Consider the following 57,671-nt stretch of genomic DNA (forward strand, 5'->3'; position numbering starts at 1 on the left):
GGCTGAGCACATTGGTCATCGCCGCTTCCCAGGCGCCGGTGCCGGACGAGGGGAAGATGAAGACGCGGCCGGTCTCGTTCTTGAACACGCGTTTGATGTCCTCGAACAGCGGCAAGGTCAGGTTGGGAAACGAGGCGGCGCGCATGTCTTCCATCGGCAGGTTCATCGCCTGCCGCACCTCTTCGGGAATGTTGGTGGGCCCCGGGATGAAAAGATGGGTGTAACCGGCCATGAAATCCTCCTCGACAAGCGGCTGACCCGCGATTGCCATGCGAGCAAGCATCAAGCGATGCCCAACGACCAACAACACCTGTGCGGATAGAAAATGATCCCCGAGCCGGATAGGTTTTCCCCTACCCGGCCGGAGGGTCTGCGCTTCGAGAGTCGAACGAAGCCGTCAGTCGCTTTCTGATGCCATGCTGCGGAACCTGCCCGGCATGTCCGAAATGGAAGGGTGGTCGTCCGAAATCGACGTGGCGGATCGGCCTAGATAGCTGAAAATGCAACGAAATTATAGGAAGAGGAAGCGATGCGCTACTCCGGCTTCAAAGTCATTGCTGAGGCGCTGACGGGTCACCGCGGCTGGAAGCCGGTGTGGCGCGAACCGCAGCCGAAGCCGAGCTACGACATCGTGGTGATCGGCGGAGGCGGGCATGGGCTCGCCACGGCATACTACCTTGCCAAGGAGTTCGGCGAGGCAAATGTGGCGGTCCTCGAGAAGGGTTGGATCGGGGGCGGCAATGTCGGCCGCAACACCACCATCATCCGTTCCAACTACCTTTTGCCCGGCAACGAGCCTTTCTACGAATTCTCCATGAAGCTTTGGGAAGGGCTCGAGCAGGACTTCAACTACAACGCCATGGTCAGCCAGCGTGGCGTGCTGAATCTCTGCCATACGGACGCACAGCGGGATGCTTTTACCCGCCGCGGCAACGCCATGCGGCTGCACGGGGTGGACGCGGTGCTGCTCGACCGGGACGGCGTGCGCAAGATCGCGCCGTTTCTCAACTTCGACAATGCCCGTTTCCCTATCAAAGGCGGGCTGCTGCAACCGCGCGGCGGCACGGTACGCCACGACGCGGTCGCCTGGGGCTATGCGCGCGGCGCCGACCTGCACGGCGTTGACATAATACAGAACTGCGAGGTCACCGGCTTCCGGATCGAAAACGGCAAGTGCCTGGGCGTCGAGACCACGCGCGGTTTCATCGGCGCCAAGAAGGTTGGCTGCGCGGTCGCCGGCGCCTCATCGCAGGTGATGGCAAAAGCTGGGATGCGTCTGCCGATCGAAAGCCACGTTTTGCAGGCTTTTGTCTCGGAGGGACTGAAGCCGCTTCTGCCTGGCGTGATAACCTACGGAGCCGGTCATTTCTATGTCAGCCAATCCGACAAGGGCGGCCTCGTGTTTGGCGGCGACATCGACGGTTATAATTCCTACGCCCAGCGCGGCAATCTTCCCGTGATCGAGGACGTCTGTGAAGGCGGGATGAGCCTGATGCCGATGATCGGGCGAGCCCGGCTGCTTCGCAGCTGGGGCGGCATCATGGACATGTCGATGGACGGTTCGCCCATCATCGACCGGACCGACATACAAGGTCTCTATTTCAACGGCGGCTGGTGCTATGGCGGTTTCAAGGCCACGCCTGCATCCGGCTGGTGCTTCGCGCACCTGCTCGCCACCGACATGCCGCATCTCCACGCCGCAGCCTATCGCCTGGACCGGTTCCGCAAGGGGCTGATGATCGACGAAAAGGGCATGGGCGCCCAACCGAACCTGCATTGAGGGCTGGCAGAGATGATCATCAACCATCCTTTGCTTGGACCGCGCGATGCGCAGGAATTTGTCTATCTGGGCGATGCTGCCCTGATCGACAGACCGGACTGGCAGGCGAGCGGCGCCGTGGATCGCTTCTATGAGTACCTTTACCTGCGCGACAATCCGGCCGGCATGCATCGAGAACTCTGGTTCCATGAGCAGGGCGACCGGAGTTGGTTGGTGGTCACCCGCAATACCGTCACTCACGAGATCACATCGGTAGAACTGGCGCGCGACGTCGCGCGATCGAGAGGACGCGGCAAATGAGCCAGGCTAACCGTCTTGAAGGTGGGTTGATCGACCGCTCCCGCGGCATGAGTTTCAGTTTCGACGCCAAGCGCTACACGGGCTTCGCAGGCGACACGCTGGCCTCGGCGCTGCTGGCCAATGGTGTGCGGCTGATGGGCCGTTCGTTCAAATATCATCGGCCGCGCGGCCCCCTGACAGCCGGTTCAGAGGAGCCGAACGCCTTGGTCGAGTTGCGCGACGGGGCATTCCGCGAACCCAACACACGCGCCACCGTGGCAGAGCTTTTCGAAGGCCTGTCCGCGACCAGCCAGAACCGCTGGCCTTCGCTCGCCTTCGATGCAATGGGTATCAACGATCTCCTGTCTCCCTTCTTCTCGGCCGGCTTCTACTACAAGACCTTCATGTGGCCGAGGGCCTTCTGGGAGAAGGTTTATGAGCCCCTGATCCGTCGCGCCGCTGGCCTGGGCCGGCTTTCGATGGAGCCGGATCCGGACGTCTACGACAAGGGCTTCCTCCATTGCGACCTGCTGGTAATCGGCGCTGGTCCCGCGGGGCTTGCGGCTGCGCTGACGGCCGGACGGGCGGGGGCTCGCGTGATCCTGGCGGACGAGGACTTCGCGATCGGCGGGCGGCTGAACAGCGAAACTTTCGTCGTTGGTGACGCAGCCGGTACCGATTGGGCGCGCGAGGCCCGCGCGGAGCTCGAAAGCATGCCCAACGTGCGGCTGATGACGCGAACCACGATCATAGGAGCGTTCGACCACGGTATTCATGGCGCGCTGGAGCGTGTCTCGGACCACCTGCCCCATCGCGGGCAAGGCAAACCCCGGCAGATTTTCTGGCGGATCTATTGCAAGCGCGCGCTGCTCAGCGCAGGTGCCGCCGAACGGCCCATCGCCTTCGCCAACAACGACCGGCCAGGCATCATGTTGGCCGGGGCCTTGCGCAGCTATGCAAATCGCTGGGCCGCCGCGCCTGCGCGGAAGGTCGCCGTTTTCACCAACAATGACGATGGCTTGCGCACCGCAGCGGACCTGATGGCCAGAGGTGTCGAGGTCGCCGCAGTAATCGATACCCGGGCCGATGGCGCCACAGTGACCGGCACCGAGCATTTCCGGGGCGCGCAGGTGATCGACACGAAGGGCCGCCTCGGGCTTGCCTCAATAACCGTCAGGCTTGCCACCGGCGAGACGAGGAACATTCCGTGCCAGGCGCTTGGCGTCTCGGGTGGGTGGAACCCGAATGTTCATTTGACCTGCCACCAGCGCGGGCGCCCGAACTGGGAGCCGTCGATCGCAGCCTTCGTGCCCGGCAGCTGCCCACCGGGCATGACCGTCGCAGGCTCGGCAAGCGGCCTCTTTTCGACAGCGGCAGCCCTCGCCTCGGGCGTGACGGCGGCATGCGAAGCGCTGGCCGCAACCGGCATCAAGGCTTTGCCTGCGGACATGCCGCAGGCCGAAGACCAACCGATCCGAATAGAGCCGTTCTGGCACGTTGGCAGCGCGAAGGGTCGGGCATGGATCGACCAGCAGAACGACGTCACCGTCAAGGACGTCAAGCTCGCGCACCAGGAAGGGTTCCGCTCGGTTGAGCACCTCAAGCGCTATACGACGCTCGGCATGGCCACAGACCAGGGCAAGACGTCCAATATGCTCGGTCTTGCCGTGATGGCGGAACTGACAGGGCAAAGCATTCCCGCGACCGGAACAACGATCTACCGCCCGCCCTACACGCCAGTGCCGATCGCCGCGCTCGCCGGCCGCTCCTGCGGCCGCGACTTTCGCCCGACCCGGTTGACGCCGAGCCACAAATGGGCGTCCGAGCAGGGCGCGGTATTTGTCGAGGCCGGAATGTGGCTCCGCACGCAATGGCTGCCACGTCCTGGTGAGATTCACTGGCGGCAGTCGGTCGACCGCGAGGTGCTCGCCACGCGCCAATCTGTCGGCATCTGCGACGTCACCACGCTCGGCAAGATCGACGTGCAGGGCCAGGACGCGGCCGAATTCCTCAATCGCATCTATGCCAACCCGTTCGGGAAGCTGGCGGTCGGCAAGGTGCGCTACGGCTTGATGCTGCGCGAGGACGGCATGGCCATGGATGACGGAACGACGGCTCGGCTGGCGCAGGATCACTTCGTCACGACGACCACGACAGCCAACGCGGTCGCCGTCTTCCGGCACATGGAGTTTTGCCGCCAGTGCCTGTGGCCGGATCTCGATGTGCAGATCATCTCGACCACGGAAGCCTGGGCGCAGTTCTCCGTCGCCGGGCCAAATGCACGCCGGCTTCTGCAGAAGATTGTCGATCCTCAACACGACATCTCAAACGAAGCGTTTCCCTATATGGCGTGCGGCGAGATCAGCGTGTGCGGCGGACTGCGGGCGCGATTGTTCCGCATATCGTTCTCGGGTGAGCTGGCTTACGAGATCGCCGTGCCGACACGATATGGCGATGCCCTGATCCGCGCCCTTGTCGACGCCGGCAAGGAGTTCGGCGCGGCCGTCTATGGAACTGAAGCGCTCGGCGTGATGCGCGTCGAAAAGGGCCATGCGGCCGGCAACGAGCTCAACGGAACCACGACCGCGCTCAATCTCGGCATGGCTGGCATGGTGTCCAAGAAGAAGGACGGCATCGGGTCCACCCTCTCCGAGCGCGAAGGGCTGAACCAGCCCGACGCATTGAACTTGGTCGGCTTCCGTCCCCTGGACGTCGCACGGCCACTGACGGCCGGATCGCATTTGATATCGGGTCGCGAGCGTGCGGAGGCCGCCAACGACCAGGGCTACATCACCTCGGTCGCGTATTCACCCAACCTCTGCCATTCGATCGGGCTCGGGTTCCTCAAGAACGGGGCTGCACGCAAAGGCGAGGTGCTGCGTGCCGTGAACCCGCTGAAGAATGAGGAGGTCGAGGTGGAGGTTGTGAGCCCGCACTTCATCGACCCGGAAGGAGAGCGCCTGCGTGCCTGAACATCGTCTGCATTCGACCACGCCGCTTGGAGGAACGACGCCGCGCGTCGATGAGCTGCCAGGATTCCGCATTGCCGAAAACATCGGCGTGGCGCTGGCTTCGATAGCATCCCGGCTGAACCGCCAGGCAGAGTTCGCCACTGCCGCCAAGCGCTTCTTCGGATTCGAAATGCCTGCACCCGGGAAGGTCTCGGGGAAGGCGCCCTACACGGCGGTCTGGACCGGTGTCGACCAGTGGTTCGTCGAAGCACCCTTCACCAGCCACGAGAACATCGCGCAAATCGTCAAGGATGGCTTTGGCGATAATGCTTCCGTCACCGAACAGACCGATGGCTGGGCCTGCTTTGACGTAGGAGGGCCAGCAGCGCCGGCCGTATTCGAGCGGCTGTGCGCGCTTGATGTCCATGCAATGGCCGGCGGCGCGGCGAGCCGCACAACAATCGAACATATCGGTTGCATCGTGATCTGCCGCGAAGCGCGCCTGCAGTTCAGCATCCTTGGCCCCCGCTCATCGGCAGCGTCATTGCACCATGCGCTGATGGCGGCGGCCCGATCCGTTGCTTGAGACTTCTCGAGCAATTCCAGGATAAGTATGAAACGGTTTTCCGTCCGGAATTGCGCCCAAACAAAAAGATAAAGCGGTTTGCCGTTTCCGTGAAACGGCGAACCGCTCTAGACGGCCGGAAGCGGCGTGTTGCCGCGCACGCGGAATCTGTTGATCGCCTTGCGATCCTCCTGCGGCGTCACGCCAAAAGTCTGGACATAGTGGCGGACCAGGGGCGTGGTGCTCGCATAGCCGACGGCCAGCGCGATATCGGTGATCGAATCGTTGGAATAAAGCGCTATCTGGCGCGCTTTCTTCATCCGCAGCAGACGGTAGTATTTGAGGGGGCTCTGTCCGGTGGAGCGCCTGAAGGAGCGATCCAGCTGCCGGGTGGACAGATCCACGGCCTTGGCGACGCGCGCTATCTGGATCGGATCCTCCACATGCTCGGCAAAGAGTCGTATCGCCTTGGCAACGGGCCGGGGCAGCATATCCTCGGTGCGGTCGCTTCGCAGCGCCGGGGTCCTCTGTTCCGCCTCCTCCCCGCGCACGAAAGGATGCTGGAACCAGCACGCGACTTCGGTCATGACCTCAGCGCCCAGCCGATCCTGGATCAGCTGCAGCATGAGGTCGAACACGGCCGTCGCGCCTGCCGCTGTGAGCCGTTGCCGGTCTACGCAGATGACTTTTTCGCTGGCCTGGACGTCTGGAAACTCGGCCTTGAACGCCGCCTCGTAGCACCAATGCACGGCACATTTGTGGTCAGCCATCAGACCGGTGCGCGCAAGTGGAAAAATGCCGCCGCTGAAGGCGCCGAGCCCCGTCCTATGACGGGCGAGCCTGCGTATCGCGGCGTTGCCGGTGCGAGCCGACTGGAAACGCCCGTTCGGCCCTGAGAGGAAATAGAGCTGATCGACGCCAGGCAGGTCCTGCAGCCCGATATCGGGGTCGAACCCGACGGCGGCGCTGGAAACGACGCGGCTTGCCGTCTCACCAACCACGGTCCACGAGAAAACGTCTCGTGCGACGATTTCGTTTGCCGCGCGCAACGGCTCAATGGCCGAGGTCAGGCACGCCATGGGGAAGCCTGGAAAGATCAGGAAGCCGAGATGCCTTTGCTCGTCACGCGGCCTTCGTTGCAGCAAGGCAGCCACTCCCACGTCTGTCCCCTGCCCTGTGTGCAGGGCTTGCTCAGTCGGCCCAGATACCTGGCGACGTCGGCGCACCGTCGTCATATTTCGACAGCCATTCCACGATCTTGGGCCGGTTGGTGACAAAGCCCTTGTAGGTCGCAAGCTCGGCCGGCAGGTCGCGGATGACGCGATGGAAACGCCTCGCCCATTTCGGCACCGTCACCAGTTCGTCGAGCTTGATGAGGTAGCAGCGGATCGGAAACACGAGGGCGTTCGAGCGAGGGAGACGGAAGAAGGTCTGAAGCTCGACGCGCAAATGCATCATTTGCCCCATATTCTCGAGCGTCAGGTCTTTCTTCATCACGCCCCATTTGTGGTAGTTTTCGGGGCTTGTATCGAGCAGGGGATTGACGGTCATCGTCCAGTTCAGACGGCGCGCCGGCGAGCCTTGCTGCACGTTCAGGAGAAACTTCAAGGCGCGCTGGAAGATGCCCATCTCGTGCGCTTTCGGCACTGGGGCGTGCCACTCGAAGAAGTTCATGCCGATGTCGAAATCCAGGCTCCAATCGGCCTGTGTCGTCACCATGCCGGCGTCCATCCACAGGTTCTCGTCGCGTTGGTCGAGCACCGCAAAATCGCCCTGGGTCTGCCGTGTGATGTACTCCATCGGGCCATACGGCAAAGTGGTCTCGTCGAGGAAGGTGAACTTCTGCTCGATGCCGAGCGGACGGTTGATCCAGTGCCATTTGGCGCCGTCGCGGTGCAGCTCGAAAAGCTCCGGATACTCTTCTGCCTTCGAGGTCATGATCAGCTCGAGCAGATCCCAGCCGGCCAGGGTCATGTGCGGCAGCGACTGGCAGCGCAACGGGTCTTCGGCAAGGACGCGAGCGCGGTCGCGCATCTCGGACACGTAATGCTCGTCGACGTCGAACGTCCGCTCGTAGACGCTGCCCGGGCGGTAGGACTTATGCGGCTCCAGGTTCACCGAGTACATGTAGCTGTCCTCGGGAAACGGGAAAGGGAAGCGCTTGACCGCCTCCGGCGAGTTGCGGAAGGTGAAGTCGTCGTGGAAGGTTTCTTCCTTGAAGATAACAGTCATCGCAGCGTCCTCCTCGCTATCGATCCAACACCAGCGTCCTGCCTTCGAAGCGCGACACGCAAGGCATGATCTTGGTGCCGCTGGCACATTGCGTCGGCGTCAGCCAATGGTCCTTGTGCAGGAACGTTCCCTCATGCTCGAGGACATCCGTCTCGCACTGGCCGCACGCTCCGCCGCGGCATAGATACGGTGCCTCGACGCCGGCTGCCTCGATCGCCTCCAGCAGGCTTTGATGCTCGCCAACCCGGATCAGCTTGTTCGACCGTGCCAGCATGACTTCGAACGGCTTGCCTGAGGCAGGCGCAAGGAATTCTTCGTGATGCACCGCCTCGCGCGGCCATCCGAGCGCCGTCGCGGTGTTGCGCACCCAGGCGATCATGCCTTTGGGTCCGCAGACATAGACGTGGGTGCCGAGCGGCTGGCCGTCGAGCAATGCCGGCAGGTCGATCTGCTCGCCCCGCTCGTCATGGTAAAGATGAACGCGGGATCGATGGTTGGCCACCAGCTCGTCCGCATAGGACGCGAGCGACGCGCTGCGCACGGAATAGTGGAGTTCGAAGTTGCCGTTCATGGCGCTGAGTTGTTTGATCTGGGCCAGGAACGGGGTGATGCCGATGCCTCCGGCGAGCAACAGGTGCTTTCGCGCCCGCAAATCCAGCGCGAACAGATTGACCGGGTTGGAGATGACCATCTCCATTCCCGGCCTCACCTGCCGGTGCATGAACAACGAACCGCCTCTCCCATTGTCGTCGCGGCGAATCGAGATCGAATAGGCCCCCCGGTCGCCCGGGTCGCTCATGATCGAATAGGGGTTGCGGCGCACGCGATCGCGGTCGTTCATTTCCACGACCGTATGGGCGCCGCCCGAGAAGGTAGGCATCGGGCCGCCATCACGGCGCACGAACTTGAATCGGGTGACAAGTTCGTTGACCGGTGTCACCTCGGCGACTGTCACGGGTATTTTTGCGGCACCTGCACTCATCTGAACCGCTCCACCGATTCGGGAATGTTGCCGGGATCTTCCGCATCGACGCGCACGCCCTGGAAGGCCGCAATGCGGCGTGAGTAGTGATCCCGCACGAACAGATGCAGCCCGCAATGGGCGCATTGGAAAGGATCGTGCGTCACCTCTTCGGTGATACCCTTGCAATGCACGCACTGCACGCGGCGCACGGTCGAGCCGCGGTGCTCCGTCTGGATCGCGGAATGTGGGACGCCCGCCTGCGTGACCTCCAACATCGCCTGCCCCATCAGTCCTTCGGTTCCCGCCAGGTAGACCTGCAGGCCCATATGCGCGCCCGCCAGGACCCGCCTCAGCCGCGGAAGCGCGGCATCGTAGCTCGGCCCGACATAGAGTTGGGCAGGGACAAGTTGCTGTAACCTGGCGACGAACCGGTCGCCGGATTTCTTGGGCAGATAAATGATGTGAGCCGCGGCGAAGAAATCCGCCGGCGCGGAGGCGGCCAAATCGAGGATCGCCTCGGCGCCTTCGGCGTCGGCGACCATCAGATGCAGCCGCCCCGGCCGTATCTCCAGCACGCCATAGATGGGGCGGCTTGGAATCGAGCCTTCTAACACTGACTTTGACCCTCGGCTCCGTTTTGGTTGGCTCTCACCGCAACTCATCCCTTCGCGGTGCGACGCTTCTTGTCCGCATCGAAGAATGGCATCGAATGAGCGACGCAGGGAATTTCGCCGGTCGAATTCTGAACCGTCATCTTCACGCCGTCGACCGCGCATTCCACGGGCATGCGGGCAATGCCGATGTTGTGCTCGTTGAGGCGGGAATACATGCCGATCGTCACCACGCCGACCTTTTTGCCGTCCTTGAGCAACGGCGCACCCTCCTCGGCCGGCGTCTTGCCTTCGAGCTTGACGCCATAGATCTTGAAGCGCTCCTTGCCCTTCAGGCGGTAATGTTCCTCGGCGCCGCGGAAGCCCACCTTGCCGGGCGAGACGGTGAAGTCGAGCCCGAGTTCCCACAGCGTGTCGCCGGGACCTTCGTTCTCGAAGGGATACTTCTCCGAATTGTCGTACGGGAAGAACAGCAGATAGCTTTCGGCCCTCAGCAGATCGAGCGTCGTGAACCGGCAAGGGATGATGCCCATGCCCGCTCCCTCCTCCAGGATCCGGTCCCAGATCGCAGGAGCGTCCTGGCCGCGGCAGAAAATCTCATAGCCGCGCTCGCCGGTGTAGCCAGTACGCGAGATCGTCACGGGCAGACCGAAAAGCGAGGTGTGCATATGGCTGAAGTAGTTCAGGTTCCGGATGCCTTCCACATGCTTCTGCAGGTAGTCGACGGCGAGCGGCCCTTGCAGCGACAGATCGTGCAGATTGTCGTCGAAACGGATGGCAACGTCGCGGCCCGTGGCCGCCATGGTCAGCTGTTCATGGGCTCCGCCCGAGCCGTGCACCACCATCCAGCTGTTCGGCCCCATGCGGTAGATCACGCAGTCGTCGATGAACTTGCCGGCGTCGTTCAGCATGGTCGCATAGACCGAACGGCCGGGCATGATCTTCTCGGCGTTGCGGGTAGTGGCGCGGTCGATGATGTGGGTGGCCGCAGGGCCGTTCAAATGCACCTTCTTCAAGCCGGAAACGTCCATGAGGCCGGCCTTGGTGCGGATCGCCAGGTACTCGCGCTCCGGATCGCCCGAATATTGCCAGGCGGTGCCCATGCCGCTCCAGTCTTCAAGCTTCGAACCAAGCGCGCGATGGCGGTCGCCGAGCGTGGAAAATCTCCAGGAATTGGTCATCTCGTTATCCCCATTTTGTCTCTGTTGTTGGCAACCAGTTTGGGAGAAACGATCGCGAAAATCAATAATGCTGTTAAAAATTTTTTCCTGTCAGCAAAATGTGGAACGGAAAGCGGCTGCAGCGGGGCCGGCTGTCGAACTGAACCACCGAAGGCGACCGCAAAGCGTGGAAAACGCGCCGCCAGACCCGGAGGTTCATCATCCCAACGAGCGAAATCTCCACAGGCATGGGCAGGAGTCGGCGCTTGCATGGATGCCGCAAAATACGGCAAAAGCGCGTCCTCGCGAAGATCGGGGGCCATCACGGTATTGTCGTCATGGCGCAGTTCTGATGAATTCCCGGCGGTCGCCAGGAAAGGAAGGTTGGGATGCCACCAAACCATGATGCGGCATTGGCTCTGATTGCGGATCACTCGATCGGCGCGACGGTGCGGGTGGTGGTGGATACGCTGTTGGCGCGCATACGCTCCCAGCAATACGCGGCCGACGAACGACTGCCTTCGGAGCGAACGCTGGCCAGCGAACTTGGCGTCGCCCGAAACACGGTTCGCGAAGCGCTCGACATACTCGAAACGCACGGCTTTATCCGCCGCCGGGCCGGAAGCGGCAGCTACGTCACGGGGCAGACAGGTCCGGACGATGCCGCGGGAGGCGTCGCTGCGGAGAGCAGTCCGCTCGACCTCCTCGTCATGCGCGGAATCATAGAACCCGAGATGATGCGGCTGGCCATCATCAACATGTCGCCGCGAGCCATCGAAGGCCTCGGCGAGATTCTGTCTGCGATGGAACTGGTTCAGACCGACGCGGCCCAGTTTGCCCGGCTCGAGGAAGAGTTTCACCGCCAGGTAGCCCGCGGAGCGGGCAACCCGTTGCTTGCGTCCTGCTATGACCTGTTGATCCAGGCGCGTCGCCAAGGCTTTCGCGCCGCGCTCAACCGGCGGCATCTGACACCTCGCCGGATCCAGGACTATCAACGACGCTACAATACGTTGCTCAACGCCATCATTGCGCGCGACATCGAGAGCGCGGTCGAATTTGCCAAGCTGCTTTTGATCGAAGAACAAAAGCTCCTCCTTCAGGAAGATTGAGCGTCGGCCATCGCGAGCCCCGCGGAAATCCGCAACTCGCTCGGCATGGAATGACGCTGATCCCACATCAGTCCAAGCGCGCGCAGTTCGTGCCGCAATCGGACCCCGTGACGCCGCAGCCAGTCCGGGATCGACCCGAAAGCCACAATTCGAGCCTGGCCGCCGGTGATACGCACCACCGGCCAATCACCGATAAGGGCATTGTCATTGCCGAACAGGTCCGAACCCGACCATTTGGCTATTCCAAAAGCGTGCTCGCCGAGACCGCCATGCTTCATTGCCGCGAGAACCGAGACCGGCGCTGCCGTTCCAGCCTTTTCGACCGCCGCATGCCAAAGGTCGAGCGTGGCCACATATTCCCATGAAACGGCTGTCCAGCTGTCTGGAAAGCGGCGGTTGTACTCATCGAAGAATTCGGCCGGCCGATTGAAGAAAAAGGCTTTGTCGCGGAGCTCTGGATCGTCGAAGTCCGGAAACTGGAACAGGAAACCCTCGACGAACTCGACGGATGTCCTCTCGGCCAGCCGACGATAGTTGTCCGCGGTGCAGGAAATGATCTGCCCCCGGAATCCCGCTCGGAAAGCAGCCACCGTCAATGCGTGAACCATCGGCTCGTAGCTCGTGCACCAACACAGGATGTCTGGTTCGCGGGTCAGCATCGCGCCGACTATTTCCTCGGCATTTGTCGCTTCCGGCGCATAGCGGACCTCCCCCACGGCCTCGATGCCCTCCGCGGCAAAGGCCGCCCGATAGGTCGCAAGCGAGGGCAACCCCAACGCATCCGTCTGGCTGCACATCGCCACGCGCCGCAGATCCGGGCGATTGCGTGCAAGCCACTCGACCGCCGTGACGTTGTAGAGTGGATGGATTTCGCTTGGGGCGATCAGATACGGCGTGTCCGGCGAAAGATCGCTTGGCAGCAGCGTCGAGGTCAGAACTTTCCGGGACATCAGATAATCCTGGATTGGACGGAACGTGTCGCCACCCAGCATCATCAGCAGCCCCACGCCCTGGTCCTGCACCAGGCGTCTGGCGCCTTCTGCCGCCCGTTCAGGGTCATAGCCACAATCCTCGGCAAGCAGCTGGACATTGTGGCGGGCTCCCCCGATCAGCATTCCTCCGGTGCGGTTGATCCAGTCCACCCAGATGCGACAGCCATTCAGTCCTGGTAGCCCCCATGAGCGAATTGGCCCCGTGAGCGGCCCGAGAAAACCTACCTTGACGGTCTGATGCGCCCCGACGCTCAGCCGTTTGGTTTGTGCGTTCACGGCAAGCCGTTGCGAGAAACTGGCCGGGCTCATTGGGCGCTTCTCCGGGCGCAGGCCCCACCCGGATCCCGGTTGCGGCAACCGATGCGAACGTGCAAATCGACTTTCCCTAAATGAATATTTGTTGACAAAGGCCGAAATTCGATCCTAACTGGTCTGAACCAAAAGAACCAATATCACAAACTGGTTTAAACCAATGGGAGAATTTAGCATGAGAAAGCGAATTGCAATCATTGGTGCCGGTCCGTCCGGCTTGGCTCAGTTGCGCGCCTTCGCGTCCGCAGCGCCGCAAACGGAGATTCCGGAGATTGTCTGCTTCGAAAAGCAGAAGAATTGGGGAGGGCTGTGGAACTACACCTGGCGCACAGGCCTGGACGAATTTGGCGAGCCGGTGCATGGCTCGATGTATCGCTATCTCTGGTCCAACGGCCCAAAGGAGGGGCTGGAATTCGCGGACTATACCTTCGAGGAGCACTTCGGCAAACAGATTGCTTCCTATCCGCCCCGGGCCGTGTTGTTCGATTATATCGAAGGGCGCGTGAAGAAGGCGGGCGTGCGTCCGTGGATACGCTTCTCCAGCGTCGTCAGGTATGTGAGCTGGGATGCGCGGACCCGCAAGTTCACCGTGCTTGTGCAAGATCTTCCCAATGACCGGTCCTACTCGGAAGAATTCGACCACGTGATCGTCGCGTCGGGCCACTTTTCAACGCCCAACGTGCCCGAATTCCCCGGGTTCGACACATTCAATGGTCGCATCCTGCATGCACACGACTTCCGCGACGCACGAGAATTTGTCGGCCAGGACATACTGATCGTCGGGACCAGCTACTCGGCCGAGGATATCGGTTCCCAGTGCTGGAAGTATGGTTGCAAGTCGGTCACCGTCAGCCATCGCACGCAGGCCATGGGCTTCAAGTGGCCGGCCAACTGGAAGGAGGTGCCTCTGCTGACCAAGGTCGAGGGCAATGTCGCAACCTTCAAGGACGGCTCGACCGCGACCGTCAATGCGATCATCCTCTGCACCGGATACAAGCACCATTTCCCGTTCATGGCGGACGAGTTGCGGCTGCGCACCGCCAACAGGTTGGCCACGGCCGATCTCTATAAGGGCGTCGTCTACGTCCACAACCCGGCGCTGTTTTATCTCGGCATGCAGGATCAGTGGTACACCTTCAACATGTTCGATGCGCAGGCCTGGTGGGTGCGCGACGTCGTCCTCGGCAGGATTAGCCTGCCTGCGTCCAAGAACGATCTGATCGCCGATGTCGAGAAGCGGGTCGCGGCCGAGGATGCCGGGAAGGACAGCTATGACGCGATCCGCTACCAAGGCAACTATATCAAGGAACTGATCGCCGAGACCGACTATCCAAGTTTCGATGTCGACGGCGCCGACGAGGCTTTCTTCCAGTGGAAGAAGCACAAGATCAAGGACATCATGGCGTTCCGCGACAACAGCTACCGATCGGTCATGACCGGTACCATGGCCCCGAAGCATCATACGCCGTGGAAAGATGCGCTCGATGATACGATGCAGAGTTATCTGCGCAACTGACGTGCATCGCGCTGCGACCCGTCCCGGAACTCCTCGAATCGTCACGCCATGACGTGCTCGCGCATAGTTCCGGGGAGAGGAGAAACGAGAACCACTCCCACGGTTCGGCGGTAGAGGGTGGCAAAGATGAGGAGGAAGCCTGGATGCTGACTGCACACACGGCGCACAGATCGTTTAGTTTCTATCTTTTGCCTGGCTTTTCGCTTCAAGCTTTCTCCTGCGCGATAGAAGTACTGCGGTTGGCCAATGACGCGGTCGGCAGGAACGTCTACGGCTGGCAGGTCGTATCGGAGGATGGTCAACCGGTCATGTCGAACTGCGGGCTGACTGTCAGCATCGACTCCAGCCTGAGAAATGAGCGGGAGAGAACCCAGAAATCGAACTTGACCTCGGCCGCCGTGATCTGCGGCGGCAGCTCGATCCCGCGCCCGGACAGGCAACTCGATGCGTGGCTAAGGGAATGCCGCATGCGCCGCATTCCCCTGATTTGCATCGGCAGCGGCACTGTCGTTGCTGCGCGGGCCGGACTGGCGGACGGGCGCCGTTGTGCAGTCCACTGGGAACAGCTTCCGCTGTTTTGCGAGCAGTTTCCGGGCGTAGAATCCACTCAAACGGCGTTTGAACACGACGGGGACCTGCATAGCTGCTCGGGTGGGGATGCGCCGTTCGACATGTTCTTGCACTTGGTCGAGCGCGACCATGGTTCGATCGTGGTCAATCGCATCTGTGAAAAGGCTATCGCCTTCCGCATGCGCTCGGCCGGAGACCGGCAACGCCTGCCGCTTCATTCGCGTGTCAAGCTCAACCACAAGGCGGTGATGAAGGTCATCGGCCTGATGGAGGCAAGCCTGGATGATCCGATGCCGGTCGACGAACTCGTGGCGTTGAGCGGAATATCGCGCCGGCAGATCGAAAGACTTTTCGAGAGGGAGCTGGGACGCTCGCCCAACCGATATTACCTGGAGCTTCGTCTGGAGCGCGGGCACCTGCTTCTTGTGAGCACAAATCTGCCGGTCGTGGAAGTTGCGGTGGCATGTGGGTTTATCTCGCCATCGCACTTCTCCAAGGTCTATCGCGAAGCCTACGGATGCGCTCCGCATCAAACACGATTGGCAGCCCGCGCGAGCGGGCGCAGCCATCGTATGAATCCGGCGCTGGGAGTGGATCACGGCGGGACGTCCCAACGAAGATTTTCAATGGCCGGATGAGGTTCGTTGCGGCTGCTTCAGGGATGCAATCAGGGGTGCTCGTCGATCGTGCACCTGGCCATGGGAGGCGGTAATGACGCTTGCGGACTATCCTGCCGTGACGATGGGCCCGCCGAAAGCCAGCCTGATCCTCCAGCCTGGGCTGCTCGCGCCCGGCCTGGAGCGTTATCAAGTCCCCGGCTCGGGCGCCGCACTGATCGAAATCGACGCAGGGGACCGCGTCACGATCCGCAATCTCGAAGGCGGCCAGGCGTGCGAGCTGGTGAGCTTTGACGCCCAGGGGCGGACCGATCCCGGCATCCTCGGTGCGCCCACCAACAGCGATGCCTCCGGCTTGAAGGCACTGCTTGCCCAGGGTGACGAGAGCCTGCAGAAGTTCCGGCTTGGCCTTGCGCAGCGCAACATCGATCTTGGCCGCGCCGAGGCGGTGCGGTTTTTCGACAGCGGTACTCCTGCCGGAGCGGAACAGAGCTTCATCGTCGGGCGCGAGGGCATGCTGGCGGTGGCTGCGCCAGGGGCGCCCATGGCGGTCGATGGCCAGGACACCACGACCCCGCTGGAAGTCCTGGTCCGGCGCTCTACCATACGTTCGGTCCGCAGATTTGAACTGCCTGATCCGCTCGCCGAGCCAGTGCTTGATCTCAGGGTAAGGTCGAGCACGGCCAAAGCCTATTTCGTGAAAGCCGGCGACTATATTCAGATCATCGACGTCGACGGTCGCCAGTGTACCGACTTCCAGTGTTTCTCGGCACGCAAGCTCGACAAAGGCCGAGATCTCGCCCTCGACGTCACCGCCACCCGCTCGCTGATGGGCCATGCCTACCCGATGCCGGGCCTGCACGCGAAATATTTCGATCAAGACTTCGAGCCGCTGGTCGAGGTGGTCCAGGACACCTGTGGCCGGCACGACGCTTTTGCGCTGGCCTGCTATGCGAAATACTATGACGATATCGGCTACCCGGGTCACATCAACTGCTCCGAGAACTTCAACGGCGCGCTCGCTCCCCACGGCGTGACGTCCCGTGCAGGCTGGATGGCGGTCAACTTCTTCTTCAATACCGGCATCGATGCCCATGGCGTCATGTATTCCGACGAGCCTTGGTCACGCCCGGGCGATTACGTGCTGCTGCGGGCGTTGACCGATATCGTCTGTGTGTCCTCCGCCTGCCCAGACGACACCACTCCGGCCAATGGCTGGAATCCGACTGACATCCATGTCCGGACCTATTCCGGGCTGAACAAATTTCAGCGTGCGGTAGCACGACGCACCACCCCGGAGGCCGAGCCTAAAATGACCCGTGAGACAGCCTTCCATTCCAGCTTCTCGAAGCACACGCGCAATTTCGTCGACTACAAGGGTTTTTGGCTGCCCCAGGAATTTTCCAGCGAAGGCGCCATCGAGGAGTATTGGGCCTGCCGTGAAAAGGCGGTCGTGATGGACCTCTCGGCGCTCCGCAAATTCGAGGTGACTGGTCCGGACTCTGAAACCCTGATGCAGTACACGCTCACCCGCGACGTCAGGAAGCTGGGAGTCGGGCAAGTGGTCTACACCGCCATGTGCTACGAGCATGGCGGCATGATCGACGACGGCACGCTGCTGCGGCTTGGCAAGGACAATTTCCGCTGGATCTGCGGTGACGATTATTCCGGCGTCTGGCTGCGCGAGCAGGCTGAGAAGCTCGGCCTAAGAGTATTGATCCGCTCTTCGACCGACCAGTTGCACAACATCGCCGTCCAGGGGCCTCGGAGCCGCGATGTCCTCAAGGATATCGTCCGGACACCACCTCACCAGCCGGCGCTGACCGAGCTCGAATGGTTCCGCTTCACGATCGGCCGCATCGGCGACGCGGAGGGCGTTCCGATCTTGGTGTCGCGCACCGGATACACCGGCGAACTCGGCTATGAGGTCTGGTGCCACCCGCGCGATGCAGAAAAGGTTTTCGACGCCGTGTGGGAGGCCGGCCAGCCGCACGGACTGAAGCCCATGGGGCTGGCCGCACTGGACATGGTGCGCATCGAAGCGGGGCTTATCTTTGCGAACTACGAATTCTCCGATCAGACCGATCCGTTCGAAGCCGGGATCGGATTTACCGTTCCGCTCAAGACCAAGACGGACGACTTCATCGGTCGTGACGCGCTTATTCGGCGCAAGGAGCATCCCCGGCACAAGCTCGTCGGCCTCGATATCGATTCGAACGTCGCCGTCGGACACGGGGACTGCATCCATATTGGCCGCGCCCAGATCGGCGTCGTCACGTCGTCGACGCGCTCGCCTGTGCTGAAGAAGAACATCGCGCTAGCCCGTATCGACGCGACCCACGCCGAAGTCGGCACCGAGGTCGAGATTGGAAAGCTCGACGGCCACCAGAAGCGCCTGCCGGCCCGCATCGTGCCCTTCGCCCATTATGATCCCAAGAAGGAAAGACCAAGATCGTAAGGTGTCTGGCGTGACGACCCGCAGCAGGCAAGGTCACCCGATATCCGCGACATAGCCGACTTCGGCCAGTCGGGACGCCGGACTATTCATCCAAGCGTTTGGCTGGCAAGCGCATAGGCGCTCGTTGGTGGGCTGTCGCCGGCGGCATAGTCGGCCAGGCGTTTGCCCCGTGACATGGTCAGCACGGTGTCGAAGACCGGCATGCCGCTGTTCGACAGGAATGCGGCGAACTTGCCGCTCTCCATATGAGTGTCCACTCTGAGAAAGCTGCCCGAATGTTCGACCACATGCGGCCGGACCACGGCGATGGCATCGTCGTCCGTGTTGGCCATCACCGGGCCGATGACGTGGCCGCGGCCGAACGGCCGGCAAAGGGCGAAGGCCCTTAGCTCTCCCTCATCAAGGAGTCCGTAGCCCACCGACTGGCCGAACAGCTTTTCGATAAGATTTGTCCTGCGCACGCCGAAACCTGCGGCGTCGAGCGCGATGATCGCCGGCAGATCCTCCACCCGTAGCGGACGTATCTCACCGCGCGCGCCGTCCACCCCAGCCGACCTGGTCGCGTCGGCGATCCCCTGATGTTGATAGACGGTCTTCTCCGCATGGAAATGGAGCGAAAGGTAAAGCCGTCTTGCCGCCCGCGTCGCGTTGAGGCGCAGGTTGCGCTTCCCAACTTGATCGAGGATCCGCTTCATCAGCCATTGCGCCGCCCCCTGCGTCTGAAGCCGCGGCGAGGTGATGACCATGCCGACGGTCGCGAAATCGGCGCCATGCGCGAACCACATGGCGGAACCAAGGACCCGGCCGATCTCGTCGAGCACCACGAAACCCTGTCCCGCTTCGCGCAGGAATTGCCAGTCTTCGGCCCGATGCGGCCATCCGACGGCGAGGGAGAGCGCATGCAGCCGGTCGAGTTCGACGGCTTCCACGTCGCCGATCCGCATCGAGAACGCATCGATTTTCAAGCTTTCGGACGGCTTCACTTTCATGCCTCTGAAAGATCGCTGGATTGAGAGCGACGCGCCGAAGATCGCCCTCTGCCCTGCCAACGCTAAACAACAAGACCGATACGATTTGCTCGAAAGCCGCGCGCCAACGCAAGATTCGACTGAAACACTTCCGCTTTCGGCACGCAATCGCGAATGGACACGCACATCCTTTCCGGCACTGTGCAAGCGTGTGGTCGGCGGCAGCGACCGCGCCAATCCGAAATGCCTTGAGGACCGGAATGGACGTCTTCGATATCCTCGACCGTCTCGTCGCCTTTCCATCGGTCGCCGGCAAACCGAACGGTGACATCGTCGGCTGGATCGAGACCCACCTCGCAGAGCGCGGGGCGCGGGTCACTGTGCTCCCCGGGCCGGAAGGCGACCGTTCCAACCTTTTCGCCACGATCGGCCCTGCCGATGTCCCGGGCTATATCCTCTCCGGCCATATGGACGTGGTTCCCGCCGGGGAGCCGCAATGGAGTTCGCCCCCTTTCGCGCTGCGCCGGGACGGCGAACGGCTCCACGGACGCGGCGCCACGGACATGAAGGGGTTCCTTGCCTCTGCGCTGGCGGCTTTGCCTGCGCTGGCGCGACTTCGTCTTGCCAGACCGATCCATCTCGCCTTCTCCTACGACGAGGAGGTGGGATGCCGCGGCGTGCCGCACCTGATCGCCCGACTTCCCGAGCTTTGCGCAAAGCCGCTCGGCGTCGTGGTGGGCGAGCCGAGCGGGATGCGCGCCGTGCGCGGCCACAAGGGCAAGGCTGCCGCCCGCGCGACGATCCGTGGGCGCACCGGCCACTCCTCGCGGCCCGATCTCGGGCTCAATGCAATCCACGCCATGGCCGATGCGTTGAGCGCGGCCGTGAGCGAAGCCGAGCGCATGACGCATGGTCCGTTCGATCCGGCCTTCGAGCCACCCTATTCCACGCTGCAGGCGGGCGTGGTCGCGGGCGGTCAATCGGTCAACATCATTCCCGCCACCTGCACGCTGGAGTTGGAAGCGCGGGCCATCCCCGGCATCGACCCGGCCAGCCTGCTCTCGCCGGTCAAGGCAAGGGCCGAAGCCTGCGCAGAGGACGGCTTTCAGGTCGAGTGGACGGCGATGAGCGCCTATCCGGCGCTGTCACTGCCGCAGGACGCGCCATTGGCGGCGTTGCTGCACGAGCTGACTGGCCAAGCGCCGCTCGCCGCCGTCAGCTATGGCACTGAGGCCGGGCTCTACCAGGCTGCCGGTTTCGATGCCATCATCTGCGGGCCCGGCGATATCGATCGCGCCCACAAGCCGGACGAATACATTCTCGCCAGCGAACTCGCCGCCTGCCAGCGGATGATCGAGGCGCTCGCCGCGCGTTGCGCGGCTTGAAGGAGCAACCGAATGACATTTCTGTTCAACTCCGATGCGCGCCGTGGCGCGGTCTTCGCCGAGGCCTTGGCCAGGGAACTGCCGGACCTGCCCTTCGCGATGGACGCCGCGACGGTCGATCCCGAGGCCGTGCGTTACCTGATCACCTGGACCGCGCCGGCTGATCTCGCCCGCTACAGGAATCTCGACATCCTGTTTTCCATCGGCGCCGGCGTCGACCAGTTCCGTTTCGACGAAGTGCCTGCGAATGTGAAGGTCGTGCGCATGATCGAGGAAGGTATCATCCGCATGATGCAGGAATACGCCACGCTTGCCGTGCTTGCCCTGCACCGCAACCTGCCGGCCTATCTTGCCCAGCAGCGCGCCGGCGAATGGCGTGATATCCCGCAGCTCCAGGCCGGGTCGCGCCGGATCGGAGTGCTTGGCCTCGGGCAGCTCGGCCAGGCCGTGCTCGATCGGCTGAAGCCGTTCGGCTTTCCGCTCGCCGGCTGGAGCCGCTCGCCGCGGCAGATCGATGGCGTGGCCTGCCATGACGGCGTGTCGGGGCTGGAGACAATGCTGCCGGCCAGCGACATACTGGTCTGCCTGTTGCCGCTGACCGGTGAGACGCGCGGCTTCCTCAATGCCGAGCTGCTGGCGAAACTGCCCAAGGGGGCGTCGCTCGTCCAGACGGGACGGGGCCCGCAGCTCGACCACGAAGCGCTCGTCGCCGCCCTCGACAGCGATCACCTCTCGGCGGCGATGATCGACGTGACCGATCCGGAACCGCTCCCGGCGGGGCATCCATTCTGGTCGCATCCGAAGATCATGCTGACCCCGCATGTCGCCAGCGTTGCCCAGCCGACGACCGCCGCGCGCGCCGTCATCGACAACATCAGGCGCCATCGCGCCGGCCTCGACCCCATCGGGCTCGTCGACCGGACGCGAGGCTATTAATGCATCTCGCCCAGAAGGGTGCAGCGGTTCTGGGACAACGACATGCATCAAAACAAAGACTGTAAGATCCACCATGAAAGGTTTTTCCTTGTCCTTGCTCAAGACCGTCGACACCAACCCAGCTTTTCCGCCGCGCGAATCCAAGGCGTTGCCCGAGCGGCTGATTGCCGGCAACCCTGCTTTCAAGACCTGGGCGCAGGACGTCGCCAAGGATGACCTCGTCCATACCGGCGTCTGGGAGGCGACGCCGGGCGAGACGCGCTCGATCAAGGGGGAGACTTTCGAGTTCTGCCACATCCTCTCCGGCGTGGTCGAAATCACGCCCGATGGCGGCGAGACGGTGACCTATCGCGCCGGCGACAGCTTCGTCATGAAGCCCGGTTTCACCGGCATTTGGAAAACCGTCGAAACCGTGCGCAAGATCTACGTGACGGTAGGGTGATAAGGTCCGCGCGAGGGCCGGCCTGCGCGGAAGATTTTGCCGTCCCCTGCTCCCGGCACGCAACATTCGTCGGTGGCGGAGCACCGAACGGTGCATGCTGCGCGCCGGCACGCGCTAGGCTCGGGACGATGCTGCAGAGTGATCGCCAATGAGCCTGAGCTTCGATCCCGACACGATCTCCCTTCCTCTCGGCCACTTCATCGGCGGGGAACTGCTCTCCGTTGCGGGCGCAATCGAGATGCGGCGGCCTTCGGATGGCAAGGCATATGCGGCCTGCCCGGTGGCCGGCGTGGACGTGGTCGACCGTGCCGTGGAAAGCGCCAAGTCGGCGCTGAAGGCCAGCAACTGGGGCGGCGTTCGGCCGCGCGAGCGCACCAGGGCGCTCCAGGCCTGGGCTGACCTCATCGAATTGGAAGCCGAAAGCCTCGCCAAAATCGAGGCCCTGTGCTCCACCCGGCCCGTTGGTCAGATCGTCGCCGGCGACATTGCCGTGACCGCGGAGCAGATCCGTTTCTTTGCCGAATTCGCCGACAAGGAAGGCAGCGAACTCGTGCCGACCGACGACGCCAGTCTCGGCATGATCGTCAGCGAGCCCTATGGCGTGGTCGGCGCGATCACGCCCTGGAATTTCCCCATCTCGATGGCCGGCTGGAAGCTCGGCCCGGCGCTGGCCGCGGGCAATGCGGTCGTGCTGAAACCCTCCGAGATGACGCCGTTCTCGGCCGTCTACATGGCGCAGCTCGCCGTCAGGGCTGGCCTGCCGGCAGGGCTCGTCAACGTGGTGCTCGGCGACGGGCCAACCACCGGCACGGCACTGACCGGCCACTCCGACATCGCCAAGGTCAGTTTCACCGGCTCGACCCGCGCCGGCTCGGCGATCATGGAGAACGTCGCCCGCACCGGCGTCAAGCCGATGACGCTGGAGCTAGGCGGCAAGAGTCCTCAGCTCGTCTTTGCCGATGCCGATCTCGACAAGGCGGCGACTGCGATCGCCGGCAGCGTGACCTTCAACGCCGGCCAGGCCTGCGTGGCCGGGACGCGCCTGATCGTCGAGAACAGCGTCGCCGAAAGGCTGACCGTGGCCATCGTGGAGCGGATGAAGGCGATGCGGCCCGCTCCCACCTGGAACGAGGCGACGCAGTACTCGCCGATCATCTCGGACCGGCAGCGCACGCGTGTCGACGCCCTCGTGCGGGCCGCGATCGAAGCCGGCGGCGAATGCCTGACCGGCGGCGGCGCCATGGAGAGCCCCGGCTATTTCTACGAGCCGACACTGATTGCGAATGCCGATCAGGCCAATCCGGCGATCGTCGAGGAGATCTTCGGCCCGGTCCTGACCGTCCAGACCTTCGAGACCGAGGAAGAGGCGCTGGCGCTGTCCAGCCATCCGACCTATGGGCTGGCCTCCGGCCTGTTCACCGCCGACCTGTCCCGCACGATCCGTCTCGCGCGCAAGCTGGAGGCGGGCACCGTCTGGATCAACCGCTACTCGCGCTCGCGCGACCACATCCTGCCGACCGGCGGCTACAAGCGATCCGGCATCGGCAAGGACCTTGGCCGCGAGGCCTACCTCGCCAATCGCAGGACCAAGAGCGTCCTGATCAGCCTGTGAAGAGATGCCGATGAAATCCTACTCGATAGCTCTGATCCCCGGTGATGGCATTGGCTCCGACGTGACCACCGCCGCCTGGACGGTGCTGGAAACGGTGGCCAAGCACTCCGGCTTTGCCCTGACCGGAACCGAATTCCCCTGGTCGTGCCGCTTCTTCAAGGAGACCGGCCGCATGATGCCGGAGGACAGCATCGAGACCTTGCGCGGCTTCGACGCTATCCTTCTCGGTGCGGTCGGCTGGCCGGCGGTGGTGCCGGATTCCGTCTCGCTCCATGGCCTGCTGCTGCCGATCCGCAAAGCCTTCGTGCAATATGCCAATATCCGGCCGCACCGCCTGCTGCCGGGCGTGACGGGTCCGCTGCGGGCCGAAAATTTCGACATATTGTGCATCCGCGAGAACACCGAGGGCGAATATTCTGGCGCCGGCGGGCGGGTGCATCAGGGCACGCTGGACGAGGTCGCCGTGGAGACCTCGATCTTCACCCGCACCGGCGTCGAGCGCATCCTGCGCTTCGGCTTCGAGCAGGCGCGGGCGCGGCGAGGCAGGCTGGCCTCCGTGACCAAGTCCAACGCTCAGAAATACTCGATGGTCTTCTGGGACGAGATCACGCGCAGGCTGGCCGCGGAGTATCCGGACGTCGAAGTGACGAGCTATCACGTCGACGCGCTCGCCGCGCGCATGATCATGGCGCCGGAGAGCCTCGACGTGCTCGTCGCCTCCAATCTGTTCGGCGATATCCTGACCGACATCGGCGCTGCGATCCAGGGCGGTCTCGGCTACGCTGCCTCCGCCAACATCAATCCCGACCGCTCCGCACCCTCCATGTTCGAGCCGGTGCACGGCTCCGCGCCCGACATCGCCCATCTCGGCATCGCCAATCCGATCGCAGCCATCTGGTCCGGCGCGATGATGCTCGATCACCTCGGTGAAAAAGATTCGGCCGTCCGCGTCATCAAGGCGATCGAGGCGACGACCGCGCGCGGCATAGGCACCACTCCCGGCAAGGACCGCACGGATGCCATCACGGCCGCCGTCGTCGCGGCCCTCACCTGATAGCAAGGTCGTTTCCGATGCAGAGCTTGAAAGACAAAAGTCTGTTCCGCGAGGCCGGCCTGATCGGCGGCGAATGGGTCGCTGCCGGCTCCGGCAGGACGGTCGATGTCATCGATCCGGCGACGCAAGTCGCGATCGGCACTGTGCCCGACATGGACGGTCCGGAGACCCGTGCGGCCATAGAGGCCGCGGCCTCCGCCTATCGAGGCTGGAGGAAGAGGACCAATGCCGAACGCGCCGCCCTCTTGGAGGCTTGGCATGCCCTGATGCTTCAGCATCTGGACGATCTGGCGCTGATCCTGACGACGGAACAGGGCAAGCCGCTGGACGAGGCCAAGGGCGAGATCCGCTACGGCGCCTCCTTCGTCAAATGGTTCGCCGAGGAAGCCCGCCGGATCAACGGCCATACCATCCCCGCGCCCACGCCCGATCGGCGCATCATCGTGCTGAAGGAACCCGTCGGCGTCTGCGGCATCATCACGCCGTGGAATTTCCCCAACGCGATGATCACCCGCAAGGTGGCGCCGGCACTGGCCGCCGGCTGCACGGTGGTCATCAAGCCGTCCGAGTTCACGCCCTATTCGGCGCTGGCGCTCGGCGTGCTCGCCGAACGGGCGGGCATCCCCCCCGGCGTCATCAACATCGTCACCGGCATGCCGGCCGGGATCGGCAACGAGATTATGGCCAACCAGACCGTGCGCAAGATCTCCTTCACCGGATCGACCCGGGTCGGCTCGCTGTTGATGCGCGGCGCGGCCGACAGCGTGAAGCGGCTCAGCCTCGAGCTCGGCGGCAACGCGCCCTTCATCGTCTTCGACGACGCCGATCTCGATCTCGCCGTCGAGGGCGCGCTCGCTTCGAAGTTCCGCAATGGCGGCCAGACCTGCGTCTGCGCCAACCGCATTCTCGTCCAGGCCGGGGTCTATGAGGCCTTCGCCGCCAAGCTCAGCGCCCGCGTCAACGCCATGACGGTTGGGCCGGGCACTCAAGCCGGCGTCGCCATCGGACCGATGATCAACACGGCGGCGGTCGAGAAGATCAACCGCCATGTGGAGGATGCGCTCGCCAAGGGTGCGGAGATCGTCACGAAGAGCCCGCCTCTGCCCGAGGGTCCGCAGTATGTCGCGCCGCTGGTGCTGACCGGCGCCACGAACGAAATGCAGCTCGCCGCCGAGGAAACATTCGGCCCCGTCGCGCCGCTGTTCCGGTTCGAGACGGAAGAGGAGGCGATCGCGCTGGCCAACGGCACGCCCTACGGGCTGGCCTCCTACTTCTACACCGAAAACCTCAAACGCGCCTGGCGCGTCGGCGAGGCGCTGGAATTCGGCATGGTGGGGCTCAACACCGGCTCGGTCTCGATGGAGATAGCCCCCTTCGGCGGCGTCAAGCAGTCCGGCCTCGGGCGCGAAGGTGCGCAGGCCGGCATCGAGGAATATCTGGAGATGAAAAGCTTCCATATGGGAATAGGCGAGTAAGGGAATAGGCAGCAGGCAATAGGGAATAGGAAAACACCATCCTACTGCCTACTGCCTACTGCCTACTGCCTACTGCCTACTCCCTACTGCACCCAGTCAAGCGCCTTGTAGTAGAGGCCGACCATCGGCAGGAACCAGGGCTTGCCCGAATAGCCGGGGATGGACGGCCACTCGACTCCCTTCATCGGATTGCGGTCCTCCCGGCCGAGCATGGCATCGGCCAGGATCATTCCGAGATGGGTCGAAAGCTGCGCACCGTGGCCGGAATAGCCCATCGCGTACCAGACCCCGTCATGGTAGCCGGCGCGCGGGAAACGGTCCTTGGTCATGTCGACCAGCCCGCCCCAGCAATAGTCGATCTCGACCTTGGCGAGCTGCGGGAAGATAGCGGCAAGGCTGGCCCGCAATATTTGTCCGCTCCTGGCGTCGGAGCGCTGGTCCGACGTCGCCGAGAAGCGTGCGCGGCCGCCGAAGATCAGCCGGTTGTCGGGCGAAAGCCGGAAGTAGTTGCCGATGTTCATCGAGGTCACGCATGTCCGGTTGCCCGGCATGGTGGCGGCGATCTCGGCATCGCTGAGCGGCCGCGTGGCGATGATGAAGCTGCCCACCGAGATGATCCTGCGGCGGAAATAGCCGAAATTCGGCGTCGTGTAGGCGCCGGTCGCCACCAGCACATTGTCGGCGCTGATCCGGCCTCGGGAGGTGGTCAGCTCATGCCTGCCGCCGGCCTGCCTGTGGTCCGTCACCGCCGCGTTCTCGTGAATGACGGCGCCGTGGCGGGCGGCGGCCGTGGCCAGGCCCGCCACATAGCGGCCCATATGCATCATGGCGCTCTTCCTCGACAGCATCGCGCCATGGAAGGGCGAGCCGATCTCGGTCTTGAGGTCGGCCGCAGACAGCAGCGCCGTATCCGGATCCACTTCGGCATGGACGGCTTCGAAGTTGCGGGCGATCGCTTCGAAATGCTGCGGCTTGGAGGCAAGCTTCAACTTGCCGGCGCGGCGGAAGTCGCAATCGATGCCTTCCTCCGCGACCAGCGCCTCGATCGTGTCGACGGAGTCGTCCAGCGCCCGGTAGAGCGCAATTGCGCGCTCCTTGCCGAGCTCCGCCTTAGCCGAAAGGTAGCTGTGGGCGAGGCCGTTGTTGAGGTGCCCGCCGTTGCGTCCGGATGCGCCCCAGCCCACCCGCTCCGCCTCCAGCACCACCACCTTCGCGCCAGCCTTTGCCAGCTGGCGCGCCGCGGCGAGACCCGTGAAGCCGCCGCCGATGATCGCGGCATCGTAGTGCCCCTCCACCGGGCCTTGCGCCCCACCGGAAAAGACAGGAGCCGTGTCGTGCCAGTAGGAGACCAGCTTCATCGGCAAATCGCCTGTCTCAAAGTCCGACCACGCCGGGGAGACCGGAAATGTCGGCGATCTCCACATAGCCGTAATAGGGGTTGGCCGGTTCGTGGCCGCGATTGACCCAGACCTTGTTCTTGATGCCGAGGTCGTGTGCCGACATCAGGTCGTAGCGGAATGAGGACGAACAGTGAAGGATGTCTTCCGGGCCGCAGCCCAGCTTGTCGAACATGTATTCGAAAGCCTTAAAGCGCGGCTTGTAGGCCTGTGCCTGCTCGGCCGTGTAGACGGCATGGAACGGCGCGCCGAGCTTCTCGACGTTGGACATGATCTGCGCGTTCATGGCGTTGGACAGGATGACAAGCGGGATTTCCTTGGCGACCTTCGCCAGGCCGGCCGGAACGTCGGCGTGAGGTCCCCAGCTCGGGACGCGCTCATATACTATCCTGGCCTCGTCGGAACTGAAGGCGACGCCGTTGCGCTTGCAGGTGCGCTCGAGCGCATTGTGGATGACATCGGCATATGGCTTCCAGTCGCCCAGGATCTCGTCCAGCCGATACGCCGCGAAATTCTTGATGAACTCCTGCATGCGCGGCTCGTCGAGCCGGCTGCCGTAGAGGTCGCGCGCCGCTTCTGCCATCTGGAAATTGGTCAACGTGCCGTAGCAGTCGAAGGTGATGTATTTGGGCCTGAAAGAAGCCATGTCCTCGATCTCCGGTGGAAGCACATCCGCGTTTGGATGCCTTTCATCATAGGCCGGCAGGCGGTGGCCGACCTGACCGAAATCTGCCTCCCGAAAGCAGAAAGTTCCGTATGCGCGGCTCCGTTTGGCACGCTGTAGCATCTTGCCCGTCGATCGGAGCGCCGGCCCGCAGCCTGAAAAAGCACCGCCAGATCGGCGTCAGCAGAAGATGCGGCGCATCCCTCTCGCTACGGCGAAAGATACTGCCGAAACCAAGGCCTTCAGTCGATCTGCGGCGCGCCGATGTCGGAGACTTGGGTTCAGACCCGAGAGTATCCTCATGCAGCAGAGCGAGACCGAACTCCAGGCATTCGAGCCGCACCATATAGAGGGCGCTGTGGCGCTGTCTCGCCAGGAGAATTGGCCGCATCGCCCGCAGGATTGGCAGATGGCGCTGCAGCTCTCCAGCGGCGCGGTCGCCCTCGACGACCGGGGGCGCGTCACCGGAACCATCCTGGTCACTCCCTACGGTGCGGATTGCGCCATGATCAACATGGTGATCGTCGACAGCAATGAGCGAGGCAAGGGGCTGGGCCGCCGGCTGATGCAACAGGCCTTCGCCCTTGCGGGCGAGCGCCCGCTGCGGCTCGTCGCAACGGCCGACGGCATGCCGCTCTATCAGAAGCTGGGCTTCGTGCCGTCCGGCACGATCCAGCAGCACCAGGGCAAGGTTGCGGCGCTTGGCGCGCCCGCCGGCGTCGAGACGGCAGGCGCCGACGATCTTGCGGAAATCAAGGCGCTCGACCGCGACGCCTATGGCGCGGACCGTGAGGCGCTGATCGACGCGATTGCCGAACGCGGAGGCTTCGCGGTCATCCGCCGCAATGGCGTCATCGAGGCTTACGCCGCGATCCGCCCGTTCGGGCGTGGCGAAGTGGTCGGTCCGGTGATCGCCGCAAGTGCCGTGGATGCCAAGGCGCTGATCGGCTACTTCGCCGCTGCGCGCCCCGGCGCCTTCTTGCGCGTGGATACCGACAGCAGGACCGGCATCGCCGGTTGGCTGACCGAAATAGGCCTCGCCCATGTCGGCGGCGGCGTCGCCATGGACCGCCCGCCCAGGACGGCCGCGGAACAGGCCCGACCTAAAGTCTACGCCCTCGCCAACCAGGCGCTCGGCTAGAACCGGATGATTTCATATCGGGTCGATCCGAGATCGGAATCCGGCTCTAAATCAAGGAGACAGAGCATGATGTCGTCCGAAAGCCGCTTCCCACCTTTCGGCATCATGCTCTAGCGGAGGACAACAATGCTCGCCACTTCCCTGGTCGAACTCGACCGCGCCCATCTCATCCATCCGGTCGCCTCATATCGCGGCCATGAGGCGCTCGGCGTGCGGGTGCTGAAATCGGCAAAGGGCGCCACCGTGACCGATGCGTCCGGCCGGCAACTTCTCGATGGCTTCGCCGGGCTTTGGTGCGTCAATGCCGGCTATGGCCATGACAGCATCGTCGAAGCCGCCGCCCGGCAGATGCGCGAGCTTCCCTACGCCACCGCCTATTTCGACCTTGGCTCGGAGCCGGCCATCCGGCTAGCCTCGGAACTGGCCGAGCGGGCCCCTGGAGACCTGAACCACGTCTATTTCACGCTCGGCGGGTCGGACGCGATCGACAGCACGATCCGTTTCGTCCGCTACTACTGGCATGCCAAGGGCGAGCCGCAGCGCGACCAGTTCATCTCCATCGAGCAGGGTTACCACGGCTCGTCGGTGGTCGGTGCCGGCCTGACCGCCTTGCCTGCCTTCCACGCCGGTTTCGGCATTCCCTTCGAGTGGCAGCACAAGATCCCCTCCCCCTACCCCTATCGCAACCCCGTAGGCGAGGATGGCAGCGCGATCATTTCGGCGTCGCTTGCCGCGCTGAAGGCGAAGATCGAGGAGATCGGGCCGGAGCGGGTCGCCGCCTTCTATGCCGAGCCGATCCAGGGCTCGGGCGGTGTTATCGTTCCGCCGAAAGGCTGGATCAAGGCGATGCGCGAACTCTGCCGGGAGCACGGCATCCTGTTCATCGCCGACGAGGTGATCACCGGATTCGGCCGCACGGGGCCGCTGTTCGCCTGCACCGAGGAGGACATCGTTCCGGATTTCATGACGACCGCGAAGGGGCTGACATCGGGCTATGTTCCGATGGGCGCCGTCTTCATGGCCGACCATGTCTACAATGTCATCGCCGATGCCGCGGGCGGCTCTGCGGTCGGCCATGGCTACACCTATTCAGCCCATCCGGTCAGCGCAGCCGTCGCGCTCGAGGTGCTGAAGCTCTATGAAGACGGCCTTCTGGAAAACGGCATCAGGGCCGGCGCCCGCCTGATGGCAGGGTTGGAGGAGCTGAAGGACCATCCGCTCGTCGGCGATGTACGCGGCCGCGGCATGCTTGCCGCGATCGAACTGGTGGTGGACAAGCAGAAGAAGACGCCGCTTCCCGCGTCGGCCATGCCGGCGCGGCGCGTCTTCGACAGGGCGTGGGACAACGGCCTCATCATCCGCGCCTTCGCGCAGGGCGTTCTTGGCTATGCGCCTCCGCTGTGCTGCACGGATAGCGACATCGATGCAATCATCGAGCGTACGCAACGCACGCTTGACCAGACTCTGGACGATCCTGATGTCCGCAAGGCTCTGGCGTGACGGGCGGCGAATACCTCGTGTTTCGAAATGTCGCCGGGGCAGACGATTTCGCAATTTTGTGCCGCAGCCCTGCGCCATTTCGGCGTATCCAGCGCGGGGGAAGTGCCAGACTGCTTTCAAGACAAGGCCAGAAAGCTCGGATTTCCGGGCTTGTGAAGAAAGCCGACGCTCCGGACAGTACGGAATTTTGTTCTGTTCAGCACGATGCAATTCGGCCGCCCGCAGAGGAGAGCTAGTTCTTGGCCAGGGCCTTCAGCGAGTTCAAATACGTCACCTTCGATGTCGTCGGCACGCTGATCGACTTCGAAGGCGGCATCACGGCCTGCCTGGCCGGGATCGCCGCCGAGGCTGGCGTTTCCGTCGACGGTGAGGAAGCGCTGACCCTCTACCGCCAAGCCCGCTACATGCCCGAGGCTGGCCTGTTTCCCGACGACCTTGCACGTGTCTACATGGTCATTGCGCCGCAGCTCGGCCTGCCAGCCGAGGAGAAGTTCGGCGCTCGCCTGCGGGATTCCGCCGGCGCCTGGAAAGGCTTCCCCGACAGCGCAGCCGCCTTGGCCGACCTTGCGAAATCCCACAAGCTGATCGCCATGACCAATGCGCGGCGCTGGGCGCTCGATCACTTCGAGCTCCAGCTTGGATCGCCATTCTTCGCCACCTTCACAGCCGACGACACCGGCACCGAAAAGCCGGACCCGGCGTTTTTCCAGAAGGTGTTCGACTTCGTGGCCTCCCGGGGCGACAGCAAGAACGACATTCTGCATGTCGCGCAAAGCCAGCATCACGACATCGGCATATCCCGCGCGCTTGGCCTGACCAACTGCTGGATCGAGCGCCGGCATGCCCAGAAGGGTTATGGTGGCACGATCGAGCCCGAGCGCTTTACCGTGCCGGATTACCACTTCACGTCGATGGCCGCCTTTGCCATGGCCGTGCGGGAAAGCCTGAAGGAACGAACCTGAGCCCAAGCCCGGAAAGCGCGCAGAAAGACAAGCATCCCGGGCGAAATCAACCGAAAGGGGAATGACATGACCGACAAGATCACGAACTGGACCAGGGCAGACGATGCCATGGTCGAAAATGCCATCCGCCGCGGCGCGAGCCGCCGCGAACTCCTCAAGATGCTGTTGGCCGGCGGCGCCGCGATCGCGGCTGGCGGCACCGTCCTCGGCCGTGCCACCCAGGCCGTTGCCGCAACGCCGGTTTCCGGCGGCAATTTCAAGGCGGCCGGCTGGTCGTCCTCGACCGCCGATACGCTCGATCCGGCAAAGGCGTCGCTCTCGACCGACTATGTCCGCTGCTGCTCGCTCTACAACCGCCTGACGTTCCTCGACAAGGACGGCAAGACGCAGATGGAGCTCGCTGAGAGCTTCGACAGCAAGGACGCCAAGACCTGGACCGTGAAGCTGCGCAAGGGCGTCACCTTCCATGACGGCAAGGATCTCACCGCCGACGACGTCGTGTTCTCGCTGAAGCGCCATCTCGACAAGGCCGTCGGCTCCAAGGTCGCCAAGATCGCCGCGCAGATGACCGGCTTCAAGGCAGTGGACAAGTCGACCGTCGAAATCACGCTTGCCGATCCGAATGCCGATCTCCCGACCATCCTGGCGCTGCACCATTTCATGATCGTCGCGGATGGCACCACCGACTTTTCCAAGGGCAATGGCACCGGCGCCTTCGTGCTGCAGACGTTCGAACCCGGCGTGCGCTCTGTGGTCACCAAGAACAAGAACTACTGGAAGTCGGGCAAGCCCTACCTCGACTCCTTCGAGTTCATCGCCATCACCGACGACAGCGCGCGCGTCAACGCCCTGATTTCCGGCGACATCAATTTCGCCGCCTCGATCAATCCGCGCTCGATGAAGCTGCTGGAGAGCCAGCAGGGCTTCGAACTGTCGAAGACGACCTCGGGCAACTACACGGATCTCAACATCCGGCTCGACATGGAGCCGGGCAGCAAGGCCGACTTCGTGGCCGGCATGAAGTATCTCGTCAATCGCGAGCAGATCGTCAAATCGGCGCTGCGCGGCCTCGGCGAAGTCGGCAACGACCAGCCGGTCTCGCCGGCGAATATCTTCCACAATGCCGACCTCAAGCCGAAGGCTTTCGACCCCGACAAGGCGAAGTTCCACTTCAACAAGGCGGGGCTGCTCGGCCAGTCTATCCCTGTGATCGCCTCGGACGCCGCGACCTCGTCGATCGACATGGCGGTGATCATCCAGGCCGCCGGCGCCGATATCGGCATGAAGCTCGACGTCCAGCGCGTCCCCTCCGACGGCTATTGGGACAATTACTGGCTCAAGGCGCCGGTCCATTTCGGCAACATCAATCCGCGCCCGACGCCGGACATCCTGTTCTCGCTCCTCTACGCCTCCAACGCACCCTGGAACGAGAGCCAGTACAAGTCGGAGAAGTTCGACAAGCTGCTCGTCGAGGCCCGCGGACTGCTCGACCAGGCCAAGCGCAAGGAAATCTACGGTCAGATGCAGACCATGATCGCGGAGGAAGCCGGCACCATCATCCCGGCTTACATTTCCAACGTCGATGCGCTTTCCAGCAAGGTGAAGGGTTTGGAAGCGAACCCGCTCGGTGGCATGATGGGCTACGCAATGGCGGAATACCTCTGGCTCGAAGCCTAGGGGAAGCCTGCCGGGGGCCGGCCAGCCGGCCCCCGGTATCGCATTGCGCAAGATTGTTTTAGGCCGAACGCCAACCGCAGGGAGCGCTTCCATGAAGTCTGAGGTTCTCAACCTCATCCTGAAGCGGCTGGCGACTGCGGTCGTCACCCTCTTGATTGTCCTGTTCGCGGTGTTTTTCGCCACCAGCATGCTGCCCGGCGACACCGCCTCGATCCTCCTCGGCCAGGCCGCCACACCGGAGGCGGTCGCCGGCCTGCGTGAAGCCATGCATCTCAACGATCCGGCCATCCTGCGTTTCCTGCGCTGGCTCGTGGGCCTGCTCCATGGCGACCTCGGCACCTCCTATGCCAATGAAATGCCCGTCGCGGCGCTGATCGGCGGCCGCTTCGTCAACACCATGAAGCTCGCCGGCATTACCACGCTGATCTCGGTGCCGCTGGCGCTGACGCTCGGCATCACCGCCGCGATGCTGCGCGGCTCCCTCTACGACCGCACCGTCACCGTGCTTTCGATCGGGGTCATCTCGGTGCCAGAGTTCATGGTGGCGACGCTGGCGGTCCTGCTCTTTGCCGTCTATCTCAAATGGCTGCCAGCCCTGTCCTCGGTCAACGAGGCGCATTCGCTGACCGATCTCGTGCGCATCTATTCGATGCCGGTGATCACCCTCACCTTCGTCATCTCCGCGCAGATGATCCGCATGACCCGCGCCGCGGTGATCGAAACGCTGTCCACGCCTTATGTCGAGATGGCGCTTTTGAAGGGCGCATCGCGCAGCCGCATGGTGCTCCGGCACGCGCTTCCCAACGCGCTGGGGCCGATCGTCAATGCGGTCGCACTCTCGCTATCCTATCTGGTCGGAGGCGTCATCATCGTGGAGACGATCTTCAACTATCCCGGCATTGCCAAGCTGATGGTCGATGCGGTCGCGACCCGTGACCTGCCGCTGATCCAGAGCTGCGCGATGATCTTCTGCCTCGGCTATCTCTTGCTCATCACGACCGCCGACATCATCGCCATCATGTCCAATCCGAGGCTCAGGTGACGATGGCGCGCGCGGCAATTTCCCGGCGGTCCTTCCTGGGCCACAGCTACAACCTGGTGGGCGTCCTGGCTTCGCTGGTCATCCTGGCGTGGACGCTCGTCGCCATCTTCGCGCCCTACATCATTCCTCATTCGATCGGCGATATTGTCGACGACGACTACTTCGGCCCGATGCGTCAGGGACTGTGGCTCGGCTCGGATTATCTGGGCCGCGACATGCTCTCGCGGGTGCTGATGGGCGCGCGCTACACCGTCGGCATATCGCTGGCCGCCGTCTCCATCGCCTGCTTTTCGGGCGTGGTGCTGGGGATGATCGCGGCCGTCACCGGCGGCTGGCTCGACACCTGCCTCAGCCGCTTCCTCGACGCCATGAACTCCATCCCCAGCAAGCTGTTCGGGCTTGTGGTCGTCGCCGCGGTCGGCTCGTCGATCCCGGTGCTGATCCTGACGCTAGCCGTCATCTACATCCCCGGCGCCTACCGCTTCGCGCGGGCGCTCGCCGTCAACATCAACACCATGGACTTCATGACCGTCGCCCGCGTCCGCGGGGAAAGCACCATCTATCTCATCGGGTCGGAGATCCTGCCCAACATCATCCGACCGGTGCTGGCCGACTTCGGCCTGCGCTTCGTCTTCATCGTGCTTTTGCTTTCCGGCCTGTCCTTCCTGGGCCTCGGCCTGCAGCCGCCTTTGGCCGACTGGGGCGCGCTGGTGCGCGAAAACATCGGCGGCCTGCCATTCGCGGCCCCGGCCGTCATCGTGCCTTCGCTGGCGATCGCCAGCCTCACCATCAGCGTCAACCTGCTGATCGACAACTTGCCGCAGAAGATCAGGGACCGCGACGCATGACCGATCAGCGACGCATGACCAATCTCGTCGAGGTCAGGAACCTGAGGATCGAGGCGACGACCGACGCCGGACGTCTGGTCGAGATCATCAAGGGCGTCAGCCTGGACATAGCCGACGGCGAGATCGTTGCGCTGATCGGCGAGAGCGGCTCCGGCAAGACCACGGTGGCGCTGTCGCTGATGGGCTACGCGCGGCCGGGTTGCCGGATCACCCAGGGCGAGATCAATGTCAACGGCCGGAACATGGCTGCGCTCTCCGAAAAGGACTGCGCCAAGTTCCGCGGCACCGATATCGCCTATGTTCCGCAAAGTGCCGCAGCCTCCTTCAACCCCTCGGCCACGATCATGGAGCAGGTGATCGAGGTGACGCGCATCCACGGCCTGATGCCGCCCGAGCAGGCGCGACGGCGCGCGGTCGAGCTGTTCAGGGCCTTGTCGCTGCCAGATCCGGAAGGGATCGGCGCCCGCTATCCGCACCAGGTCTCGGGCGGGCAATTGCAGCGCCTGTCGGCGGCAATGGCGCTCATTGGCGATCCCAAGCTGGTCATCTTCGATGAGCCGACGACGGCGCTCGACGTGACGACGCAGATCGACGTGCTCAAGGCATTCAAGTCGGTCATGCGCGCGGGCGGAATAGCGGGCGTCTACGTCTCCCACGACCTCGCGGTCGTCGCGCAGATCGCCGATCGCATCGTGGTGCTGAAGGGCGGCGAAGTGCAGGAGACCGGCACCACGGCCGAAATTCTCTCTGCTGCCCGGCACCCCTACACCCGCGAACTGCTGGCCGCCTTCGAACCGAAGCCCCGGCAGGCGCAAGCGGATGCCGGAACGAAGCCGCTGCTGAGCATCGACAATCTGACGGCGGGCTATGGACCGCTGCGCGAGGACGGACTGCCGCGCATCCGCGCCGTCGACTCGGTCAGTCTGGTCGTGCAGACGAGCCGCAACCTTGGCATCATCGGCGAATCCGGCTGCGGAAAATCGACCCTGGCGCGAGTGATCGCCGGCATTCATCCGGCGGCAGCCGGCGACATCGTTTTCGACGGCAAGCAACTGGAACGCGCCGCCAAGAAACGCAGCCAGGATCAGCTGCGCGAGATGCAGATCGTTTTCCAGTATGCCGATACCGCGCTCAATCCAGCCAAGCCGGTCGAGGACATCATTTCCCGTCCGCTCGCCTTCTATCACGGGCTCGACAGGCAGGCGCGCTCGAAGCGTGTCGATGAACTGCTCGACATGGTGCGCCTGCCGAGGGCATTGCGCTATCGTCATCCATCGGAGCTGTCGGGCGGCCAGAAGCAGCGCGTGAACTTTGCGCGCGCGCTGGCGGCAAATCCCAAGCTCATCATTTGCGACGAGATCACATCGGCGCTCGACACGGTGGTGGCATCCGCCGTGATCGAGCTGCTCAAGGAGCTGCAGCGGGAGCTCGGGCTTTCCTACATTTTCATCAGCCACGACCTTTCGGTCGTCGAGGCGATCTGCGACGAGATCATGGTCATGTACAATGGCGAGCGGGTGGAGCAGATCACGCCCGACAAGGTGAAGGCGCCCGCCCACCCCTATTCCAAGCTTCTGTTCTCCTCCGTGCCCAAGCTCGACCCGACCTGGCTCGACGGCCTCGTCCGCGACCCGGAGCTCGTCAGCCAGTACGGCCACCGCTAAAGCAATTCCAGGAAAAGCGTGTAACGGTCTTCCTGGAATTCTTCTGCCTACATCGGGAACAGGCTGGGCAGCGGCATGTGCGCCTTGACGATGGGCGACTTCAGCACCACGAAGCTGAAATACTTGTCGATGCCGATGTCCATGTCGGTCAGCCGCTCCATGATCGTCTGGTATTCGCCGATGCCGGAGGTCACGAACTTCATCAGGTAGTCGTAGCCGCCCGAGACGAGGTGGCACTCGATGACCTGGTCGATCTTCTCCACCACGGCAAGGAAGCGGGCGAAGTCCACCTGGCGGTGGTTCTTCAAGGTGATTTCGGTGAACACGGTCAGCGTCTGGCCGAGCTTGCCGATATTGACCTGCGCGGAATAGCCCTCGATGTAGCCCTCCGACTGGAGCTTCTTGACCCGCATCAGGCAGGGGCTCGGCGACAGATGCACCAGTTCCGCCAATTCCACATTGGTGATACGGCCGTTCTTCTGCAGCTCGTGCAGAATCTTGATGTCGATCCGATCCAGTTTCACGGGGCTGTCTCCGGGAAAGGGTACCGCAGCACAAAATGCTGTCTTTCCAACAACGGCCGAGACTACCACAGCCCGCCGGCCTGTCCATCCGGATGGGTACGGCTTGAAAGGCAGGGACTCTCGATTTCGCCAGGTTCGCCGGAATAAAATTCTGCCCCGGCCATAACTGCAGCAGCGGCTGCCTGCGCAACGCGATAGACTGGCGCTTCAAGACAGGGAGAACCATGCGCGCGCCGCTGCAGCAAATCGAGACGTCCAGCGAACTGCCGCGATCCGCGGATGCGGTGGTGATCGGCGGCGGCATCGTCGGCGTCTTCGCGGCCTACTACCTGGCGCGGCGCGGCGTGAAGGTCGCGCTCGTCGAAAAGGGCCATATCGGCGCCGAGCAGTCCTGCAGGAATTGGGGGTGGTGCCGGCAGCAGAACCGCGACGCCCGCGAGCTGCCGATGGCGACCCGCAGCCTCGATCTGTGGGACAGCTTTGCGGCGGAAACCGGCGAGGACACCGGCTTCCGCCGCTGCGGCCTGCTCTATCTCAGCAATGACGAGGCGGAGCTGGCCGGCTGGGCGCGCTGGCGCGACTTCGCCAGGACCGCCGGCGTCACCACGCATATGCTGGACGGCGCCGAAGCCAGCGAGCGTGGCCGCGCCACGGGCCGGAGCTGGAAAGGCGGCGTCTTCTCGCCGAGCGACGGCACGGCCGATCCGTCGCAGGCTGCGCCCGCCGTCGCCCGCGCCATCCTCAAGCTCGGCGGCAGCGTCAACCAGAATTGCGCCGCGCGCGGCCTCGAAACCGAGGGCGGACGCCTGAGCGGCGTGGTCACGGAAAACGGCACGATCCGCACCAAGGCGGCGATCCTGGCCGGCGGTGCCTGGGCGTCCTCCTTTTGCCATCAAGTCGGCTTCCGCTTTCCCCAAGCCTCGATCCGCTCCTCCATCATGTCGGTCTCGCCCGGTGCCGAGGGCCTGCCGGACGCGCTGCACACAGCGAAGATCTCGTCCACGCGGCGCGGCGACGGCGGCTACACACTCGCCATAAGCGGACGCGGACGCGTCGACGTGACGCCGCAGCAGCTGCGCTTCTCCCCCCAGTTCCTACCGATGTTCCTGAAGCGCTGGCGCAGCCTCGCGCCCGGCGGGCTGGAGGGTATGCGCTCGGGCCACGAAACGCTCCAACGCTGGCGGCTCGACCAACCGACTCCGATGGAACGGATGCGCATTCTCGATCCGGCCGTGGACCAGGGAACCATTCGCCTGATCCACGCTCGCGCGCTCGACCTCTTGCCGGCACTGCGCAAGACCAGGATCAGCGCGGCGTGGGCCGGCTACGTCGACAGCACCCCGGACGGCGTGCCCGCCATCGGCGAAATCCAAACCGTGCCGGGTTTCATCCTGGCTGCCGGATTTTCGGGACACGGCTTCGGCATCGGTCCCGGCGCCGGGCACCTGCTTGCCGATCTCCTGACCGGGTCGGAACCGATCGTCGATCCGAAATCCTACGATCCGCAGCGCTTCGACGCTTCGGCCTGGGGCAAGGTTGCCGACTTCTGAGGCAATTCCGGGAAAAATGCGTAGCGGTTTTCCGTCCGGAATTGCGGCAAAAGTCCCCGTGAAACGGTGAACTGCTCTAAGGTCCGTTGCCTCCGAAATCGCATCAGTCTTCCCGCAGAAATGCGCCGATGGGCACGGGCCGGACAGGAGCCTGCCCACGGAACCGGCCGACGGCGTCGGGCGTGCAGCCGGCTCTCGCTGCGACGAGTTCGGCAGCCGCCAGTTGGCAATAGCGCCCCTGACAACGCCCCATGCCGACCCGTGATATTGATTTGACCCTGTTGGCCTCGCCGCCGAGATCCGCGCCGTCGCGGACGGCTCCGGCGGTCACGTTCTCGCAGCGGCAGGCGATCGCGTCGTCGGGGAGTGCCCGCACCATCGCGGCCGGCCACGGGAAGGCGCGGGCCAGCCCGCGGGCAAAGCGTTCCAGCCGCGCCAGCTTGCGCAGATCGGGGCTGGCCGAGGGGGTTCGATGCCCGAGATCGGAAAGGCACGCCACCGCAGCCAGTCGTCCCGCGATCTCCGCTCCGTCCGCCCCAAGAAGACGGACACCGTCGCCTGCAAGGTAAACTCCATTGCCGGCCCGGCCCAACTCGTCGGTCTTCGGCAGCCACTGTTGCCACTGTTCGTCATAGGCGAAGGCGCATCCCGCAAGGTCGGCCAGATGCGTCTCCGCCCGCAGGTGCCAGCCCAGGCCTATCATGTCGCAAGGTGTGAAACGCTGGTGTCCGCCGGCATCGCGCCAGCGCAAGGCGGTGACACCCTGCCCCTCGCCCTCGACCCGCTCGGGCGTCACGCCGGCATGATAGCGGCGGCCGAGCCTCATCCGCAGGGCCAGGCCGCGCAACGCCACCACTGGCCGGGCGGCCAGCCCCAAGAGGCCCCGCATCTGCTGGCGCCAGGAGGAGGTATCGAGCACCGCCGCCACATTGGCCCCAGCCTTGACAAGCTGCGCGCCGACCAGCGTCAGCAAGGGCCCCGATCCGATCAGCACGATCCGCCGCCCAAGGGCCACGCCCTGCGCCTTGAGCGCAATCTGCGCAGCGCCAAGGCTGTAGACGCCGGCGTGCTGCCAGCCAGGGACCGGAGCGACTCGGTCGGACGCGCCGGTGGCGAGGATCAGGCGGTCATAATCGATGACCTGAACGCCACCCTCTCCCAGCAGGTGCAGTTGCCTTCCATCCGCGGCGATGACCGAGCTGCCGGCGCAAAAAGTGAGCCGCCCCTCTTCGGCCAACCGGTCGAAGAGGGCATGCAGCGCCCGCGCCTTCGCCGCTTCGGACCCATATAGCTGCTCTGGCGTGCGGACGAATCCGGCAGGCGGGCGGCGATAGATCTGCCCGCCCGCGCGATGCCCCTCGTCGATGACCACCGGGTGAAGCCCGGCCTCGACCAGCGTCGCGGCCGCCCTTATGCCGGCCGGACCGGCGCCCACGACGACGATCCGCGGCGCCTCGCTCACGGCCAGTTCTCCGGCGGCGTCGTGCGCAACCGCATGCCTGCAGCGACAAGGGTTGTGCAGGCGCGCAGGCGCGATCCCGCTTCCTGCCACACCCAGCAATCCTGGCAGGCCCCCATCAGGCAGAAGCCGGCGCGTGGCTCGGGGCCGAACTCGGAGTGCCGCAGCGCGTGCCCTGACGCCAGCATGGCGGTCAGCACGCTGTCGCCGGCCAGCGCACCACGCATCTGCCCGTCAAGAAAGAACTGCACCTCTGCCCGGTCGCGCTCGGCCAGCCGGACGATGCGGCCGGCCGTGGTCATTCCGCGGCCTCTCGCACAGCGTGCGGCCGCGGCAGCTCGGGAAAGCGCTCGCAAACCGCGTCGAAGGCTGCCTGCACGCCCTCCGGCCCGGAGCGGCCTTTCATGCGGCGGAAGATTTCCGTCTTGGCAAAGAACCGCCAGTGGATCGGCAGCGCATCCAGCAAAGCGTGAAGCCGGTCATAGGCAGCGGACGTCCACTGCGCTTCGTAGCCGTCGCGCTCCGGACCGAAATGGAAATGTCCGTCGGACGGCTTTTGCCGCGCGCGCAATTGCTCCGTCGCCTTCTCGTCGATCTCGCCGTCGCGGATGGCGACGCCGTAGTCGCTCTCGGCCGCTTGCGGCGAGACATAGCCGCGCCGTACGTCCTGCGCGACCCGCCAAGGCTCGCGCTGATGCGGATTCCCGCGCCCGCCGCCGCCGGCCGAGCGGATCTCGAGCACGTCACCGGGCTGCAGAACCGCCGTGTCGATATTGCCCAGCCGCCGCTCGTGGCCGCTGCCCGGATTGACGACCATGTCCGACAGGCCGGCCGCCTTGCCGCCCAGCACGCCCCAAGGTCGGAAGAAGCTGCGGTCACGATTGCGCGCCGTGATCCTTGAGTCAGGGGCAAAGACCCGGAAGGCCATCTCCGTCGCCAGCCCGCCGCGCCAGCGGCCCGCGCCGCCGCTATCCTTGGCCAGCCCGTATTTCACGAATTCGACCGGGGTCTCGGTCTCGGTGATCTCGATCGGCGTGTTCTTGAGATAGGCGGCATCGGCGCCCGACCCGTTGGTGCCGTCGCGATGCGGCATCGCGCCGCCGCCACCCACCACCGGGTTAACCGCCGCGATGACGGACCGGCTGGTGCGCTCATCGATAGTCATCACGTTGACGATGCAGTTGTTGCCGGCCGGGGCCGCCGGCAGCCGTTCCGGCACCGCTTGCGAGAAGGCGCCGAAAATGACCGAACGCAACCGGGCGCAGGTGAGCGAGCGCATGCCCACAGCGGCAGGGTGTACCGGATTGAGCACCGAACCTTGCGGGGTGATGCAGGTGAACGGCCGGGTCAGGCCGGTATTGAGCAGGATCTTCGGGTTGAGCGTGTAGAGCACGTAATAGACGCCGACCAGCAGCATGGTGTGGCGCGGATCGCCTCCCGAAGGCACGTTGAGCGAGGAGCCGAGCTGCGGATCGGAGCCGGTGAAGTCGAGCACCGCCTCATCGCCTTTGATCGTCAGTCTCAGCTTCAGCCGGCAGGGATTGGCCTCGACCGAATCCTCGTCGGCATAGTCGGCGAACTCCCAGGTGCCGTCGGGCATGGCGCGCAGCACGTCGCGGGCCTGCGCCTCGGCATGATCGAGCAGAGCGGCGACGCCTTCGACGAAGCCGGCCTTGCCGAACTTCCGCACCATCGCCTGGATCTTGCGCTCACCGGTGTTGAGCGCCCCGACCAGCGCCTTGATGTCGCCGATGTTGAGGTCGGGCTTGCGCACATTGGTGCTCATGATGCGGAGGATCGTCTCATCGAAAACGCCCTCCCGCACCAGCTTCATGGGCGGGAAACGGATGCCTTCCTGATGGATTTCCGTCAGCGCCCGGCTGAGCGAGGCCGGCACCGCACCGCCCATGTCGGTGTTGTGGATATGCCCCCCGGTCCAGGCGACGATCTCGCCGTCGACGAAGACCGGCTTCCACAGATGCGTGTCGGGCGCGTGCGTGGCGACATGACCGGAATAGGGATCGTTGGTGAAGGCGACGTCTCCGGGCCGGTAGTCGTCGACCATCGCGATCGCGCGGTGATAGGAAAGCCCCGGATACCAGGTGGCGCCGAGCTCCATCGGCACGGCGAAAGTTGCCCCTGAACGGTCCATCAGCATCACCGTGAAGTCCTGCGTCTCCTTGACGAAGGCGGAGTGCGCGGTGCGGTGCAGCGTGTGGGCCATGTTCTCGGCGGCCGCGCGGGCATGGTTGGCCAGAACCCGAAGGTTTGTGCGGTCGAACATGTCGTCACTCCGCGAAGGTCAGCAGAAGGTTGAGATGGCGGTCGACGCGCGCCTGCGTCCCCGCAGGAATGACGAAGGTGGTGTCTTCCTGCACCACCACGGCAGGTCCGTGGAAGGTGCTGCCGGGTACGAGCGTCTGCCGGTCGTGGAGGTCGACGGTCTCGACGCTCAGGCCGGTATAGACAGGCAGCCGGCGCGCCGGAACGGTCGCAGTGTCGATCTCGTCGATCTCCGGGAAGGAGAGCGCCGGACCTGCGCCTATTGCCGACAGTCGGACGTTCACAAGCTCGATCGCGCCCTCCGGGTCATGGAAATCGTAAAGCTGCTCATGTGTGCGGTGGAAGGCTTGCTCGATGCCGGCGGCGTCATCGTCGGCCAGCCATTCTTGCGAAAGGACGACCTCGATCTCATAGCTCTGCCCGACATAGCGCATGTCGCAGGAGAGATTGAGTTGCGCGGTCGCATCGTGCCCCTGCGCCGCGAGCCAGTCGCGGCCCTCTTGCGCCAGCACCTCGAAGGCTTGGCGGATCGCGGGCAGCGACGCGGCCGATAGCGGGCTGAAAATGGTGCGGATGAAGTCCCCGCGCAGATCCGCCACCAGCCCGCCCAGTGCCGACACCACGCCGGGGCGGCGTGGCGCCATGACACGCTTCATGCCGAGCTCGCGCGCGAGGAAGGCGCCGAGCATGGGGCCGCCGCCGCCGAAGGGCATCAGCGTGAAATCGCGCAGGTCGACGCCGGCGCGCGAGGCGAGCTTCTCGACCCCGACGAACATTTCCGACACCGCGATGTCGAGGATCGCCTGCGCGGTCTGCTCGAGCGGGCGGCCAAGCCGGGCGGCAAGCGTGCCGACCGCACGATGCGCCAGCCCGGTGTCGATCCTGAGTTGGCCATAGGCCATCTCGCTGTGGCCAAGCCATCCGCACACCACCATGGCGTCCGTCACCGTCGGCTGCGTGCCGCCGCGACCGTAGCAGGCTGGCCCCGGCGTCGAGCCCGCCGACTCCGGCCCGACCCGCAGCACGCCCTGCGCATCGACGCTGGCGATCGAGCCACCGCCGACGCCGATCGAGCTTACCGACACCGACGGGATATGGAGCGGAAATTCGCCGATCAGCTCGCCGGTCCCGAACTGCGCCTCGCCGCCGATGATGAGCGCGAAGTCGGCCGAGGTCCCGCCGATGTCGAGGGTGAGCACCTTGTCTTCGCCGGCCTGACGCGCGAGCCAGGAGGCGCCGATGACACCCGAGGCGGTTCCCGACAGCAGCATGTTCACGCAGGCACGCTTGCCCTCGGCAGCGTTCATCAGCCCGCCGTTCGACTTCGTCAGCATCGGGCGGGCCGGCACGCCGCGGCCGTTCAGCCGCTCTTCCAGCGCCGTCAGGTAGCCGGAGACGCGCGGATGGACATAGCCGTTGAGAATGGCGGTCGAACTGCGCTCATATTCGCGGATGACCGGCCAGACCTCGGCCGAAGTGAAGACGAAGAAGTCGGGCGCAAGGCCTGCGATCGCCGCCTTGACCGAGGCTTCCTGGGCTGCGTTGCGCCAGGCATGCAGGAAGGCGACGATAATCCCTTGCGCCCCGTTCGCTTTCGCGGCAGCGACCGCGCTTTTCACAGCCGCCATGTCAGGCGCCTGGGATTCGCTTCCGTCGGCACGCATGCGCGCCGGAATGCCGAAGATCATGTCGCGCGAGATCAGCGGGTCCGGCCGCGAGCAGAACAGCGAATACATATCGGGCATGCGAAGCCGCGCGAGTTCGATCACGTCCTCGAAGCCGGCATTGGTGAACAGCGCGAGCGGCGCGCCCTTGCGCTGGATGATGGTGTTGATGCCGACGGTCGTGCCGTGCACGAAGCGCGTCGTATGGGTGGGATCGAACCCTTCGCGTTCGGCCAGAAGGGTGAGACCCGTCATCAGCTCGGCGCCCGGATCTTCCGGCGTCGTCAGCACCTTCAGCGAAGCCACTCGCCCGGAATTTGCTTCGAGCGCACAGAAATCGATGAACGTCCCGCCGATATCGACGCCGACTTTCCAGTCGGCTCCGTTCCGCGCTGCATCCGTCGCGATGCCACCATCCATGATGCGTCCCTTCCTGTCTGCCAACCCGAAGCTGACACAACTGGATGGTTCGGGTCCAAGACGTTTGATGGGCAAGGATATAAGCCTTGCTTATGCTCCTGGGTGCTGTCGATCCAGGATGGCGGCACAGGCCGCGCGAATTTCATCCCGCATCATCTCATCGGCCCGCGAAAGCGCCCGGGCGCGCGAGGTGAGCAGCGCGATCGGGAACTCCGGTCCGGCCGCCAGCGGCCTCACGGCAAGCCCGGCAAACTGGTGCCATGGCAGCAGCGCGTCGACGAGGGCGATGCCCAGGCCGGCCTGAACGAAGCCTACCGCGGAGATGGAGACGTCGATCTCCAGCGACGGCGAAAGCGCCGCGCCCTCAGCGCGGGCCGCGTGGGCCAGTTCGTCGGCCGGCCGGGTGTTGCCGCGATAGGAGATCAGCTCCTGCCCGACCAGATCGGCGAGCGTCAGCTCGGTTTTCCTCTGCAGCTCATGCCCGGCGGGCAGCAGGCACGCGAAGCCGACGCTGCCGATCACCTCCGCCTCGATGTCGGGAGGCAAGCGGTCGTCCATGGCGACGCCGAGGCTGGCATCGCCGGCGCGCAGCATGTCGACGATCGCGGCGATCGGCGCGCTATGGGAGCGCAGCAAGATGTTGGGATGCTGCGCCCTAAATGCGGTGAACGCGCGCGGCAATATCGCCATGGCCGGCGGCGGCGAGGCCGCGACCCGCACCAAGCCCGCTCGGCCGAGACGCAGGTCGGTGGTCTTGCGGCGTAGGCCCTCGAGCCCGGCCGACAGCCTCTCGGCATCGGGAAAGATCTCAAGCGCCTCCGGTGTCGGGCGCAGCCGGCCCTTCACCCGCTCGAACAGCGTGAAGCCGAGCTCGTCCTCGGTGTGAAGCAGCACCTGGCTGAGCGCCGGCTGCGAGATGTTCAGCATCCGGGCCGCGGCGGTCACGGTGCCCGCGCGCATGACGGCGATGAACACTTCGAGCTGCCGGGCCCGCATTGCCACTCCATAGGTAAAGCTTATGGCTCTTGTCCAAACCCATCTTTGACGCAATGCCACGGCGGCGACAAGATCGCTCAATGGGTCGGGTGTTCTCAAGGGGCCGCTATGGATGTGATCGTGCTGGGCGGCGGGCTGATGGGAACGGCCTCGGCCTATTTCCTCGCCAGGCGCGGCGCGCGCGTGACGCTCATCGAGCGTAACCGCATCGGCACCGGGGCGACGGTTGCCTCCTTCGGCAATATCCGGCGCACCGGGCGCCATCTCTCTCAGCTCCCGCTCGCCCACCGCTCGCTCAGCCTGTGGGGCGAGGCCGAAGAAATGCTTGGCCGCGACGTGGAGTTCCGCGCCACCGGTCATATCCGGCTGATATTCGATGAAGGCGGACTTGCCGACATGCGCGCCTATGCTGAAGCCGCGCGACCCTGGGGGCTTGGGCTGGAGGAACTCGGCCCGCCCGAGATTCGCGCCCGTTTTCCCGGTCTCGGTCCCGACGCGATCGCGGCCTCGTTCTCGCCGCAGGACGGCAGCGGCAACCCGCGGCTGATCGCCCCGGCCTTTGGCGAGGCCGCCCGTAAGCTCGGCGCGCAAATCATCGAGGAAGCTGCCGTCGGGAAGATCGAGCACACGGGCTCCGGTTTCCTGGTCGCCACTTCAAAAGGTTCCTTCGGCGCCGGATGCCTGCTCAATACGGCCGGGGCCTGGGGCGCGCGCATCGCCGCTGCGTTCGGCGAAGAGGTTCCGCTTGACGCGCGCGGTCCGCAGATGGGCGTGACCGAGCCACTGCCCTACCGTGTCCTGCCGGTGGTCGGCATCTGGACGCGCGACAAGGAGTATGGCGCCTATCTGCGTCAGGTCGAACGCGGCAACATCGTTTTCGGCGGAGCAGCCGAAAGGGTAGCAGTGGACCTCGATCCGGGCCATGCAGTCGCCGACCCCATGCGCCTGCCGGCGCAGTTGCGCGCCGTCGCGCGGCTGCTGCCGGCAATCGCAAAGGTCGCAGTCATCCGTACCTGGTCCGGCTGCGAGGGCTATATGCGCGACATGCTGCCGGTCATGGGCCGCTCGGCGACGACGCCGGGTCTGTTCCATGCCTTCGGCTTCAGCGGACACGGTTTCCAACTGGGTCCTGGCGTGGGCGACGCCATGGCCGAGCTCATCACCACCGGCCGATGCGAAACGCCGCTCGATGATTTCAGCATCGATCGCTTCAGCCGCGCCGCCTGACGTGCGCCGATTCCTTCGCCGGAACCATCGCCCGGCACAAAGGTTCAGTCCTCAGACTTCGAGCCATGGAAGGAAAGACGATGCGAACGTTGACGATGCTGCTCGCTCTTTCAACCTTTGCCCTGCCGCAGCCCGCTCTCGGCCAACGCGCCGATCCGCAGCCGCCGCAGACCTTGCCGCCGGCTGGACAGCGCTCGCCCGAACCGGCGCAGCAGCCTAGGCAGGGCAATCCAAGTCAGGGCGTCACCAAGGTCATAGTGGTCGCGATGGAAGACCTGCCGGCCGAGATCAAGGCCCAGGCTGAAGCCATTGTGACCAGGACGACCGCACAGGACTTGGCCAAGCTGCAGAACTCGGTCGATGCTTCGCCCGAAGCGGTTTCGGTTCTGCGAGCGAATGGCCTGAACTCCTCTCAGGTGGTCGCCGCCAATATCGATGGCGACGGCACGTTGACGCTGATCATCCAGGCAACGACCTGATCGGCGCGCTTGCGGCGCGATGCCCGACCGCCACTGCGGCGGGGGGCACAGTTAAATCGCAAAACGAGCAAAGGGCGACAGGCCGCCCTGCCGGCCCCGTGAAGAGGTCCGGCATCTCCCCCGCTCCCACGAGGCCGCGGCCCTGCCTTGAGAGGCCTTGCCTCTCAAAGAAGGTCAGTCGTCTTCTCAGCGCAGGAACACGCCGCGCAGCCAGGCAAAGAAGCCGGCGCCCGGAGAGATCGCCGCGCGGACGCGGGACGCAGCCCAGCGAGCCGGCAGGCTGGCGCCGACATGGCAATGGCAGACGACTTCGTGCAGTTGCCAGTCGCTGAGCTCGAAGAAGCGTTTCGCTTCACCGTAGCTGTCGTCCTTCAAGCCTTGCGCGCGAAAGACCGGATCTTCGAAGGCGACGGTCATCGGCGAGCCAGCCGAACGCATCTTCTCGCGTACGTCGGGGGTCGCGTATTCCGTGCCGGCAAGCGCGGTCAGGCGTCGGCCCGGATCCTGCTCGAGAAGTTGTGCCCAGCGTTCGAGGCGCTGGCTTCGATTGGCGAAAAGAACCGTCGCTTCGGTGCGAACGTCGGCAACGGCATTGAGTTGGTCAACGGTTTGATGCTTCACGGCCGCCTCCTATATCGGCAGATGCCCTCCAAAACCATAAATGGAACTAAGGCGCGGCGTGTGGCCGGCAAGGGCCGGATGCACGATGTGATGAAATGACAACACGCGCTGGCGATGCTTTCGACAATGGGCGGGTTCGCACCGGGAACTATCGGCCGTCGTGATCCGTTCTGCCAACCTCAGCCTTCGCCACGCAATCCGACGAGAAAAGCCGCAAGGCAGCGCGCTGCGTCTTGGTCGCGCCAGCAGGATCTTCGGTCCTAGCGGATCCGACTTCCCTGCCGGCGCCCTGAGCGAAAGGAAAAATCACCTTGGCCATCCTTCCCAATCCCGACCCGACGCCTATACCGACTCCGCCGCCGATCCCCGACCCGAAACCGATGCGCGAACCGGACCCGGAACAGCTTCCGGACGAACAGCCTCTCCCCAATCCGGATGAGAACGATGCGCCACCGAAGCGCCTGGGAGCCGCCCATGCTTCATTCCTGGGGCAGAACAAATACTTGGACAAGGTCGGCCCTTCTCTCGGGGTTGAGGCCCAAGTCTGCAGGAGCCGATGAGAGGCGGTGGTCGCGCGGGGGGCTAGGCCGCTCTACTGAACTGGCGCCACTCCACGTCCCTAACCGCCTTGCGCCTCTGCGGCATTCGGGTCGCCGGGCGCCGTCGCCCAGGCAAGTTCCACCAGCGTCACCGTCCGACGCCCGGCGCCGTCGATCTGGCAGACGATGAGGCCTTGCTCCTCGATATAGTCGAGCAGGCGACGCGCCCGGCGAAGCGAATGCGAGCCATAGGCCCGTGCGATGGCCGGATCGCTCGGACAGGGCTGGCCCTCCTTCGCAGCGCGCGCGATCATCATGAACACGCCCTGCATGTCCTCGGGCAGAAGCGAGGCGCGCACCGAGACATCGCGCCAGGCGTCGTCCTCGGCCATGTCGGAGCCGACGCCGGCGCGGGCGCGCGTCAGCATGCGCCGAAACTCCGAAAGGTCGGGCACGACCGAGGCGAGCCCCTCGATCCGGCAGCGAACCACGAATTCCTGGTAGAGCACGCCGATGACGCGAAAACCCGCGTCAGGCTCGGCAAGTATCGCGCGCAGGATACGGTCCATGCGCTCGCGCCGCTCGGCCAAGTCCTCGGCGCTCGGCGCCGGCTCCGCCGGCTCGGGACGGATGTCCAGCGGCGCGGACTTGGCCGCCATCAGTTGGTCGAGCAAGTCCTGCGAGGGCCGGCGCTGCGGCCGGACCGTCTCGGGCGGCGGCGCCGCGAGAATGATGGCGCGCGCGTCCTCGAGCGCCGCCTGCGGCAGCGGCATCAGCCGCGGCGTGCCGTTGCGCGGCTGGGTTTCGGTCGACCCGATGCGCACGCCAAGCGGCCTGCGCGACAGGGCCGGGCCGAGCGCCATGAAATGCCCGCGTTCGAGGTCGCGAAAAGCCTCCGCCTGCCGCCGCTCCATGCCGAGCAGGTCGGCCGCCCGCGCCATGTCGATATCGAGAAAAGTACGACCCATGAGGAAGTTGGAGGCCTCGGCGGCAACGTTCTTGGCGAGCTTGGCCAGCCGCTGCGTGGCGATGATGCCGGCGAGCCCGCGCTTGCGTCCGCGGCACATCAAATTGGTCATGGCGCCGAGGGAAAGCTTGCGCGCCTCGTCCGAGACCTCGCCGGCGACGGCCGGCGCAAAGAGCTGCGCTTCGTCGACCACGACCAGCATCGGATACCAATGGTCGCGCGCGACCTCGAACAGCCCGCCGAGGAAGGCGGCGGCGCGGCGCATCTGGTTCTCGGCGTCGAGCCCTTCAAGATTGAGCACGGTCGAGACGCGGTGGATGCGCGCCCGCTCGCCGGCCGCCTGCAGGCCTCGTTCGGTGTGATCCTCGGCATCGATCACCAAATGGCCGTAACGCTCGCCGAGCGAGACGAAGTCGCCTTCGGGATCGATGATGGTCTGCTGCACCCAGGGCGCGCTCTGTTCCAGCAGCCGGCGCAGAAGATGCGACTTGCCTGAGCCCGAATTGCCCTGCACCAGCAGGCGGGTCGCCAGCAGTTCCTCGAGGTCCAGAGCCGCCGGGGCGCCGGCGCTCGTGTGCCCCATCTCGATCGCAACCGTCATGTCTCGACTCGACTAGTCTCCCTGCCCCGCAGGGCTTACCAACCGCAGCGCAATGCGTCGAGCATGGGGCGCGACCGTCGCGCGGTGTTCCACACCTATGGGCTGGTGTCGGCAGCTGGCGCCAGCCTCTCTGGTCGGACCACCATTTCACTGGCGCAATCCAACCATTGGCGTATCATCCTTCCGGGGAGGGTTCATGGCAGGAGGAGGCCAATGAACGTCGCTGCGGAAGTGGTCGTCGTCGTCACGGCGGCGCAAGATCTTGTTTCGTGTGCGCTTTCGAAATACCGCGCCGGCGACACCATCTCGACCCGCGCTATGCTGGACGCCGTTCGCCGCTCCGATCCGGCCTGTGAAGACAGCGACGATCACCTGATCGAGCTCATCGTCATGACCGCCGTTGGTAAGACCATGGCTGTCGTGTTCGATCACCGCTCGGCCGAGGAAAGGCTGCCGCGCATTTCCTGAGATCTTCGTTCATCCGAACTGGGTAGCTTCTCCCTCGAAACTTCCTGAAGCCTGTGCCGGCGTTGTTGGTTCGATGCTCCCGCGGAGGATCCGCTCCCGTCGGAAGCAGGGGCTCTGCAGGTCGGAGACCACCGGCTCTCCAGCCCCTATCAGGATCGCGCCGACAAGCGTAAGGGTCCCGAACATAGAGAGCCGCGCGAGTGCGGTGGACTTCATTCCGAACAGGAGGCTTTCCTTGCCAAAGCAGTGTTTTGGGACTTCGCATGTCCCGCTCTCGCCCGCCGTGCGCGCCGGCGACTTCGTCTATGTCTCCGGTCAGGTGCCGGTGGGACGCGACGGGATGGTGGTCAAAGGCGGCATCGCCGAGCAGGCCGAGCAGGTGCTGCAGAACGTCAAGGCGGCGCTGGCGCTCGCCGGCTGCACCATGGACGATGTCGTCAAGACCACGGTATGGCTCGAGGATGCCCGCGATTTCGGCACCTTCAACACCGTTTATGCCAGGCACTTCCCCAAGGACCCGCCGGCGCGCACAACGGTGGAGGCGCGCCTGATGATCGACATCAAGATCGAGATCGAGGCCGTCGCCTACCGGCCGGTCTGATTGCGAAAATAGCGACGTTTCATCCGGCGGCGCCAGGCAGGGACGATGATGGAATTGCGTAAAATCCGAAGGCGATGGCCATCTTCATTTCCATCCAAAACGAGGCGATCAAAATCAGGAAAAACAGCCGGAAAAGAAATTTGCGGCTGACCCTTTCACGCAAGAGCAGGCAGACGACAGCTGCGATGCCCGGCCGCAGCAAGCGCCAGCAGATCAATCACAACGCTTCGCGACGACATAGTGCCCTCTCCAATGGAGCGGAGTTCGTGACGCGAACGGCTCGCCTCGTGGGACGGCCCCGCGCGCTTCTGTGCCGGACGGGCCTGACCGCGTAAGACACACAGGTCACGGCCTGGCATTGCTCGGCTCGCCATAGACCGGTGTCGCGATTCCTTCCATGCGCGCCTTGAGCTGCAGCGCCACGAATTTCGAATAGAAGCGCGACAGCGCCAGATTGCCGCCGTGAAACCACAGCGCTTCCTGCGCCGTCGGCTTCCACATGTTGCGCAATTCGCCCTGCCATGGGCCAGGATCGCCCTTCACGCCGGAGCCCAGGCCCCAGCACGGGCCGACCTTGTCCGCGACCTCGCGCGAGACGATCGTAGCCACAGTCTCGTTCATCGACTGGAAGCCGGTGCAGCAGACGATCGCATCGATAGCGAGCTCGCTGCCGTCCTCGAACAGGATGCCTTGCGGCGTCAGCGACTTGATGCCGGCGCCGCTCCGCACGCCAATCTGGCCGTTGATGATCAGTTCGCAAGCGCCGACGTCGATATAGAAGCCCGAGCCGGTGCGGTAGGCCTTCATCAGCAGCCCGGTCTCGTCCTCGCCGAAATCGATGGCGAAGCCGCTGTCGCTGAGGCGCCGGTAGAATTCGGCATCCCGCGCACGGATAACGTCGTAGAGCGCGCGCTGCCCCTTCGGCACCAGCGCAAACGGCGTCGAGGCGACGATCAGGTCGGCCTTGTCCGTCGTGATGCCGCGCGCCAGCGCCTTTTCCGAGAAGATCTCGAAGCCGACTTCCATCAGCGTGTCGGACTTCACCACTGTCGTCGGCGAGCGCTGGACCATGGTGACCTCGGCGCCCGCCTCCCAGAGGTCCACGCTGACGTCATGCCCCGAGCTTGCCGCGCCGATCACCGCGACGCGCTTGCCGCGGAATTTTTCGCCGCTGGAATACTGGCTGGAATGCAGCAATTCGCCCTTGAAGCTCTCGGCGCCAGGCAAATCGATCCTGCGGGGCGGCCCGTAGGCGCCGGTGGCGAAGACGATGTGCTTGGGCTTCAGCGTCATGCGCTGGCCGACGCGGTCGACCACCACCGTCCAGACCTTTTCCGCCTCGTCATAGGCAGCGCTGATGCATTTGGTGGCGACCCAGTAGTTCAGTTCCATCACCCGGGCATACATTTCCAGCCAATCGCCCATCTTGTCCTTGGGCGTGAACACCGGCCAGTTTTCCGGGAACGGGATGTAGGGCAGATGGTCGTACCAGACCGGATCATGCAGCACGAGCGAGCGATAGCGGTTGCGCCAGGAATCGCCGGCGCGCGCGTTCTTCTCGATGATCAGGGCGGGAACGCCGAGCTGCCGCAGCCTTGCGCCGAGCATGATGCCCGCCTGGCCGCCGCCGATCACCAGGCAATAAGGCTGCTCGTGCACGCCGAGGTCGCGCGCCTCGCGCGCTCGGGCTTCCGCCCAGGTCTCGCGCTGAGGATCGGCCTTGTGGCGCAGGCCAAGCGGCCGCGCCGGGCCCTTCCGCTCCTCGAAGCCCTTGAGTTCGCTCATCGCCGTGAGCAGCGTCCGGCAGCGGCCGTCCTTGAGGCGCAGAATCCCCTCGCCGCGCGCCACGGCCGTCTCGAAGGTGAACCAGGCTTCGACCACGCCATCGTCGGCACTGGCTTCGCCGGACAGGCGCCAATGCGATGGCTGCGCCGTCGCCAGCGTCGCCGTCAGCATCTCGCGGATCGCCGCCTGCCCCTCCATGGTCTTGACGTTCCAGGTGAAGCTTAGCAGATCGCGCCAGTAGCAATCGTCAACGAAAAGGCTGGTGACCGCCTCGATCTCGCCTGCCTCGAGCGCACGGCCGAAGGACGCGAGCCAGGTGGCTGCCTGCTGTGATGGTCCGATGTCGAGCATTGTCGTCTTTCTTGCCGGCCGCGCCTGCGCCGCCTTCACTCATGTCAGCCGTCGCCAAGAACCTAGCATATTTGCGATTGCTCGCTCCTGACCATAGCCAATGTCGACAGGCCGTCCGCGTCGCCCGCCCGGCGTCTTGATGCTCAAAATGCGCGCAGCATGCCGGCAGCCGAAGTCTTTATAGAATTCCTATACCTTTTCGCTCCGCCCCGTCTCGAACCTTTATGGCGACAGGCTCCATATTCCGTTCCGAAAAGACTCCCTTTGACCGCCGTCATCGCCAAGGTGACGCGCGACTGCGTGCAGCTTCGAGAGCCAGAAACGAAACAAGGAACATCTGCAATGGACCTCATTGTTCTTGGCGTCGGGATTTTATTCTTTGTCCTGTCCTTAGCCTACGTCAAAGCCTGCGACAGAATTTGAGAGGAAGCCCCGGCAATGCTTTTCGATTACACCCTCGGCGGCGCGGTCACCTTGTTCCTGCTTGCCTACCTCACCTACGCGCTCATTCGCCCAGAGCGCTTCTGACCGGCGCATGGGAAGCTCATCATGACACTCAATGGCTGGATACAGATCGTCGTCTATTGCGCGATCCTGCTCTTGCTGGTGAAGCCGCTCGGCGGCTACTTGCACCGCGTCTTCAGCGGTGACCGCACCTTCCTGTCGGTGGCGCTTGTACCGATCGAACGCAGTCTTTATCGCCTCGCCGGAACGAGCCAGAATCAAGAACAGCACTGGGCCGCCTACACGACCGCCATGCTGCTTTTCAACCTCGCCGGCCTGCTGGTTCTCTATGCGCTGCAGCGGCTGCAGGGCCTGCTTCCCTACAATCCCGCGGGAATGACCGGCGTCGACCCAGGACTTGCCTTCAACACTGCCGCCAGCTTCGTCACCAACACGAACTGGCAGAACTACGGCGGCGAAAGCACGATGTCCTATCTGGTGCAGATGGCCGGCCTGACCGTTCAGAACTTCGTCTCGGCCGCCACGGGAATTGCCGTCGCGATCGCCCTGATCCGCGGCTTCGCGCGCGCTTCCGGCAAATCGATCGGCAATTTCTGGGTCGATCTCACACGCTGCACGCTCTACCTGCTCCTTCCCGCCTGCATCGTGCTGACGCTCGTCTATGTCTGGCTGGGCATCCCACAGACGCTCGGGCCCTATGTCGCCGCCACCACGCTGGAAGGCGCCAGGCAGACGATCGCGCTCGGCCCGGTCGCCTCGCAGGTCGCCATCAAGATGCTCGGCACCAATGGCGGCGGCTTCTTCAACGCCAATGCCGCGCATCCCTTCGAGAATCCGGACGCGATCTCGAACCTCATCCAGATGCTGACCATCTTCGCCTTGGGTGCTGCTCTCACCAACGTCTTCGGCCGCATGGTCGGCAACCAGCGCCAGGGCTGGGCGATCCTGGCTGCGATGGGCGTTTTGTTCCTCGCCGGCGTAGTCGTCTGCTACTGGGCCGAGGCCGCCGGCAATCCGCTCGTGCATGCCCTGGGCATCGACGGCGGCAACATGGAAGGCAAGGAGACCCGCTTCGGCATCGCCTTGTCGGCGCTGTTTGCCGTCATCACCACGGCCGCCTCCTGCGGCGCCGTCAATGCCATGCATGATAGCTTCACCGCGCTTGGCGGCATGATCCCGCTCATCAACATGCAGCTCGGTGAGGTCATCGTCGGCGGCGTCGGCGCCGGCCTCTATGGCATCCTGATGTTCGTCGTCGTGGCCGTCTTCGTCGCCGGCCTGATGGTCGGCCGCACGCCGGAATATCTCGGCAAGAAAATCGAGGCCAAGGAGGTCAAGATGGCGATGCTGGCCATCCTGTGCCTACCGCTGGCGATGCTGATCTTCACCGCGATCGCAGTGGTCCTGCCGAGCGCGGTGGCCTCGGTGGCCAATGGCGGCCCGCATGGCTTCTCCGAGGTGCTCTATGCCTATACTTCGGCGGCCGCGAACAACGGCTCCGCCTTCGGCGGCCTGAACGGCAACACGCCCTGGTACAACATCACCATCGCCGTCGGCATGCTGATGGGTCGCTTCCTGGTGATCATTCCGGCGTTAGCCATCGCCGGCTCGCTGGCCGCGAAGAAGACCGTGCCCGCCTCCGCCGGCACCTTCCCGACCGACGGCATGCTGTTTGTCGGCCTGCTGGTGGGCGTCATCGTCATCGTCGGCGGCCTCACATTCTTCCCCTCGCTCGCCGTCGGCCCGATCGTGGAACACTTAGCGATGATCCACGGACAGACGTTCTGAGATGCCCTGGTTCAACAACATATTTCGGCACGATCGTCACCAGCCCGGTAACGGAAGATCTGACGGCGGCGGGGACGAGAAGCCTCGTCCTTTCCCGACTTTCTCCACCTTCCTCGGCATGGCTGCCGTACTGCTCGTGCTGTGGCTGCTGGCCTCCGGCCTTCCGCACCTCTTGCCGAAGGCCGAACAGCCGGCGCCGTCTAACATCACCGATACCGGAGCCGTCAAATGAGCCAGTCCAAATCCGCAAGCATCATGGATGCCCGCATCCTGATGCCCGCTATTGGCGGTGCCTTCCGCAAGCTCGACCCGCGCACGCTGATCCGCAATCCGGTGATGTTCGTCGTCGCCATCGTCTCGGCGCTTACCACCGTTCTGTTCCTCAAGGATGTCACCACCGGTGGCGGCGATCTCGGCTTCACCCTGCAGATCATCATCTGGCTCTGGTTCACCGTGCTGTTCGCCAACTTCGCCGAAGCCGTGGCCGAAGGCCGGGGCAAGGCGCAGGCGGATTCACTGCGCAAGGCGCGCACCGAGACCCAGGCCAAGCTGCTCACCAACGGCGAGGATCGCACGAAGTTCAAGCTCGTGCCCGGTACGAGCCTGAAGGTCGGCGATGTCGTGCTGGTCGAGGCTGGCGACATCATCCCTTCGGACGGCGAGGTGATCGAAGGTGTCGCCTCCGTCAACGAAGCCGCGATCACCGGCGAATCCGCGCCCGTCATCCGTGAATCCGGCGGCGACCGCTCGGCCGTCACCGGCGGCACTCAGGTGCTGTCCGACTGGATCCGCGTGCGCATTTCCGCCGCATCCGGCCAAACCTTCCTCGACCGCATGATTTCACTGGTCGAAGGCGCCGAACGCCAGAAGACCCCGAACGAGATCGCGCTCAACATCCTGCTGGTCGGCATGACCCTGATCTTCGTGCTGGCGACAGCGACCATCCCGAGCTTCGCTTCCTATTCGGGCGGCTACATCTCGGTCACGATCCTGGTCGCCTTGTTCGTGACGCTGATCCCGACCACGATCGGTGCGCTGCTCTCGGCCATCGGCATCGCCGGCATGGATCGCCTCGTTCGCTTCAACGTGCTCGCCATGTCGGGCCGCGCCGTCGAAGCAGCCGGCGACGTCGACACGCTGCTGCTCGACAAGACCGGCACCATCACGCTCGGCAATCGGCAGGCAACCGAATTTCGTCCGATCGGGGGCGTCAGCGAGCGGGAACTGGCGGATGCCGCCCAACTCGCCTCGCTGGCCGACGAGACGCCGGAGGGCCGCTCGATCGTCGTGCTCGCCAAGCAGATATACGGCATCCGCGCCCGCGACATGGCGACCTTGCACGCGACCTTCGTGCCGTTCACCGCGCAGACCCGCATGAGCGGCGTCGACATCGACGGCTCGTCGGTGCGCAAGGGCGCGGTCGATGCGGTGCTGGCTCACGTCAACCGGGCGACGGTCGCCGCCCGCGGCACGCGGCCCACAAGCGACGCCATTCGCGATCTGCAGGCCATCGCCGACGAGATCGCCAAGGCTGGCGGCACGCCGCTAGCGGTCGAACGCGACGGACGCCTGCTTGGCATCGTCCACCTCAAGGACATCGTCAAGGGCGGCATTCGAGAGCGCTTCGCCGAGCTGCGCAAGATGGGCATCCGCACTGTGATGATCACCGGTGACAATCCGCTGACCGCAGCGGCCATTGCGGCAGAAGCCGGCGTCGACGATTTCCTCGCCCAGGCGACGCCGGAGAACAAACTGTCGCTGATCCGCGAGGAGCAGGCCAAGGGCAAGCTGGTCGCCATGTGCGGCGACGGCACCAATGATGCGCCGGCGCTCGCCCAGGCCGATGTCGGTGTCGCCATGAACACCGGCACCGTCGCCGCGCGCGAGGCTGGCAACATGGTCGACCTCGACAGCGACCCGACAAAGCTGATCGAGATCGTCGAGATCGGCAAGGCGCTGCTGATGACACGCGGATCGCTGACTACCTTCTCGATCGCCAA

Annotated in this window: 51 protein-coding genes and 1 pseudogene (1 of these 52 running past the window's edge); 31 read left to right on the forward strand and 21 right to left on the reverse strand. The window is 64.4% G+C overall.

The genetic code is table 11. The features are described from left to right. Positions 1-232, reverse strand: a pseudogene (locus EN818_RS04655) (serine--glyoxylate aminotransferase); the annotation flags it as partial. Positions 233-529: 297 nt separating this feature from the next. Here EN818_RS04655 and EN818_RS04660 point away from each other — a divergent pair. The 4 genes from EN818_RS04660 to EN818_RS04675 are packed head-to-tail and all read left to right on the forward strand — an operon-like array spanning position 530 to position 5,596. Then, a complete protein-coding gene (locus tag EN818_RS04660; protein ID WP_095804261.1) occupies positions 530-1,780 on the forward strand; it encodes a sarcosine oxidase subunit beta family protein in 1,251 nt (416 codons plus the stop codon). Between the two features lie 12 nt (positions 1,781-1,792). Further along, on the forward strand, positions 1,793-2,080 hold the full coding sequence (locus tag EN818_RS04665) for a sarcosine oxidase subunit delta (protein WP_095804262.1): 288 nt from the start codon (positions 1,793-1,795) through the stop codon (positions 2,078-2,080). Next, positions 2,077-5,031, forward strand: a complete 2,955-nt coding sequence (locus EN818_RS04670) for a sarcosine oxidase subunit alpha family protein (RefSeq protein WP_095804263.1) — start codon at positions 2,077-2,079, stop codon at positions 5,029-5,031. Before EN818_RS04665 ends, EN818_RS04670 begins: the two co-directional genes overlap by 4 nt. Then, positions 5,024-5,596, forward strand: coding sequence for a sarcosine oxidase subunit gamma (locus tag EN818_RS04675; RefSeq protein WP_095804264.1), 573 nt, complete (start codon positions 5,024-5,026; stop codon positions 5,594-5,596). The genes EN818_RS04670 and EN818_RS04675 overlap by 8 nt, the downstream gene beginning before the upstream one ends. A 107-nt stretch (positions 5,597-5,703) precedes the next feature. Here the strand turns inward: EN818_RS04675 and EN818_RS04680 are convergent, their stop codons facing one another. The 6 genes from EN818_RS04680 to EN818_RS04705 are packed head-to-tail and all read right to left on the reverse strand — an operon-like array spanning position 5,704 to position 10,976. Then, entirely contained in the window at positions 5,704-6,720 is a 1,017-nt protein-coding gene (locus EN818_RS04680) for a helix-turn-helix domain-containing protein (protein WP_210237121.1), read from the reverse strand. 46 nt (positions 6,721-6,766) lie between these two features. Continuing rightward, positions 6,767-7,807 carry a DUF3445 domain-containing protein gene (locus tag EN818_RS04685; protein WP_095804266.1) on the reverse strand — a complete coding sequence of 347 codons (1,041 nt, stop codon included), beginning with the start codon at positions 7,805-7,807 and terminating at the stop codon, positions 6,767-6,769. Between the two features lie 16 nt (positions 7,808-7,823). Further along, complete coding sequence (locus EN818_RS04690) at positions 7,824-8,789, reverse strand: PDR/VanB family oxidoreductase (RefSeq protein ID WP_095804267.1); 966 nt, start codon at positions 8,787-8,789, stop codon at positions 7,824-7,826. After that, positions 8,786-9,433: a dimethylamine monooxygenase subunit DmmA family protein gene (locus EN818_RS04695; protein ID WP_135904147.1), complete on the reverse strand. Its 648-nt coding sequence runs from the start codon at positions 9,431-9,433 to the stop codon at positions 8,786-8,788. Before EN818_RS04695 ends, EN818_RS04690 begins: the two co-directional genes overlap by 4 nt. Next, entirely contained in the window at positions 9,430-10,563 is a 1,134-nt protein-coding gene (locus EN818_RS04700) for an aminomethyltransferase family protein (RefSeq protein ID WP_129553802.1), read from the reverse strand. Before EN818_RS04700 ends, EN818_RS04695 begins: the two co-directional genes overlap by 4 nt. Then, the gene (locus EN818_RS04705) at positions 10,560-10,976 is read right to left on the reverse strand and encodes a hypothetical protein (RefSeq protein ID WP_165349791.1); all 417 of its coding nucleotides are present in this window, start codon (positions 10,974-10,976) and stop codon (positions 10,560-10,562) included. The genes EN818_RS04700 and EN818_RS04705 overlap by 4 nt, the downstream gene beginning before the upstream one ends. A 15-nt stretch (positions 10,977-10,991) precedes the next feature. Between EN818_RS04705 and EN818_RS04710 the strand changes: the two genes are divergently transcribed. Then, positions 10,992-11,651 (forward strand): FCD domain-containing protein, encoded by a 660-nt coding sequence (locus tag EN818_RS04710; protein WP_210236467.1) that lies wholly within the window; start codon positions 10,992-10,994, stop codon positions 11,649-11,651. Here the strand turns inward: EN818_RS04710 and EN818_RS04715 are convergent. Beyond that, positions 11,639-12,952: an ABC transporter substrate-binding protein gene (locus EN818_RS04715; protein WP_095804271.1), complete on the reverse strand. Its 1,314-nt coding sequence runs from the start codon at positions 12,950-12,952 to the stop codon at positions 11,639-11,641. The two genes, EN818_RS04710 and EN818_RS04715, sit on opposite strands and share 13 nt — an antisense overlap. 178 nt (positions 12,953-13,130) lie before the next feature. On the opposite strand from EN818_RS04715, the gene EN818_RS04720 reads away from it, so the two are divergent. The 3 genes from EN818_RS04720 to EN818_RS04730 all read left to right on the forward strand — a co-directional run bounded on the left by EN818_RS04720 (position 13,131) and on the right by EN818_RS04730 (position 18,116). Continuing rightward, positions 13,131-14,471, forward strand: a complete 1,341-nt coding sequence (locus EN818_RS04720; protein ID WP_095804272.1) for an NAD(P)/FAD-dependent oxidoreductase — start codon at positions 13,131-13,133, stop codon at positions 14,469-14,471. A 143-nt stretch (positions 14,472-14,614) separates the two neighbouring features. Beyond that, positions 14,615-15,679, forward strand: a complete 1,065-nt coding sequence (locus EN818_RS04725; protein ID WP_095804894.1) for a GlxA family transcriptional regulator — start codon at positions 14,615-14,617, stop codon at positions 15,677-15,679. 73 nt (positions 15,680-15,752) lie between these two features. After that, a complete protein-coding gene (locus EN818_RS04730) occupies positions 15,753-18,116 on the forward strand; it encodes an aminomethyltransferase family protein (RefSeq protein WP_095804273.1) in 2,364 nt (787 codons plus the stop codon). A gap of 86 nt (positions 18,117-18,202) precedes the next feature. Here the strand turns inward: EN818_RS04730 and EN818_RS04735 are convergent, their stop codons facing one another. After that, positions 18,203-19,105: a GNAT family N-acetyltransferase gene (locus EN818_RS04735; RefSeq protein ID WP_095804274.1), complete on the reverse strand. Its 903-nt coding sequence runs from the start codon at positions 19,103-19,105 to the stop codon at positions 18,203-18,205. Positions 19,106-19,344: 239 nt separating this feature from the next. On the opposite strand from EN818_RS04735, the gene argE reads away from it, so the two are divergent. From argE to EN818_RS04770, 6 genes are all read left to right on the forward strand, one after another. Continuing rightward, positions 19,345-20,469: an acetylornithine deacetylase gene (gene argE, locus EN818_RS04740; protein ID WP_095804275.1), complete on the forward strand. Its 1,125-nt coding sequence runs from the start codon at positions 19,345-19,347 to the stop codon at positions 20,467-20,469. A 12-nt stretch (positions 20,470-20,481) separates the two neighbouring features. Then, on the forward strand, positions 20,482-21,405 hold the full coding sequence (locus tag EN818_RS04745) for a glyoxylate/hydroxypyruvate reductase A (RefSeq protein WP_095804276.1): 924 nt from the start codon (positions 20,482-20,484) through the stop codon (positions 21,403-21,405). 88 nt (positions 21,406-21,493) lie between these two features. Then, the gene (locus EN818_RS04755) at positions 21,494-21,847 is read left to right on the forward strand and encodes a cupin domain-containing protein (RefSeq protein ID WP_129554083.1); all 354 of its coding nucleotides are present in this window, start codon (positions 21,494-21,496) and stop codon (positions 21,845-21,847) included. A 148-nt stretch (positions 21,848-21,995) separates the two neighbouring features. Next, positions 21,996-23,459, forward strand: a complete 1,464-nt coding sequence (locus EN818_RS04760) for an aldehyde dehydrogenase family protein (protein WP_095804277.1) — start codon at positions 21,996-21,998, stop codon at positions 23,457-23,459. A 10-nt stretch (positions 23,460-23,469) separates the two neighbouring features. Next, positions 23,470-24,513 carry a tartrate dehydrogenase gene (locus tag EN818_RS04765; protein WP_095804896.1) on the forward strand — a complete coding sequence of 348 codons (1,044 nt, stop codon included), beginning with the start codon at positions 23,470-23,472 and terminating at the stop codon, positions 24,511-24,513. A gap of 17 nt (positions 24,514-24,530) precedes the next feature. Continuing rightward, positions 24,531-25,988: an NAD-dependent succinate-semialdehyde dehydrogenase gene (locus EN818_RS04770; RefSeq protein WP_095804278.1), complete on the forward strand. Its 1,458-nt coding sequence runs from the start codon at positions 24,531-24,533 to the stop codon at positions 25,986-25,988. A gap of 83 nt (positions 25,989-26,071) precedes the next feature. On the opposite strand, the gene EN818_RS04775 is transcribed toward EN818_RS04770, so the two are convergent. Beyond that, positions 26,072-27,346 (reverse strand): FAD-binding oxidoreductase, encoded by a 1,275-nt coding sequence (locus EN818_RS04775; RefSeq protein WP_129553799.1) that lies wholly within the window; start codon positions 27,344-27,346, stop codon positions 26,072-26,074. 16 nt (positions 27,347-27,362) lie between these two features. Next, the gene (locus tag EN818_RS04780; RefSeq protein WP_095804280.1) at positions 27,363-28,031 is read right to left on the reverse strand and encodes a haloacid dehalogenase type II; all 669 of its coding nucleotides are present in this window, start codon (positions 28,029-28,031) and stop codon (positions 27,363-27,365) included. A gap of 319 nt (positions 28,032-28,350) precedes the next feature. Between EN818_RS04780 and EN818_RS04785 the strand changes: the two genes are divergently transcribed. The 7 genes from EN818_RS04785 (at position 28,351) to EN818_RS04815 (ending at position 36,883) form a co-directional block, all read left to right on the forward strand. Then, positions 28,351-29,190 (forward strand): GNAT family N-acetyltransferase, encoded by an 840-nt coding sequence (locus EN818_RS04785; protein ID WP_095804281.1) that lies wholly within the window; start codon positions 28,351-28,353, stop codon positions 29,188-29,190. 126 nt (positions 29,191-29,316) lie between these two features. Beyond that, positions 29,317-30,690 carry an aspartate aminotransferase family protein gene (locus tag EN818_RS04790; protein ID WP_135904103.1) on the forward strand — a complete coding sequence of 458 codons (1,374 nt, stop codon included), beginning with the start codon at positions 29,317-29,319 and terminating at the stop codon, positions 30,688-30,690. Positions 30,691-30,929: 239 nt separating this feature from the next. After that, positions 30,930-31,652: an HAD-IA family hydrolase gene (locus EN818_RS04795; RefSeq protein WP_095804283.1), complete on the forward strand. Its 723-nt coding sequence runs from the start codon at positions 30,930-30,932 to the stop codon at positions 31,650-31,652. Between the two features lie 66 nt (positions 31,653-31,718). After that, positions 31,719-33,329, forward strand: coding sequence for an ABC transporter substrate-binding protein (locus tag EN818_RS04800; RefSeq protein WP_095804284.1), 1,611 nt, complete (start codon positions 31,719-31,721; stop codon positions 33,327-33,329). 91 nt (positions 33,330-33,420) lie between these two features. Beyond that, positions 33,421-34,371 (forward strand): ABC transporter permease, encoded by a 951-nt coding sequence (locus EN818_RS04805; RefSeq protein WP_095804285.1) that lies wholly within the window; start codon positions 33,421-33,423, stop codon positions 34,369-34,371. A 2-nt stretch (positions 34,372-34,373) separates the two neighbouring features. Continuing rightward, positions 34,374-35,219 (forward strand): ABC transporter permease, encoded by an 846-nt coding sequence (locus EN818_RS04810; protein ID WP_095804286.1) that lies wholly within the window; start codon positions 34,374-34,376, stop codon positions 35,217-35,219. A 14-nt stretch (positions 35,220-35,233) separates the two neighbouring features. Next, positions 35,234-36,883, forward strand: a complete 1,650-nt coding sequence (locus tag EN818_RS04815) for an ABC transporter ATP-binding protein (protein WP_095804897.1) — start codon at positions 35,234-35,236, stop codon at positions 36,881-36,883. Positions 36,884-36,930: 47 nt separating this feature from the next. Here the strand turns inward: EN818_RS04815 and EN818_RS04820 are convergent, their stop codons facing one another. Next, positions 36,931-37,407: an Lrp/AsnC family transcriptional regulator gene (locus EN818_RS04820; RefSeq protein WP_095804287.1), complete on the reverse strand. Its 477-nt coding sequence runs from the start codon at positions 37,405-37,407 to the stop codon at positions 36,931-36,933. A 224-nt stretch (positions 37,408-37,631) separates the two neighbouring features. Here EN818_RS04820 and EN818_RS04825 point away from each other — a divergent pair, with 224 nt between their 5' ends. Next, the gene (locus tag EN818_RS04825) at positions 37,632-38,957 is read left to right on the forward strand and encodes an FAD-binding oxidoreductase (RefSeq protein ID WP_095804288.1); all 1,326 of its coding nucleotides are present in this window, start codon (positions 37,632-37,634) and stop codon (positions 38,955-38,957) included. 103 nt (positions 38,958-39,060) lie between these two features. Here the strand turns inward: EN818_RS04825 and EN818_RS04830 are convergent, their stop codons facing one another. From EN818_RS04830 to EN818_RS04850, 5 genes are all read right to left on the reverse strand, one after another. Next, the gene (locus tag EN818_RS04830; protein WP_095804898.1) at positions 39,061-40,425 is read right to left on the reverse strand and encodes an NAD(P)/FAD-dependent oxidoreductase; all 1,365 of its coding nucleotides are present in this window, start codon (positions 40,423-40,425) and stop codon (positions 39,061-39,063) included. Beyond that, positions 40,416-40,718 (reverse strand): (2Fe-2S)-binding protein, encoded by a 303-nt coding sequence (locus EN818_RS04835; protein WP_095804289.1) that lies wholly within the window; start codon positions 40,716-40,718, stop codon positions 40,416-40,418. The genes EN818_RS04830 and EN818_RS04835 overlap by 10 nt, the downstream gene beginning before the upstream one ends. Beyond that, positions 40,715-42,700 carry a hydantoinase B/oxoprolinase family protein gene (locus tag EN818_RS04840; RefSeq protein WP_095804290.1) on the reverse strand — a complete coding sequence of 662 codons (1,986 nt, stop codon included), beginning with the start codon at positions 42,698-42,700 and terminating at the stop codon, positions 40,715-40,717. The genes EN818_RS04835 and EN818_RS04840 overlap by 4 nt, the downstream gene beginning before the upstream one ends. A gap of 4 nt (positions 42,701-42,704) precedes the next feature. After that, positions 42,705-44,783: a hydantoinase/oxoprolinase family protein gene (locus EN818_RS04845; RefSeq protein ID WP_095804291.1), complete on the reverse strand. Its 2,079-nt coding sequence runs from the start codon at positions 44,781-44,783 to the stop codon at positions 42,705-42,707. Positions 44,784-44,873: 90 nt separating this feature from the next. After that, on the reverse strand, positions 44,874-45,779 hold the full coding sequence (locus tag EN818_RS04850) for a LysR family transcriptional regulator (protein WP_095804292.1): 906 nt from the start codon (positions 45,777-45,779) through the stop codon (positions 44,874-44,876). 108 nt (positions 45,780-45,887) lie between these two features. On the opposite strand from EN818_RS04850, the gene EN818_RS04855 reads away from it, so the two are divergent. Both EN818_RS04855 and EN818_RS04860 read left to right on the forward strand, forming a co-directional pair. Then, positions 45,888-47,006, forward strand: a complete 1,119-nt coding sequence (locus tag EN818_RS04855; RefSeq protein ID WP_095804293.1) for an FAD-binding oxidoreductase — start codon at positions 45,888-45,890, stop codon at positions 47,004-47,006. Positions 47,007-47,086: 80 nt separating this feature from the next. After that, on the forward strand, positions 47,087-47,485 hold the full coding sequence (locus EN818_RS04860; protein ID WP_095804899.1) for a hypothetical protein: 399 nt from the start codon (positions 47,087-47,089) through the stop codon (positions 47,483-47,485). Between the two features lie 186 nt (positions 47,486-47,671). Here EN818_RS04860 and EN818_RS04865 read toward each other — a convergent pair whose 3' ends face one another. Continuing rightward, the gene (locus EN818_RS04865; protein ID WP_095804294.1) at positions 47,672-48,106 is read right to left on the reverse strand and encodes a hypothetical protein; all 435 of its coding nucleotides are present in this window, start codon (positions 48,104-48,106) and stop codon (positions 47,672-47,674) included. Between the two features lie 619 nt (positions 48,107-48,725). Continuing rightward, the gene (locus EN818_RS04875) at positions 48,726-50,213 is read right to left on the reverse strand and encodes an ATP-binding protein (RefSeq protein WP_135904105.1); all 1,488 of its coding nucleotides are present in this window, start codon (positions 50,211-50,213) and stop codon (positions 48,726-48,728) included. A gap of 213 nt (positions 50,214-50,426) precedes the next feature. Between EN818_RS04875 and EN818_RS04880 the strand changes: the two genes are divergently transcribed. Next, entirely contained in the window at positions 50,427-50,681 is a 255-nt protein-coding gene (locus EN818_RS04880) for a hypothetical protein (protein WP_095804296.1), read from the forward strand. Between the two features lie 235 nt (positions 50,682-50,916). Continuing rightward, on the forward strand, positions 50,917-51,282 hold the full coding sequence (locus tag EN818_RS04885) for a RidA family protein (RefSeq protein WP_095804298.1): 366 nt from the start codon (positions 50,917-50,919) through the stop codon (positions 51,280-51,282). Positions 51,283-51,301: 19 nt separating this feature from the next. Here the strand turns inward: EN818_RS04885 and EN818_RS04890 are convergent, their stop codons facing one another. Then, positions 51,302-51,499, reverse strand: a complete 198-nt coding sequence (locus EN818_RS04890; protein WP_095804299.1) for a hypothetical protein — start codon at positions 51,497-51,499, stop codon at positions 51,302-51,304. A 128-nt stretch (positions 51,500-51,627) separates the two neighbouring features. Next, the gene (locus tag EN818_RS04895) at positions 51,628-53,418 is read right to left on the reverse strand and encodes an NAD(P)/FAD-dependent oxidoreductase (RefSeq protein ID WP_095804900.1); all 1,791 of its coding nucleotides are present in this window, start codon (positions 53,416-53,418) and stop codon (positions 51,628-51,630) included. A 264-nt stretch (positions 53,419-53,682) separates the two neighbouring features. Here EN818_RS04895 and EN818_RS32565 point away from each other — a divergent pair, with 264 nt between their 5' ends. The 5 genes in view from EN818_RS32565 to kdpB are tightly spaced (at most 21 nt apart) and all read left to right on the forward strand, a layout consistent with a single transcriptional unit that may run on beyond the window. After that, the gene (locus EN818_RS32565; protein WP_165349997.1) at positions 53,683-53,841 is read left to right on the forward strand and encodes a hypothetical protein; all 159 of its coding nucleotides are present in this window, start codon (positions 53,683-53,685) and stop codon (positions 53,839-53,841) included. A 15-nt stretch (positions 53,842-53,856) separates the two neighbouring features. Next, positions 53,857-53,946 (forward strand): K(+)-transporting ATPase subunit F, encoded by a 90-nt coding sequence (locus tag EN818_RS04900; RefSeq protein WP_095804300.1) that lies wholly within the window; start codon positions 53,857-53,859, stop codon positions 53,944-53,946. A 21-nt stretch (positions 53,947-53,967) separates the two neighbouring features. Beyond that, complete coding sequence (kdpA, locus tag EN818_RS04905; RefSeq protein ID WP_095804301.1) at positions 53,968-55,671, forward strand: potassium-transporting ATPase subunit KdpA; 1,704 nt, start codon at positions 53,968-53,970, stop codon at positions 55,669-55,671. Position 55,672: 1 nt separating this feature from the next. Then, the gene (locus EN818_RS04910; RefSeq protein WP_095804302.1) at positions 55,673-55,903 is read left to right on the forward strand and encodes a hypothetical protein; all 231 of its coding nucleotides are present in this window, start codon (positions 55,673-55,675) and stop codon (positions 55,901-55,903) included. Further along, positions 55,900-57,671, forward strand: the 5' portion of a protein-coding gene (gene kdpB / locus EN818_RS04915) for a potassium-transporting ATPase subunit KdpB (RefSeq protein ID WP_095804303.1). The gene runs 325 nt beyond the window's last position; 1,772 of the gene's 2,097 nt are visible here — the first part of the coding sequence; it begins with the start codon at positions 55,900-55,902; its stop codon lies off the right edge, out of view. Before EN818_RS04910 ends, kdpB begins: the two co-directional genes overlap by 4 nt.

The sequence above is a fragment of the Mesorhizobium sp. M3A.F.Ca.ET.175.01.1.1 genome (assembly GCF_004791945.1).
Classification (GTDB): domain Bacteria; phylum Pseudomonadota; class Alphaproteobacteria; order Rhizobiales; family Rhizobiaceae; genus Mesorhizobium.

Excerpts from the sequence above, each read along its gene's own strand:
- EN818_RS04840 (WP_095804290.1), bottom strand. The coding sequence starts at position 42,700 with ATGTTCGACCGCACAAACCTTCGGGTTCTGGCCAACCATGCCCGCGCG.
- EN818_RS04790 (WP_135904103.1), top strand. The coding sequence starts at position 29,317 with ATGCTCGCCACTTCCCTGGTCGAACTCGACCGCGCCCATCTCATCCAT.
- EN818_RS04700 (WP_129553802.1), bottom strand. The coding sequence starts at position 10,563 with ATGACCAATTCCTGGAGATTTTCCACGCTCGGCGACCGCCATCGCGCG.
- EN818_RS04665 (WP_095804262.1), top strand. The coding sequence starts at position 1,793 with ATGATCATCAACCATCCTTTGCTTGGACCGCGCGATGCGCAGGAATTT.
- EN818_RS04715 (WP_095804271.1), bottom strand. The coding sequence starts at position 12,952 with ATGAGCCCGGCCAGTTTCTCGCAACGGCTTGCCGTGAACGCACAAACC.
- EN818_RS04720 (WP_095804272.1), top strand. The coding sequence starts at position 13,131 with ATGAGAAAGCGAATTGCAATCATTGGTGCCGGTCCGTCCGGCTTGGCT.
- EN818_RS04860 (WP_095804899.1), top strand. The coding sequence starts at position 47,087 with ATGCGAACGTTGACGATGCTGCTCGCTCTTTCAACCTTTGCCCTGCCG.
- EN818_RS04760 (WP_095804277.1), top strand. The coding sequence starts at position 21,996 with ATGAGCCTGAGCTTCGATCCCGACACGATCTCCCTTCCTCTCGGCCAC.
- EN818_RS04845 (WP_095804291.1), bottom strand. The coding sequence starts at position 44,783 with ATGGATGGTGGCATCGCGACGGATGCAGCGCGGAACGGAGCCGACTGG.
- EN818_RS04815 (WP_095804897.1), top strand. The coding sequence starts at position 35,234 with ATGACCAATCTCGTCGAGGTCAGGAACCTGAGGATCGAGGCGACGACC.
- EN818_RS04825 (WP_095804288.1), top strand. The coding sequence starts at position 37,632 with ATGCGCGCGCCGCTGCAGCAAATCGAGACGTCCAGCGAACTGCCGCGA.
- EN818_RS04725 (WP_095804894.1), top strand. The coding sequence starts at position 14,615 with ATGCTGACTGCACACACGGCGCACAGATCGTTTAGTTTCTATCTTTTG.
- EN818_RS04835 (WP_095804289.1), bottom strand. The coding sequence starts at position 40,718 with ATGACCACGGCCGGCCGCATCGTCCGGCTGGCCGAGCGCGACCGGGCA.
- EN818_RS04805 (WP_095804285.1), top strand. The coding sequence starts at position 33,421 with ATGAAGTCTGAGGTTCTCAACCTCATCCTGAAGCGGCTGGCGACTGCG.
- EN818_RS04855 (WP_095804293.1), top strand. The coding sequence starts at position 45,888 with ATGGATGTGATCGTGCTGGGCGGCGGGCTGATGGGAACGGCCTCGGCC.
- EN818_RS04785 (WP_095804281.1), top strand. The coding sequence starts at position 28,351 with ATGCAGCAGAGCGAGACCGAACTCCAGGCATTCGAGCCGCACCATATA.
- EN818_RS04765 (WP_095804896.1), top strand. The coding sequence starts at position 23,470 with ATGAAATCCTACTCGATAGCTCTGATCCCCGGTGATGGCATTGGCTCC.
- EN818_RS04780 (WP_095804280.1), bottom strand. The coding sequence starts at position 28,031 with ATGGCTTCTTTCAGGCCCAAATACATCACCTTCGACTGCTACGGCACG.
- EN818_RS04735 (WP_095804274.1), bottom strand. The coding sequence starts at position 19,105 with ATGAAAGTGAAGCCGTCCGAAAGCTTGAAAATCGATGCGTTCTCGATG.
- kdpA (WP_095804301.1), top strand. The coding sequence starts at position 53,968 with ATGACACTCAATGGCTGGATACAGATCGTCGTCTATTGCGCGATCCTG.
- EN818_RS04690 (WP_095804267.1), bottom strand. The coding sequence starts at position 8,789 with ATGAGTGCAGGTGCCGCAAAAATACCCGTGACAGTCGCCGAGGTGACA.
- EN818_RS04730 (WP_095804273.1), top strand. The coding sequence starts at position 15,753 with ATGACGCTTGCGGACTATCCTGCCGTGACGATGGGCCCGCCGAAAGCC.
- EN818_RS04810 (WP_095804286.1), top strand. The coding sequence starts at position 34,374 with ATGGCGCGCGCGGCAATTTCCCGGCGGTCCTTCCTGGGCCACAGCTAC.
- EN818_RS04685 (WP_095804266.1), bottom strand. The coding sequence starts at position 7,807 with ATGACTGTTATCTTCAAGGAAGAAACCTTCCACGACGACTTCACCTTC.
- EN818_RS04660 (WP_095804261.1), top strand. The coding sequence starts at position 530 with ATGCGCTACTCCGGCTTCAAAGTCATTGCTGAGGCGCTGACGGGTCAC.
- EN818_RS04775 (WP_129553799.1), bottom strand. The coding sequence starts at position 27,346 with ATGAAGCTGGTCTCCTACTGGCACGACACGGCTCCTGTCTTTTCCGGT.
- EN818_RS04770 (WP_095804278.1), top strand. The coding sequence starts at position 24,531 with ATGCAGAGCTTGAAAGACAAAAGTCTGTTCCGCGAGGCCGGCCTGATC.
- EN818_RS04745 (WP_095804276.1), top strand. The coding sequence starts at position 20,482 with ATGACATTTCTGTTCAACTCCGATGCGCGCCGTGGCGCGGTCTTCGCC.
- EN818_RS04800 (WP_095804284.1), top strand. The coding sequence starts at position 31,719 with ATGACCGACAAGATCACGAACTGGACCAGGGCAGACGATGCCATGGTC.
- EN818_RS04695 (WP_135904147.1), bottom strand. The coding sequence starts at position 9,433 with ATGAGTTGCGGTGAGAGCCAACCAAAACGGAGCCGAGGGTCAAAGTCA.
- EN818_RS04670 (WP_095804263.1), top strand. The coding sequence starts at position 2,077 with ATGAGCCAGGCTAACCGTCTTGAAGGTGGGTTGATCGACCGCTCCCGC.
- EN818_RS04895 (WP_095804900.1), bottom strand. The coding sequence starts at position 53,418 with ATGCTCGACATCGGACCATCACAGCAGGCAGCCACCTGGCTCGCGTCC.
- EN818_RS04900 (WP_095804300.1), top strand. The coding sequence starts at position 53,857 with ATGCTTTTCGATTACACCCTCGGCGGCGCGGTCACCTTGTTCCTGCTT.
- EN818_RS04880 (WP_095804296.1), top strand. The coding sequence starts at position 50,427 with ATGAACGTCGCTGCGGAAGTGGTCGTCGTCGTCACGGCGGCGCAAGAT.
- EN818_RS04875 (WP_135904105.1), bottom strand. The coding sequence starts at position 50,213 with ATGACGGTTGCGATCGAGATGGGGCACACGAGCGCCGGCGCCCCGGCG.
- EN818_RS04910 (WP_095804302.1), top strand. The coding sequence starts at position 55,673 with ATGCCCTGGTTCAACAACATATTTCGGCACGATCGTCACCAGCCCGGT.
- argE (WP_095804275.1), top strand. The coding sequence starts at position 19,345 with ATGGACGTCTTCGATATCCTCGACCGTCTCGTCGCCTTTCCATCGGTC.
- EN818_RS04850 (WP_095804292.1), bottom strand. The coding sequence starts at position 45,779 with ATGCGGGCCCGGCAGCTCGAAGTGTTCATCGCCGTCATGCGCGCGGGC.